This is a genomic window from Streptomyces gelaticus (assembly GCF_014649535.1).
Taxonomy (GTDB): Bacteria; Actinomycetota; Actinomycetes; order Streptomycetales; family Streptomycetaceae; genus Streptomyces; species Streptomyces gelaticus.
On sequence record NZ_BMTF01000016.1, the window covers coordinates 1 to 55,847 of the forward strand.

Below are 55,847 nucleotides of genomic sequence, written 5' to 3' on the forward strand. Positions count from 1 at the left end.
AGCCCGTCGCAGCCACTACCGACGACGATCCGCCGATGAACCCACGGGATAGATCACGAAACCGTACTGGAGTACTAGTCGTCGAGCTCGGCGAAGTGGTCGAACTCGCCTGCCACGACGCCCTTGGTGAAGGCCACCCATTTCGTCCGGGTGGTCGTGACGATGTTGGTGGGGTCGCCGGTCTCGCGGAGGTAGACGAGTTCGTCCGGGCCGAAGGCGATCTCGATCCAGGGGCCGGGCCCGTCCTCGCCTTCGGGGGCGGCGCGGACCCAGACGAGGTCGGTGGGGATTTCGGGGTTGTCAGTCACGGGTGCGGTCTTCCTTGAGGGTGCGTACGAGGGCGGCCCAGGCGGTGGGGGTGGTGCGGAGTATCGCTCCGGTGGGGTCGTCGGATTCGGTGAGGCCGACCGTGCCGGTTCGAGCTGTAGTCACGTGTATGCATGCCTCGCCCTGTGCGCAGTAGGACGACTTCTGCCATGCGGGATAGGACATACCGGATTCCTTCACGCGAGGTTGGTCGGGATCTCGGGGTTGTCAGTCACGGGTGCGTTCCTCCTTGAGGGTGCGTACGAGGGCGGCCCAGGCGGCGGGGGTGGTGCGGAGTATCGCTCCGGTGGGGTCGCCGGATTCGGTGAGGCGAACGGTGCGCGCGGGCGAGGCGGATATGTGTATGCACGCATCTCCTTCCCCGCAGTACGACGACTTCTGCCAGGGGGATGTGGGCACGGCGGCGTCCTTTCACAGTTCCTGTGCGATACGGCGGATGAAGTCCTGCGACTTCTTCGGGGTGAGCGCGACGGCTTCCATCCGGTCGAGGAGCGTGCGGTACTTCAGTAGCTGATGCTCGGCGTCCAGCAACACAGGCCCGTGGGACTGGTCGAGATGCACCGTGTCCAGCTGAGGAGCCGGACCGAACCCGTACGCGACCGATTGTCCGGATCCTGGGTAGGCGCCGGCGTCGAACGGGATCACGGCGACGGTGATGTGCGACTGGCTGCTCATCGACAAGATGTGCTCCAGCTGCTTGCGCGCTGTGTCGCGTCCGCCGAACTTCATTCGGAGAGCCGCCTCGTGCATGACGGCCGAGTATGTGACGGGCGATGCTCGGTAGATGACGTCCTGGCGCTTGATGCGGTGGGACACGCGGTGCTCGATCTCTGGCGGCGTCAGTTGCGGTACGACCTGGCCGAACACGGCGCGTGCGTGAGCCGGGGTCTGGAGCAGCCCTGGAATGTGGCAGGTGTAGGCGGTTCGCAGGGCGACCGCATGGTGTTCGAACTCTGCCAGGTCCAGCAGCCCTGTCGGGAGGATGTCTCGGTACTGCTCCCACCAGCCGGATGACCGTTCGATCGCCATGGCTGCCAGTGCATTGACGTACGTGTCGTCGGAGCAGGCGTAGACGCGCGCCATGGCGCGCACCCGTTCGGGGCTCACGCCAAAACGGGCGGACTCCACGTTGCTCAACTGTCCTGAGCTGGTTCCCACCCGCTTCGCGGCCTCGGTCGCGGTCATCCCCGCCTGCTCTCTGAGCTTGCGGAGCTCAGCTCCGAGACGACTGCGACGGGCCGTGAGTGCTGGCCTCGCTTTCATCGAACTCCTCCTGATGTGGCGCTGGTTGGGCTGTCACTCACACGAGGGAATCGGCATGCGTTTTCTCGCGATTCGGCAAAATCTCTTTGCCGTAAGTCTAGTCTCGGTCTCAGGCCACCCGCCCGGAAGTACCCCGCTCGACGGAGCGGCCTCGTCACCGGGCAACCGGAAATCCGCGATCCAACATCCTCCCGTGAACGGAGACTTCCATGGTCAGTGCCACGGTATCGCCGCCCTGGACGTACACCCTCCAACTCCCGCAGGATCCCCGCGCCCCCGGCGTCGCCCGTGCCACCCTCCGCAGCGTGCTCCGCGTGCACGGCATGCGTGAACTCACCGAGAACGCAGAGCTGTTGGCGAGCGAGCTGGTCACCAATGCCTATCTGTACTCCTCGGGGCCGTACTCCCTGCGTCTGCGTGACGCCGGGGCAGCCGGGTCCGGCTGAGTGTGTGGGACACCGATCCGCACATCCCCGCGCCGTTCCGGTGGGGTGCCGAGACGCCGGAGGTGCTGGCCGAGCGGGGGCGGGGGCTGTATCTCGTCACGCTGTACGCGGAGTGCTGGGGCGCGTATCCGATGCGGGGCGGGCTGCCGGGGCAGGGCGGGAAGCTGCTCTGGGTGGAGTGCGCTGCCAAGACGTAGGGGAGGCGCGGAGGGTACGGTGTCGCCATCGCGGTCCCCGACGAGAACACCTGGTACCAGGCCAGGCGTACGAGCTGCCGTCCCCGGCCACGTACGTCAACAAGGACGGGGTGACCCGCAAGGCTGAGCAGCGTACGGCGGTCTGCGCCACCGTTCCGTCCCAGGCGGCCAGGTACTGCGCCTCGCACTTCAGCAAGTGATAAGTGATCCGGTCCTGAAGGAACCTCGGCGGCCTCGCTCCGGGAGCGAGGCCGCCGAGGTTCCCGGGAACCGGGGGCGTCAGGGCCGGATGCCGTCGTACTGGAGGACGCGGTAGGGCGTCTTGCCCTGGTTGATCGACTGCCACTGCGAGGCGATCAGGGTCAGGGACGTCGCGCTCGCGCTGCCGGGGTGGATGTATCCGCCGTAGAGGAACGGCAGTTGGGGCTTTCCCCAGTGGTGCGGCGGCAGGCCGTCGCCGACGATCTGGGGCTTGGGGGCGGTCCACACGGCGTCCGGGCGGGGCGCGGTGCGGGTGCAGATCGCGTAGTCGTCCACGTCGAAGTAGCTCATGCAGTACGTGTTGCCGATCCGCTTGACCGAGAACTCCCCGATCCTGTTCCCGGACAGCATGACCGACGGGCCCACCGCCCTCGTCCACTGCCAACGGCCGTCCAGGAAAGCCCAGTTCTCCTGCGCCCCGAAGTTGGCCGCGCGGAACTCGTCCGGCCGGATGCGGAACAGCTGGATCGCGCCGCCGTCGGCGGTGTTCGAGTGTGTGCCGTTCCAGCGCTTGGAGAAGATGTACAGCCAGCCGTCGGGGTCGATGCCGGCGAACGACCACATCCCGTACATGGACTGGTTCGTCCCCTGGGTGTCGCCGGCCCAGTGGTACGGGTAGTCCTGCCAGGTCACGCCGTAGTCGTCCGAGTACGCGACGCCCGACATCAGCGAACCGTCGTACCCGGCCGGGATGTTCTCCCACAGGGCCACGGACGTGTACTGGATGTAGGTGCGTCCGCCGAACTCGATGCAGTCGTTGGGGATGCGGGTGATCTCGAAGCCGTGCCCGTTGTCGGCCCGGTGCGCGTAGTCGAAGCACTGGTCGGCGGCGCCGCCGGTGGGCATCGCCCAGGAGAACGAGATCGGGGTCCGGCCGGAGGCGTCGAAGTTCGCCTGGTTCAGGATCACCGGGGAGCCCAGATACGGATCGGCCTGGGCGATTCCGCCGAACGCGTCACCGAAGACGTAACCCCAGGTGTTGTCGTGCTCCCGGTAGTACGGGATCGCCAGGTCGCCGGAGCCGAGACCCTGCGCGCTCGCCGAGTCGCCGGGCTGCTCGCACAGCGGGGTACCGGTCTGGAGCAGTCGTGCGGTCGGGCGGCCGGGGCCCGTCCGGGCGGACCGGCTGTCGGCGGCAGCCGCACCGGGGGCGGCGCCCAGCAGGCCGGCACCCAGGGCGAAGCCCATGCCTGCTTTGAGCGCGGACCGGCGGGTGGCGTCCCGAAGGCCGGTCTGCGAGGGCTGTGGGGGTTGCGGGGGCTGTGAAGGGGTGGGCATGTTCGGTCTCCGTGTGTCCGGATGTGGGGCGGGGTGTGCGGCAGTGGTCCGTGTCAGGCCTTGCGGAGGCGTCCGATGATGCCGTCGAGGTCGCGGAGGAACAGCGGTACGCGGAACTCATGGCTGCCGGGCTCCTCGTGTGCCTCGTACGGGATGCCGGCCCGGTCGAGGAGGCCGCGGAACTCCCGCTGGCCCTGGAGCACGTTGTCCTCGCTGACCTGGTTGAACCAGGGCACGGGCCGGCCACCGGTGCCGGCGACCAGGAAGATCCGCTTGTTGCGGTAGCTCTCGATGCGCTCGACCGGGTTGTCGGCGCTGACCCGGGCCTCGTCCCACAGCGGAGCTCCGTAGACGGTGCCGCCCGCCAGATCCGCGGCGGCGGAGGACACATTGGCCCAGTGCACGATCGCACCGAGGTTGCGGCGCAGGCTGGCCGGGCCGGAATGGGCGCTGACCGAGGCGAAGTGGCCGTAGTACTTCGCGGCGTACTTCAGCGCGCCGAAGCCGCCCATCGAGAACCCGGCGACGGCGCGGCCGTCGTACTCGGCGTACGTACGGAAGTTCGCGTCGATCCACGGGAGCAACTGGGCGATGTGGAAGGTCTCCCAGTTCCGGGCGCCGGTGTTGGAGCTGACCGGGTTGGAGTACCAGCCGGCGTGGCCGCCGTCGGGCATCACGACGATGATCGGCTTCCCGGCGGTCCAGTCGCGGACGCCCGCGCGGTCGAACTCGATGAAGTCCGAGGTGAGACCGCCGCCGTGGAAGAGGTAGAGCACGGGGTAGGTGCGGCCACTCGTGGCGTAGTCGTCGGGGAGCAGGACGTTGACGCCGGGGTTCCAGCCGATCGCGTCGGTCTGGAACCGGTAGTACTTCAGACGGCGGTCGCTCTCGTTGCGGTCCACGATGCGCAGCCCGAAGCCGTCACCGGCTGCGCTGGCCGCCGTGGCCGTCGCGAAGACGCCACCGGCGCCGAGCGCCAGTGCGGCGGAGAGGCCGCCCGCGGCCTTCAGGACGTTCCTGCGGGTGGGACGGTGCTCGCTCAACACGACCTCCTGGTGGGAAATGGCGGTGGGGAAGGGGAATCGCTAGTTGTCGGTGATCCAGGTGCCGCGGTCGGCGTTCCAGTGGATGGTGGCTTTCTGGAACTTCTGTGCTTTGCCGCCGCCTGCTTCGTCGGTTTCGTCGGTGAGGGGGTAGCCGAGGGTGCTTTCGTGTCCGGCGGCGTGGAAGGCGTCGTAGATGGCGCCGTGGACGGTGTGTGCTCCGGTCCGGGGGGACCAGAGGAAGAGGCCGTGTTCGAAGAACTGGTAGCGGCCGCGGGTTCCGTCGGGTGCTTGTGCGGCGTCGGCTTCGTCCGTGGTGGGGAAGCCCCAGCGGCGTTCGGCGTCGGTGTCCCAGAACTTCGTGAGGATGTCCCCGTGGATCGCGTGGGCCACGTCCGGGTGCCAGAGGATGATCCCGTTCTGGAAGAGCTGGAACCGCCCGCCGAGCGAGGAGTTCTCCTCGGCGCGGAGCGGCGGGCCGAGCGGGCCGCCGGGGCCGCCCATGCCGGCGTACTTCGCCCCGATCGTGCCGTACGGCTGGAAGGCCTCGGCCATCAGCTCCCGCGCGTAGCCCTCCGCCTGGCCGTAGCGCTCCGGGTAGGCGGAGCGCTGGACGGCCTGGGCCAGTTCGCCCGCGGTGTCCCAGTCGGGCTCCATCTGCTGGGCCACCTCGAAGAACTTGTTCGCCGCGTAGTCGACGTCGAGGCACTGTGCGGGTTCGCACCAGCCCATCGAGGGCCGTTGCTGGAAGACGCCGAGCGAATCCCGGTCCCCGCACGCCAGGTTGTTCATGCGGGACTCGACCCAGCCCGTCTCGAAGCCGGCCAGCATCACCTTGTCGGACACGCCGCGGCGCTGCCCGACCTCGTACACCTTGCGGGTCACGGCGATGTCCCGGTCCGGGGGGATGTCGCAGAACAGCGTGGCCGGGGCGGTGTGCCCGAGGGGGCCCGGCACATCGCCCGCACTCTGCGCGAAGGCAGGGTTGCCGAGGCCGGTCACGGCCACCACGGCCAGCAGGACCGATGATCTCCACATCGCACGTCGTCGTTCGGTCGAGCCACGCACCTGACTGCTCCTTCGCGTCGGAATAGCCTTGCGGGAGGGGAGTTGCGAGGGGTCGGGTCAGAACCAGCTCTGGTACGGGGTGTCGTTGCAGGGCCAGGTGCGAAAGCCCAGGGAGCTGTCGTCGATGCACCGCAGGGTGGCCTGATTCTGGAAGCGGACGGTGCCGTCGCCCCAGACCTTGACCCACCAGCTCTGCGCCGGGCTGGAGCTGCATGTGCCGACGGTGCGGAACCCGTTGTCACTGTCCTCGACACAGCGGTTGGTGTTGACGTTGCGCAGCTGGCGCGTGCCGTCGTCCCAGACCTTCACGTCCCACAGCTGGGGGTTGCTGCCGTTGCAGCTCCAGGTGCGGAAGCCGTTGTCGGTGTCGTCCATGCAACGGCCCGTGGCCTGGTTGCGGAAGCTCTGGGTGGCATCGGCGACCCGTGCGGGGGACGCGGGGCCGGAGCCGTTCTCGGCGGCCAGGGCGCCGGGCGGCGCGGCCAGGGAGGCGAGGACGAAGACCCCGCCGAGCAGAAGCGAGCGCGTGCCGCGCATGGGCTGTTCCCTCTTCCTTGCGGTGGCTGTGGGTCCGCAAGCTAGCCGTCGTGCCGCCGGGCAGGACATCCGGAACGATCCGGAGTGACAGTTCGCGACACGAACACCGACACTCAACGAACGGGCTCGGGGCGCGGGCAGTCGGGAACCCGGGGATGGTCCGCCGTACGCACGGCGGGCAGCCAGGCCGAGGAGCGGGAGGAGCCGGCCGGCAGCCGGACGCGGTACCACTCGGTGGAGCTGGCGTCCGACTCGTCGATGATGGGCACCCCTTGGGCGAGACGGCAGTCGACCGCGAGGACGTCGCCGTGCCACACCCGCATCGGTACGACGTTGTCGATGGTGTACGGCAGAAGGGGGTCGATCGCCAGGCCGAGACTGCACTGCGGACTGCGGTCCGTACGGCTCTGGCAGTTGTCGTCGGCGTTGAACACCGTGAGCCGGCCCGCCGGTTCGTCCCTGCTGCCGGACGGGTCGCCGACGGCGTGCGACCAGACCGTCGCGGCCACCGCGCACACCGCGACGGTCACCAGGGCGGCGCGGGTTCCCCGAAGGCGGCGTACCGGGCGGGGCGGCGTCGGCCGTGCGGTGATGCGTGCCAGGAGGCTCTCGGCGCTGTGCGCGGCGCGGTCGGCGTGGGTGGGGGCCAGGCAGTCGATGGCCAGGGCGCGCCAGAACGGCGGCACCGCACCGTCGATCCGCAGCGGTGCGCGCCCGTCGGCGTACTCCTGCACCGCCGCGCCGCGCGCCACCGGCGTCGCACCGGGGAACGGCGAGGCGCCGGAGGCGAACACCTCGTGGACCATGATGCCCAGGGCCCAGATGTCGGCACTGGGCCGGATCTCCACGCCGTGCTCGCCGAGCGGGGCCTGCCAGCGCTCGGGTGGGAGGTAGTCCAGGGTGCCCATCGGCGGGGCGTACCCGTGGGTGCCGTCGGTGCCGGTCAGTTCGGTGGCGAGGCCGAAGTCCGAGAGCTTGAGCGCACCGTCGGCCATCAGCAGGATGTTCTCCGGCTTGAGGTCGCCGTGCACCCAGCCGCTGCCGTGCAGATGGGCCAGGCCCTCGCAGATCTCGGCGAACAGCCGGGCGACGTCCGCCTCCGCGACCCCCGCATCGAACAGGTCCCGCAGACTGCGCTCGGCCCGCTCCATCACCAGCACGATCGCACCGTCCAGGGACGCCCGGTCCGGATCGCTGATCACGACGGAGTCCAGCAGGCGGATCAGCCTCGGATGGCCGGCCCGGCGGTCCAGTTCGACCTCCCGCCGGGCGGTCTCCGCGACCTTGCGGGCCTGGCGCGGTGCGAGTCCCGAGGTCGGCAGGATCTTCAGCGCGACCTCCGCCGACTCCTCCGCCGGGTCCTTCGCCGACTCCTTCGCCGACTCCTCCGCCGGTTCGGCCGGGCGGCCCGCGTACACCGTTGCCCAGCCCCCGGACGCGATCGGCTCGGTGACCTCCCAGCCGCCGATCCGGTAGCCGCGCGGGAGCGGCTCCGTAAGGTCACTTCCCGATGTGTCGCCCCGCCCGTGCACCGTCTCCCCCTCCGGTCCCCCGTCCGCGTCCGCCCCGGTGCGGACCGCCGCACTCCGTGAGTCCGCCGCACTGCACGGGCCCGGCGCGCTCCGTGTGTCCGCCGGGCCCTGAGAGCCTGGTGCACGCCGTGAGTCCGCCGTGCCCCGCGGGCCTGGTGCACTGCATGCGGCCGCGTGTGGTCAACGGCCCGTCTCCCGGGCCCGGATGCCTGCCGCGGCCCGGGGCGGCAGCAGCGCCAGATGCTCCTCCCGTACGAGTCCGAACCGCAGCGCGGTCCCGACCAGGGCCTCCCGCTTTCCGTTGCGGCGCGCACCTCCGGATCCGTGCTCGGGCGGAGCACTGATCCGCATCTTTTCCTCGGCGAGGTAGTCGATGTGCGAGCTGACCGCCCGTGCCCTCAACCGGCCGCACGCGGCATGCCCCCTGAGCCGTTCGACGATCTGCGGGGTGGTCGGCACCGCGACCGGCGACTCGTCACGCAGCCGCGGCTCGCAGAGCGCGACCAGGACCAGGAAGTAGAGGGCGGTCTCGTCCAGGGAGTACGCCATGACGGTGCGGTTGCCCCACTGGCCCGCCATGCCGTCGGGGTCCAGATACACGTGGTCGGGTGCGAACACCTGGAAGGCGACGGTGGTGCCGCGGCGGGTGGGCAGCACGACCCGGGAGAACTCGAAGGGGATGGGGGCGCCGGCCCGACGCGGTGGGACCCGCAGATACTCGCCCGCTCCCTCCGGGTTCTCCACCAGGTAGCTCTGGGTCGCGCTGTGGTTGCTGAGCTGCCAGTGGTCGTCGGTCACCCGGATCTCGCCGGCCAGCCGGGAGATGGCCTCGTCGTCGAGGCGCAGTTCGACCGGGATCGTCGCCGAGCCCCGCCCGAAACGCGCCACTTCCCCAGGGCCGAGCCGCAAGGTCACCGAGGCACCGCCCGGCGCCCCCGTGCCGTCACCGCCCGCCTGCGGCAGATGGACAACAATCCCGCTCACTGCCCTCACCTCGCCCCCGTGGCAACGACTCCCGCACCCGTCGAACGTTACCCATCCCGGGTAGTGGTCCCCGTCCGGATTCTGGACGTTTTCGGATCGTCGCCAGACCGTCCGTCGTGGTGCGCAGTCGCACCCGGAACGGCCGTCACCGGGGGCTCGCGCCGGGCGCCCAGCTTCAGGTTCTTGTGCGTCGAGGAGAGCGTGTGGCGGCGCGGTGTGCGGAGAACCCGGCGTCCGGAAAGGAGTATTCGGCCTGGAGCAGGGCTCTGCCCGCTTCGATGAACTGGCTCGATTTAGCGCCTGCGCTTGTGCGTAGGTGACCGGTGTGTTTCTTGCCGCGCGGCGCAGGACACCCCGTCCGCGACCGACGCAAGAGGGCCCGGATCACGTCGGATCCGGGCCCTCGGTGCCGGTCGGGTCAGGACTTGCCCGCGGACTGCATGGAACTCACCGCTTCGGCGACCGTGCTCCGGTACAGACCCAGCTTCGGGTCGCCCACCTTGACGTCGGGGCCGAGCGGGAAGTTCTGCGTGTCCGCGTTGGCCATGTGGTCGCCGTCGGGGAGCACGTTCATCTCGTCGACCCAGGTCACGCCGTTCTTGCCACCCGGGTTGAGGTCGATCACCGCGATGGCGGCCGTCTTGGGCTTGACCGGGTAAGCGGGCGCGCCGCCCAGGCCGCCGGGGACCGCCGGCGTGATGTCGCCGCTGTGGTCCGAGGCCTTCGAGGCGCCCAGGCTGACCCGCGGGAAGTAGCTCAGGCCGCAGGAGTTCGCGCCCGTGTTGTTGACCTCGATCACGTGCTGGGTGGCCGAACCCTCGCGGGGGTACACGCGCACCGAGAGGTCGCTGCTCTTGCACGGGTGCTTGTAGGCGTAGCTGTCGCTGGTGTTGCCGCCCGCGTTCGCGGTGCCGCCGGTCGCGCCCGTCTTCGAGGCGCCCGCCTTGGTGGCTCCGGCGTTCTGCGCGGTGCCGCCGCTCTTCGAGTCGCCCGTGGTCTTCGAGGCGTCGTCGGACCGGGAGCCGTCCGTCGAGGTGGCGGCCGATGCGGCGTCGCCCGCCGGGCCGGCGGACTTCGTACCGGTGTCGTCCCCGCCGCAGGCGGTGAGGGCCAGAGCGAGCACCGCCGTGAGGGCGCCGAGGGCAGCGGTGTGCTTGCGGGTGCGGATCGTACGCATGAAGTTCTCCCAGGACGAGGGTGAGACAAGGCCCGGATCCTGCGGCGAACCGCTCTCTCTGACCTCTTGACAACCAAAGCATCCTGTGGATCGCTCACGTTCCGCTGATGCCTCACTGACGTCCTGCTGACGTCCTCGGAAGACCCCTCCAACGGACTCGTGTCCGGGCCGTGCGCGGTCTGCCACATGGCGGGCGGCGGGGCGGCAGACGGGTCGGCAGGCCGCCGGGGCGACGGGCGGGAGGCGGTCAGCCGGGGCGGCAGGCGGGGAAAAGAGCTGGCGGACGGTCAGTGGCTCCTGCCAGAATCCGCGCATGACTCATGGAATCGAGACCCACCCCGCCCGTTGAGCGCCGCGGCCGAGCGCGGCGCGCTCACTCCCGGACTCCCGCTGTACGTCTACGCCCTGCGCCTTCACCGCGCGGAGCCCGACGGCAGGCTCCCCAAAGGGGGATACGCGCTACCGGACCCGCCGGAGCGCCGCCGCCGGACCAGAACCGCGACCAATACACCGTGGAAGGTGGCCTGCGCGGCGCTGGCGGAGGTGCTGGGCCCCCTGATGAGCGCCCCGGACACGGACCGGGCCGCCGAAGAGATTCATCTGCGCCTCGCCGAGCCGAACGTTCGGGCCGGGCATGTCCAGTACGCCGTCGCCGGGCTGCCGTTGCAGGACGAGGCGTCGGCCCGTGCGCTCGGCCGGTGCCTGGCGCGTACGGGAACGAGCACCCTGGCGGTCTCCGTCGGCATCGCTCTCCTGGCCCGGCTCGGTGAGCCGGAGGACATCCCGTACCTCAAGGTCCTCGGGCAGTTGCAGGGCCTCTTCTCCCTTGCCGTGCAGGCGCTCGACGCCATTGACAGCCCGACCGCGGCGTTGGTGTGGCTGGGCCATCGCGCCGGCACCCCGGCGCTCCGCGGCCTGGTCGACGCGCTCGCCGCCGGTGCGGATGCCTCCGTACGCGAGCGGCTGGAGGCCGTTCTCCGGGAGACGGGCAGCATGCGGCCCCAAACGGCTCGACGGGTCGCCGAGGCCGTCCGGCTCGCCGAAGTCCTGCGGGAGGCCGACCCGCACGAGTCCTGGCCGGTGGCCGGGGCAGGACGGCTGTTGTGCCGGATGTCGAGTGCGAACGACGACCGGGCCGAGATCCTCGCCTGCCCGGCGGCCGTCAGCATGTACGAGGCGTTCGTCGCGCGCGCCGCCGAACTGCCGCCCGCCTTCGGCCACTACGCGGTCCTGCTGTCCGTCGCGCTCGAACTGCACAGCGGCCCGAGCCACCTGCTGGAGTGGGGGACAGGCCGACGCGAGGCGCTGCTGGACGGCCTGGAGGCCGTGCTGAGCCGGCCTGCCTGGCGGGCTCTCCCGGTGAACGGCGAGGGACGTCGGGCGGAGTGGGCCCGGCGCACGGCACGGCAGCCGTTCCGTCGTGATTCCGAATCGGCGGGATCCGCGGGAGCTGCGGGATCTCCGGGTTCGGGAGGGTCCGCAGGACCGGTCGGCCGGTTGAGGGTCGAGGCCACCGTGCTCGATCCGGTGGATCCGGGCATCGTGGAGACGCGCATTCTGATCGACGGGCGCCCCCTGGTGCCGGAGGCCTTCGGGCGGGGCCTCGCGCACTCCCCGGAATACCTGCTGGACGCCGGACGCCTGCGGGCCACGGACGAACCCCGAAAGGTGCAGCTCGCCGAGGCGTACTGCACCGAGGGGTGCTGCGGGGCGCTCCACGTCACCATCCGCAGGGACGGGGACCACGTCGTCTGGTCCGACTGGAGCCGCCCGGCTCCGCCGTCCTCCTCGCCGTTGCCGCGCGAGCTCCCCGAGTACCGCTTCGAGGCCGCCGCGTACGACGCCGAGATCACGCGTGCCGAGAACGACCACTCGTGGACGTGGCCGGCCCGCAGGACCGCACGGCTCATCGCGGCGGGACTGCGCGACCGGCCGGATCTGCTGACCCGCTGGGGGGCGAAGCCGAACTGGGTCGGCACCGACTTCCGCGACCGGGACCTGACCGCCGTCTCCCTCCTGTACCGCCCCGATCCGGGCGTGGTGCGGAGCGGGGAGTACACCCCCTGGAAGCACTGCATGTGGTACATCCCGGAGGACGGAACCCCTCCCGAGGACCGGGCAGCCGCCGCGCTGCACCGCCTCGCCACGGCGGACCCGAGGACGTACGACGGGGGCGCCGGAGGCGGGTAGGGCCCGCGCCCGTCCACCGTTCGGGTGATCCGCGCTCGGGAACCCCGCGTTGGGACCCCCGGGAACGGGGCCCGCCCTGCCCGTCGGCGTCCCGACGCGTGGGCGTGTTGCGGGCCCCGGATTTGGCACAGTGCCGCTCCGCGATCAAGGAACGGGGTGGGCGCAGTGGCAGTGGTGGGACAGCCCGGTGGCCGGCAGCGGCTGAGCGATCTGGCGCGGTGGCGGGGACGTGCTGAAGCACAGCGACGGTGTGTGGCTGCTGGCCGCCGGTGGGGCGGAGGGGATGTGTACGCACCTCGGCCCGGTGAAGTCGGAACCGGAGACCGCGCACGAGGGCCGCCTTGCCGGAACGGGTGGGCTGACCGCACTGGCGGAGCTGGGCGCCGTACGGGAGTCGTGGACGCGGAGGTTCGAGGCGGCGCGCGGGGAGTGCCGGGCGCCGGCCGGGAACCTGCGGGCCGTCGCGCGGGCCCAGGGCGAGACGAACGAGACCGTGAAGTCCGCCTTCGGGCAGGTGGCTTCGGCAGGCCGGGACGGGGCGCGATGACCCTGACCTGGGCGCAGTTGCGGGACCTGAAGTGCGGCGAACTGGAGGGCGCGGCCGAATGGTGGGGGAAGGCGAGCAACCGCGCCGACGCGGGCCGGGACCGGATCGAGACGCAGTTGCTGACCGGTTTGCGGGACACACAGCACGGTGAGGCGGCGAAGGCGGCGGTCGGACGGCTGCGGCAGATGAGCCGGAACCTGAGCTACGTCTGCACGGAGTGCGGCCTGCTCCGCACGGCGCTGAACAGCATGGCCCACGAACTACGCGCCCAGCAACGCGCGTTACGGGAAGCGCTGGACGACGCGGCGGCCTTGAGGTCTACCGTGCACGGGGACGGTTCGGTGACGTACCCGGCGGCGGGCGAGGGCCTGATCGACGACAAACCGCTGCCGGGCGGAACGGCCACGGTGGGGGCCGCGGCGCCCGGGCTGCACGCGCCCTCGGGCCTGGTCGCCCCCAACCCGAACGTGGCGAAGGCGCAGGACATCGCGGACCGGGTGGCGAAGGCGGTCCGTGACGGCGGCCGAGATCGACTGGCGTTACGCCCGCATCCTGCGGCAGCTGAAGGCCGAGGAGGGCTTGAAGGTCCCGAACTCGACGTGGCAGGACGCGGCGGGCGACGCGGCAGCGGTACGGGACGCGGCCCGCGGCTACCTGAAAGACGCGATCCCCCGCGACACGTCCCCGGCCGAGCGGAAGGCCTGGTGGTCCCCCCTGACGGACGAACAGCGCGAGGAGTACCTGGCGGTGTACCCGGACCGGATCGGCAACTTGGACGGCATTCCGGCCTTGGTGCGGGATGCGGCGAACCGGGACAACATCCAGGTGCTGATGGGCAAGTTGGAGGGACTGGACGACACCAAGTCGCAGACGCGGTCGGCGGCGCTGCGGGAGATCGACCGGCAGTTGCGGGGCGCCCCGGAGCCCGGGGCGCCGCCCATGTACCTGCTGGGGATCAGCGATGAGGGCCTCGGGCGGGCAATTGTCTCGTTCGGGAGCCCGGACTCCTCACGCAATGTGTCGGCATACGTCCCAGGGCTCGGCACGTCGCTGGACAAGAGCTTCGTGCACAACGACATCGAGCGAGCCCGGAGTACAGCAATTGGGGCGAGGGGTATGGCTCCTTCAAGCGCTTCGATCGTATGGCTTGGCTACGATCCGCCTCAACTTCCCGCAGAGAAGGTCCAAGAGAATTTGGCTGTTACTGGCGTGGACCGCGACAGGGCCATGCCTGCGATCTATGCGCGAACCTCTGAGGGGTTTCAAATGAGCCTGTCCGTTGGCTGCAAGGCGATTTCACGTCAGCGTGACCACCCCTTGTTTCATCATGGCGAAGGTCGGCCCCCCGCGGACCCGGGCCAACGGCCGGCCGTTCACAGGTGATGTCGTGCCCGCTCCCGACATCCACTCCGACTTCTGGTCGGCCGGGGCCTCCTGACGGCCCGTCGCTGCCCCAATAACCCGTAACGGGGCGGTCGATGGCGATAAGTGAAGTGGCGGGCGAGGCCCGGACATTGAGTCCGGCATTGGGTCCTGGGGCCCATGCCGGGCCCTGCCTTGTTGTGGTCGCATACGGATACCGGGGGGAACTATCGCTGCACCCACTCACAAAGCTGGGGAGACTCGCCGTGTCGGGCATACGAGAACTAGCGGTACCGGGCGGTGCCGACTTGAGCGCCGCCGAGGTCCCTCCGGGTAGACAACCACTGTCACGCCCCTTGCAGGCGGTACTGATTCTCGTCCGATTGCTCTTCGTCCTCACGGTCGTCGGTGCGTTCGACGTGCTGGTCGTGGCCTCGTCCGTCGACGCGGTGGACGGCCGGTTGCTGGGCATGGTGCTGTACGCGTCGCTTCCCGGGATCACCGGGTTCGTGCTGTCGCTGTACCTGCGGACCGGTGGTGTCTGGATCTGGCGCGGGCTCCTGGCCGTGCATGCCTGGCTCACGCTCGGAGCGCTGGCGACGCTGAACGACGCGGACAACGGCCGCGGCGTGACGCAGCTGGTGCTGCCCGTCGCCGTCATCGTCCTGCTGTCCCGGTCCAGTTCGCGCGCCTGGTTCCGGCTCACCGCCGAACAGCGCGTCGAGCACCAGCCGTTCGGCGTCCTCAAGCGGGTGATCAAGTGGCGCCGGGACAACGGTCAGACCGCGATGGAATACCTGGGCATGATCCTCGTGGTCGTGGCCCTCATCGGTGGGCTCGTGGCCACGGGGATCGGTGGGCAGGTTTCCGGCCAACTTCGCAACGCCATCTGTCAGCTGACCGGAAGCGCCTGCCCGCCGCCCGGAGCCATCGCCGGTGGTGACAACGGCAACGGGAACGGGACCGGCGGCGGGAAGGGGGGCGTCGACTCCGGTGGCGCCGGGTCCGAAGGCGCGACCGTGACCGGTGGGACGGGCTCCGGCGGGGCGGACGCGACCGGTGGCAGCGGCTCCGGTGGCAGTGGTTCCGGCGGTAGCGGTTCCGGGGGCAGCGGCTCCGGAGGCAGTGGTTCCGGCGGTAGTGGCTCCGGAGGAGCCGACGCCTCGGGTGGTGCCGGTGGTGCCGGTGGTGCCGGCGGTGCTGGTGGTTCGGATGGAACCGGTGGTTCTTCTACAGGGGTCAACGCGGGTAGACAAACTCCGATCACGGACTCCACCCCCCGTCCGGAAGGCAACTTCCTCTCCGGCGTCGTCGGCGACGACGGTCTTCTGGGCGACGTCACCGGGGCCATCGACACCATCGCGCACCCCGTCGACACCGCCAGGAACGTCGTCGACCAGTACGCACAGGCCGCCAACAAGGCCGGCGACAAGTGGGACAAGGGCAAGTACGTGGCCGCCGCCTGGGACATGACCAAGGGGTCCGGCGGAGGCGGCAGCGCCCTTACCGGGCTGCCGGGCTCCGGCACCCGCGTCGAGTCGGCGGTACGCGACGGGGAGCGGCAGTACCTCAACGACCGCATCCCGCGCGGCTCCAGCGCGGCCGGCCGCAAGGCCTGGTGGGACGGGCTGACCCAGGAGCAGCGTGACCGGTACCTGGAGCTCTCCCCGGACCAGATCGGCAGCCTGGACGGGATTCCGGTGGCGGACCGGGACACGGCCAACCGCCGCAACCTGCCGAATCTGATCTCGAAGCTGGAGGGCCAGACCGACAAGAAGTCGCAGGAGCAGCTGGCCGGACTGCGGGAGATCGACCGGCAGCTGAAGGAGGGCAGCCAGCCCCCGATGTACCTCATCGGCATCAGCGACGAGGGCAACGGCCGGGCGATCGTCTCCTACGGGAACCCCGACACCTCGAAGAACGTGTCGGCCTACGTGCCGGGGCTGAACACCGCCCTCGACGAGGAGTTCGCGAAGAGCGGCCTCAAGCGGGCCCGTGACACGGCGATCGGCGCCCAGGGGTACGACCCGTCCAGCGCGGCGATCGTCTGGCTCGGGTACGACGCCCCGCAGACGCCGGACGGGCTGCACAGCCTGGCCGTCGCCGGTACCGCGCGGGCGGAGAAGGGCGGCGCGGCGTACAACGACTTCATGAGCGGTATCGTCGCGACCAACCAGAACAAGGACCCGCACATCACGGCCATCGGGCACTCCTACGGCTCGCGCGCCGTCGGTGCCGCGACCCAGCGCCCCGGCGGGATTCCGGGGGTGGACGACATCATCCTGGTCGGCAGCCCCGGCGTGGGCGTGGACCGTGCCGTGGACCTCGGCGTCGGTGCCGGGCACGTCTTCGTCGGCGCCGCCGAGAACGACCCGGTGACCAAGCTCCCGTCCAAGACGCAGGTGGTCGTGGGCGCGATCGGGATGGTCCTGGGCGGACCGGCCGGCTCCTACATCGCCGGCGACCTGGCCGACCCGGGCGACGACGACCTCTGGTTCGGCAAGGACCCGGCGAGCAAGGCGTTCGGGGCCACGCGGTTCCCGGTTGATCCGGGCAAGCCCATGAGCTTCGATTCGCACTCCAACTACTTCACCCCGTCACGGGACGCCGTGTCCGCCGACAGCATTGCTCTTATCGTGTCGGGGCACTCCGACCGGCTCAAGATGGAGGAATACCGATGAGCCGAAGGTTCCAGATCGTCGCGGTGGCCCTGGCCGTCGGCTTCACGCTGTCCGCCTGCGGCAGCGAGAAGGCGCACCCGGGGGCCGACGCGAACACCACGGCCACCAGAAGCGCGCGCTCCGAAGGCACCAAGGGGAACAACATGGACATGCAGGAGGCCGCCGAGCGGGCCGACGGCATGCTCGACGACGTACTGAAGAAGATCGACCCCGAGGTGCAGTGGGCGCACGGCCCGACGACCAAGGGCAGTTGCGACGTGACACGCAGGCGCACCGTCATGACCATCGTGTCCGCGGAGCGCAGGCAGGCCTTCCTGGACCAGGTCGAGGAGTTCTGGCGGACGAGCGACTACCGCATCAGGGCGAAGAACAAGGACGCGGAGTTCCCGGCGGTCTACGCGGTGACGAAGGACGGCTTCGGCATCAGCGTGAGCGTGCGCGCCAAGGGGCAGGTCTTCTTCGAGGCGGACACCCCCTGCGTGAAGGAGTCGAAGGTCGCCGAGTCCGTGTCCAAGCCGAACGGGCCGGCGTACAAGGGCGTCTATCCGCTGCCGAGCCCCAACGTCCGCTCCGACCACTGGTCCGCCGGGGCTTCCTGACGGTCACTCGTGGGCCGGGTGCGCCGGTTGATCCGGCCGGTGCACCCGGTGCGCCGGGCAGACGGTTCCGTGCGCCGGATTGACCGGTCGATGAGCCCCGATGACCCGGAAGACTCGTACACACCCTCGAAAACGCCCATGAACACGTCCCCGATAGGGGATGGTTGAGGGGTGCGGAAATTCTGGGTGGTCGGTGGCATCGGTGTAGGCGTGGCCATGTGCTTCGTGGCGCTGCTCGTCGTCGGTACGTATTCCGCCGCCGCCGGACTTGCGGGGTCCGGCGGCGGCGCCGTCGCGCTGGCCAAGGGGGCCGTGCCCGCGAAGTACCAGTCGCTGGTGCAGAAGTGGGGCAATCTCTGCCCCGCCATCAACCCTGCCCTGCTGGCCGCCCAGCTCTACCAGGAGAGCGGGTGGAACCCCCGGGCCGAGAGCCCCGCCGCCGCGCAGGGCATCGCCCAGTTCATCCCGGGCACCTGGGCCGGACACGGCATCGACGGGGACCAGGACGGCGACCGGGACGTATGGGATCCGGCCGACGCGATCCCGTCCGCCGCCTCGTACGACTGCGAACTGGCCGGGTATGTGAAGAAGGTGCCGGGGGATCAGACGGACAACATGCTGGCCGCCTACAACGCCGGCGCGTACCGGGTGATCCGGGCCGGTGGGGTTCCGGACATCTCGGAGACGCAGAACTACGTCACCATCATCCGCTCCCTGGAGAAGAGCTTCGCCAGGCCCGTAGGCCGCGTACAGCCCTCGGAGCAGGCGGCCGGGGCGATCTACTTCGCGCAGAAGAAGCTCGGTACGCCGTACCTCTGGGGCGGGAACGGCACGCCCGAGCAGAACGGGCGGTTCGACTGCTCGGGGCTGACCCAGGCCGCGTACCGGACCGTGGACATCGAACTGCCCCGGGTGGCGAACGATCAGTACAACGCCGGCCCGCACCCCTCGCGGGACGAGCTGCTCCCGGGCGACCTCGTGTTCTTCTCGAACGACCTGACCAACTCGCGGGCCATCCATCACGTGGGGCTCTATGTCGGCGGCGGGTACATGATCAACGCTCCGTACACCGGGGCCGTGATCCGGTTCGACAAGATCGACACGCCTGACTACTTCGGCGCGACGCGCGTGACCAAGGACGGCGCCGCGGCCCTTCCGACAAACCGTCCGGCGGCCTGACACATGGTGGCGGTGGCCGGAACTCTCCGTGAAGCCTGGGCCCTGAGCTGCGACGACGAGTCTCTCTTCGATAACGTCATGGTGATCATTCGGTGGAGAGTGGAACGCACACACAGGAGACGTCGTTCCCTGGGTGGACCGGGACGACGGCGCATCGACCATGCGACGCGGCACCGACTTACGCAGCAGTGATCCACGCAGTGATCGGACCGACACGGGGGTTCGTCATAGCGGTGCACACCGGTGTGCCCGCGGCAGCAGACAAGGCAAGGGGCCGCAGCAGATGGCTGGACTCGCACTGGATGGGTCGAACCCCGACGTCAGCCTGCTCTACGACATCAATGGACTCGCGAAGTCCGCTCCCACCTGGTTCGACCGGGTCATGGAGTTCGTCGGTGAGTACGGAATCATGCTCGGCATGGTCCTGGTGGTCCTGTGGTGCTGGTGGAGCGTGCGCCGGCGCGGCACGGCCGACGACTCGGTGACGGCGGTCGCCGGGATCGTCTGGGCGCCGCTCGCCGCCGGGATCGCGCTCCTGATCAACATTCCGATCCGCGGATTCGTGGAGCGCCCCCGCCCGTTCAAGGACCACCAGGGGCTGGACGTCCTGGTGGCGGGGAAGACCGACTTCTCCTTCGTGAGCGACCACGCCACGATGGCGATGGCCCTGGCCGTCGGACTTTTCGTGGCCAACCGGAAGTTCGGCCTCGCCGCGATCGGGCTCGCCCTCCTGGAGGGCTTCTGCCGGGTCTACATGGGCGTCCACTACCCGACCGACGTCGTCGGAGGATTCGCGCTCGGCACGGCCATCGCCCTGCTGCTCGCCCCGCTGGCGATGATGCTGCTGACCCCGCTGGTGGCGGCCGTCTCGCGGTCGGACCGGTTCGGCCGGCTCGTACGGTCGCGCCGGCCGGTGCCGGTGGCGGCGGCCGGGAGCCGGGCCGGGGCGTTCGGGATCCCCGAGCCGCGTCCGGGCACCGGCGGCGACGGCGAGAAGGATCTGGCCGCGTAGGACCCGGCCCCGCGGGGCCGGGTTGCCGCAGGGCGCGGCCGTACGTCAGAGCGCCTGCGGGAAGGCGAAGAGGCGCTCCGGGTCGTACTGCTTCTTCAGCTTGGCGAGGCGGTCGGCCGCCGAGCCGTAGTAGGCCCGGCGCCAGTCGGTCAGCGCCGGGTCGGTGTAGTTCTGGTACGCCGCTCCGGACGCGTACCGGCGCATCGCCGCATGAGTGTCTTTCAGCCAGTCCTGCTGGGCGCTGCCCGCCGTGCCGGGTTTCCAGGAACCGATGTACTGCGCGAGCATCCGCGAGCCGCGGTGGACGAAGGCCGTCGACTGCGGGGAGACCCGGTTGATCGCCCCGCCTAGCGCGGTGAGCGAGATGGAGCCGCCACCGCCGCCCCGCGTCACCGGAATCCGGGTGAACGCCTCGGTCCGGGCGAGCAGGGCCTGCACCCCCGCCGGGGACAGGGAGCGGTCGAAGAAGTCGGAGGCGGCGGCGTACGTCTCGCGCCGGAGCGTGCCCTGAGGGGTGCGGCCGGGCGTCGTCCCCGGCAGATGGCACTGCGCGTCGGTGATGCCCGAGCAGCCCGCGTACACCAGCATCGCCTCCTGGTAGCTGCGGCGGCGCAGCGAGACGGAGGAAGCGGGGGCACCGATCCGGTCGGCGAGGCGGTCGACGGCGTTCTGCAGGTCGCCGTACGTACCGAGGCTGAACGCGGCGACCGAGACGTTCGGTCTGCTGCCTCCGGGGCCGGCGGCGAGGTGCAGGGAGGACCAGATCTCGTCGGGCTGGGACGGGCCCCACTTCTGCCAGGCCGTCACCACGGACCGGGCGCGGGACCACGGCCACGACATGTACGCGGTGACGCTCCGCGGGGCCGGGCGGGTGCGGAACGTCAGCTCGGTGACCACGCCGAAGTTGCCGTTGCCCGCGCCGCGCAGCGCCCAGAAGAGGTCCGGGTGGTGCTTGGCGTCCACGGTGAGGGTCTTGCCGTCGGCCGTGACGACGGTCGCCGCGGTCAGGCTGTCGCAGGTCAGCCCGTACGCGCGGGAGGCGACGCCGTGTCCGCCGCCGAGGGTGAGGCCGGAGATACCGACGGTGGGGCAGGAGCCGCCGGGGATCGTCAGGCCGCTGCGGACGAGGCCCTGGTAGACATCGATGAGCTTGGCGCCCGCGCCGATCGTGCCGTTCGACCGGACGCGGGACAGTGACGAGACGTCAAGGACGAGGTGCCCGTTGCCGCTCGACCAGCCCGCGTACGAGTGGCCGCCGCTGCGGATGGACACGGGGGTGCCCGTGCGGCGGGCGAAGGACAGGCACTCGCGGATGTCCGCCGCGTGCCGCACATAGGCGACGGCTGCGGGTTTCAGGCGGTCGAAGCGGGTGTTGTAGAGCTGACGGGCGGTCGGATAGGAGGCGTCCTGGGGCCGTATGACGCTGCCGTCGAGGCTCCTGGCCACGGCGGACCAGTCCGCCGGCCCGGCCGGGGCGTGCTTCGGCGGGGCCGATGCGGACGAAGGGGCGGGAGAGCTCCCGGTACTCCCGGTGCCTCCCGTGCCGGCGGTGCTCCCGGCACCGTCCGACGCGGCGGAAGTCTTGCTGCAGGCGGCGATGGTGACGCCGGTGAGTGCTGCCGCGGCGCCCGCGGTGAGCAGACTGCGCCGGGCGGGCTGGGTCGGCGGGTTCATCGGATCTCCGAGTCTTGGCGCTGAGGGCCGGACGGTGGGGGTGGCGGAGGCCGGGGTGCGAAGGGGCCGGTGCGGGTGATCGGCCGGTAGTGGTCAGGGTGCCGCGCGGTGCTCCGCGGCGTCCGTACGCGCCCGGTCCCTGGAGCGGCGGGCCGGGCCGTACCAGCCGCAGGAACAGCGTGCGGTGCAGAAGGAGCCGCGCTCCACGGTGGTGGGTTCGTGCCCGGCGGTGGCGGGCTCGGACGCGATGGCGGCGGTCGGCGGGACCCCGTCGGTGTGTCGGTCATGCACCCGTCCACGTTACTGGGCAGGGCCACTCGGCGGTGTGGCGGACGGGGGTGGCGTGACGGTGGACACGGGGCGTCGTTATGCGGAACGGATGGGCCTCTCGGGCAGGCGTTACGGCGTTGGGGGTTGGCAGGCGATGGTGGTGCGGCAGCACAGGGCCAAAGGCGGGGCTCGCGCTGTCTGCGCCCTTGCCGTGGTGGGCGTGATGGCGGCGACCGCCGGATGTTCGGGCAGTGGTGGCGGCGGTGACCGTGCCGTGGCCGGTGATCGGGGCGGGGCCGACGCCCTCGACGCGGTGCACCGCGCGGCCGCGGTGCTCGCGGGGACGGTGAGCGGGACCGGAACGGCGGTGGCCGGGATCGCCCCCGCCTCCGGGGCCGTCGCCGGGACCGCCGAGGTGCGTACGTCGCTGGAGACCGCGGCAGGCGGGACGCGGGTGACCGTCAGGGGCCGGGGCTCGTACGACTTCCGCCACTGCAGGGGCCGCCTCACGGTCGTGGTGCCCAAGGACGCCGCCGGTGAGGACGAGCACCGCCCCATCACCGAACTGCTGGCCCCCGGCGCGCTCTACATGATGAACCGCGGCGCCGGAGTGCCCGCGGACAAATGGGTCAGGGTCGACACGACGGCCCTGGAGGACGGCAACCTCGTCAGCGGCGGGGTGACCGATCCGATGACCGCCGCCGAACTGCTGCGCGGGGCCCGGCAGGTGACGTACGTGGAGGAGACCGTGCTCGCCGGGGTCCCCGTGCGGCACTACCGGGGGACGGCGGACATCGGGCTGGCCGCGCGTGAGGCCGCGCCCGGATCGCGCGGGGCACTGGACGCGGCAGCGAAAGGGTTCCGCACGGACACGGTGCCGTTCGACGCGTACCTCGACGAGCGGGGGCGGCTGCGCAAGGTGCGCCACCGGTTCAGCTTCGCCAACGAGGGGCGGGCGGTGGAAGTGGTGTCGACCACATTGCTGTACGGGTTCGGGGTGCCGGTCTCCGTGCGGCTGCCGGACGACCGCGACATCTACACGGGGCGGATCCGACAGCGATGACCGAGGGGCAGAGGGGTGCGGGCGGAGGCATAGGCATGCCGGCGGCGGCGAAATGGTCCGTCCGTGCCATGCGCGGCGTGTGCTCCGCTCCTTACGCTAGGAAGCCGGCGACGGCAGGAGAGGTGAGTGACGTGGTGACGCTCAGCGCGCGGACCGTATCCGACCATGTGGCCCTCGCCGAGATCGAGCTCTGCGGTGAGCTGATGATCGCCGCGTCGGCCGCGATCGGGGAACGGCTCAGCGCGGACCGTATCGACGAGGTGCTCGATGTCCGGGTGATCACCGAGCGGACCACCGTCCCCCGGCAGGGCGACCACCGGGGGTGAGCGCGGCGCCTCGGCCCGAGCCCCGCCATCAGGTGCGGAGCAGCCGGGCGATCGCCTTCGTGGCTTCCTCGACCTTGGCATCGATCTCCTCGCCGCCCTTGACCGCCGCATCCGCGACGCAGTGCCGCAGATGCTCCTCCAGCAGCTGGAGGGCGAACGACTGGAGCGCCTTCGTGGACGCCGAGACCTGGGTCAGTATGTCGATGCAGTAGACGTCCTCGTCGACCATGCGCTGGAGGCCGCGGATCTGGCCCTCGATCCGGCGCAGCCGCTTGAGGTGCTCGGCCTTCTGATGGTGATAACCGTGTATGCCCCGGTCGTGATCGGTGACGGTGGATTCCGTCTCCGTGGTGGTCCCGGCGGTCTCGGTGGTGGTCATTACTGCCTCCCGTTTTCCCTTTACCCTTGGCTCTATATACCCCTGGTGGGTATATCCTAACGAATTCAGCTGAAACGTGACCGGGGGTCCGTGCTGATCACTGTGCCCGATGCGCGACACTGAAGAACGCCGGTTAGCCGTGGCCGGATGATGCGCCTAGCATCAGCCTGTCCAATCCAAAGCACCCCGAGGACCCCCCGTGCGCTTTCGTCTGACCCCCAGGGAGACGAGCTTCTACGACATGTTCTCCGCGTCCGCGGACAACATCGTCACGGGCTCGAAACTCCTGATGGAACTGCTCGGGGCGGACTCTGCCTCCCGAGTCGAGATCGCGGAGCGCATGCGGGCAGCGGAGCACGCGGGGGACGATGCCACCCACGCGATCTTCCACCAGCTGAACTCCTCTTTCATTACGCCGTTCGACCGTGAGGACATTTACAACCTCGCGTCGTCGCTCGACGACATCATGGACTTCATGGAGGAGGCCGTCGACCTGGTCGTGCTGTATCAGGTCGAGGAACTTCCCCAGGGCATTGCCCAGCAGATCGAGGTCCTGGCCCGCGCGGCCGAGCTGACCGCCGAGGCGATGCCGGGGCTGCGGACGATGGACAACCTCACCGAGTACTGGATCGAGGTCAACCGCCTGGAGAACCAGGCCGACCAGATCCACCGCAAGCTGCTCGCCCATCTCTTCAACGGCAAGTACGACGCCATCGAGGTGCTGAAGCTCAAGCAGATCGTGGACGTGCTGGAAGAGGCGGCCGACGCGTTCGAGCACGTCGCCAACACGGTGGAGACCATCGCGGTCAAGGAGTCCTGAACCACGTGGACACCTTTGCGCTGATCGTGACCATCGGTGTCGCGCTCGGCTTCACGTATACGAACGGCTTCCACGACTCGGCGAACGCCATCGCCACCTCCGTCTCCACCCGGGCGCTCACCCCCCGAGCGGCGCTGGCGATGGCCGCGGTGATGAACCTCGCGGGTGCGTTCCTGGGCAGTGGGGTCGCCAAGACCGTCAGTGAGGGGCTGATCGCGACGCCCGAGGGCGCCAAGGGGATGGGAATCCTCTTCGCCGCGCTCGTCGGCGCGATCATCTGGAATCTCGTCACCTGGTACTTCGGCCTGCCGTCCTCGTCCTCGCACGCCCTGTTCGGCGGCATGGTCGGCGCGGCGCTGGCCGGCGGGACGCTGGTGCACTGGGACGGGGTGCTCGACAAGGTCGTCATCCCGATGTTCGTCTCGCCGGTCATAGGACTGGTCGTCGGCTATCTGGTGATGGTCGTGATCATGTGGATGTTCCGGAAGGCCAACCCGCACAAGGCCAAGCGCGGCTTCCGGATAGCGCAGACGGTCTCGGCGGCGGGCATGGCGCTCGGCCACGGCCTCCAGGACGCGCAGAAGACCATGGGCATCGTGGTGATGGCGCTGGTCATCGCCGATGTCGAGAGCCCGAGCGACCCGATCCCGGTCTGGGTGAAGCTGGTCTGCGCGCTGATGCTCTCGCTGGGTACGTACGCGGGCGGCTGGCGCATCATGCGGACGCTCGGCCGGAAGATCATCGAGCTGGACCCGCCACAGGGGTTCGCGGCGGAGACGACCGGTGCGTCGATCATGTTCGGCTCGGCGTTCCTGTTCCACGCGCCGATCTCCACGACGCATGTGATCACCTCCGCCATCATGGGTGCGGGCGCCACGAAGCGGGTGAACGCCGTGCGCTGGGGCGTCGCCAAGAACATCATCCTGGGCTGGTTCATCACGATGCCGGCCGCGGCGCTGGTCGCCGCCGCGAGCTACGGGGTCGTGGTCCTGCTCTTCGGCTGACGGCCCGCCGCGATCGCGGCGGTACGGAAACGGGGCCGCCCCCACTCCCTTCGCGGGGAGCGGGGGCGGCCCCTTCGCCTTGCGGTGGCACCGCCATGCAGCACCTCAAGGCAGTCCTGGGGACGGGGCCGGTTCGCCGGAGGGGTGAGACGGTTCGCCGGTGGAGACACACCACCGGGCGCAACCACCCACGCCCCCGGCCCACGTCGGCTCCGTTGCCGGGGGACCGGTCTATCCGAAGCGTCCCGAGATGTAGTCCTCGGTGGCCTGGACGGACGGGTTGGAGAAGATGCGCTCGGTCTCGTCGATCTCGATGAGCTTGCCGGGCTTGCCGACCGCCGCGAGGTTGAAGAACGCCGTGCGGTCCGAGACCCGGGCCGCCTGCTGCATGTTGTGCGTCACGATGACGATCGTGAAGCGCTCCTTCAGCTCGCCGATCAGGTCCTCGATGGCGAGGGTGGAGATCGGGTCCAGGGCCGAGCACGGCTCGTCCATCAGCAGGACCTCCGGCTCGACCGCGATCGCGCGGGCGATGCACAGGCGCTGCTGCTGACCGCCGGAGAGACCGGAGCCGGGCTTGTTCAGCCGGTCCTTGACCTCGTTCCAGAGGTTGGCGCCGCGCAGCGACTTCTCGACGATGTCGGGCAGCTCGTTCTTCTTGTACGAGCCGTTCAGCTTGAGGCCGGCCGCGACGTTGTCGAAGATCGACATGGTCGGGAACGGGTTCGGACGCTGGAAGACCATGCCGACCGTGCGGCGCACGGTGACCGGGTCGACGTTCGCCCCGTACAGGTTCTCGTCGTCCAGCAGCACCTTGCCCTCGACGCGGCCACCGGGAGTGACCTCGTGCATGCGGTTCAGGGTGCGCAGGAAGGTGGACTTGCCGCAGCCGGACGGGCCGATGAAGGCGGTCACGGAGCGGGGCTCCACGGTCATCGAGATGTCCTCGATGGCGAGGTGGGAGCCGTAGTAGGCGGACAGGCCGCTGACGTCGATGCGCTTGGCCATCTGAATCACTGCTTCTTTCGTGCCGCGTCAGCGGCCGGTCTTCGGGGCCTTCCAGCGGGCGATGCCGCGGGCCACCAGGTTGAGGATCATGACGAAGGCGATCAGCACCAGCGCGGCGGCCCAGGCACGGTCGTACGACTGGTCGGTACCGACCTTGTACTGCTCCCAGATGTAGAAGGGGAGCGAGGACTGCGCACCTTGGAACGGGTTGGTGTTGATCAACTGGCTGCCGAAGACCAGCAGCATGATCGGCGCGGTCTCACCGGCGATGCGGGCGATCGCGAGCATCACACCGGTGGTGATGCCGCCTATCGCGGTCGGGAGGACCACCTTCAGGATGGTGCGCCATTTCGGGACGCCGAGGGCGAGCGATGCCTCGCGGAGCTCGTTCGGGACGAGCTTGAGCATCTCCTCGGTGGAGCGGACCACGACCGGCATCATCAGGATCGTGAGCGCGAGCGCACCCATCAGACCGGACGGCTGGGTCTTCGTCATCAGCATGATCGACAGGATGAAGAGACCGGCGACGATGGACGGGATGCCCGTCATGACGTCGACGAAGAAGGTCACGGCCTTGGCCAGGGCGCCCTTGCCGTACTCCACCAGGTAGACGGCGGTCAGCATGCCGATCGGGGCGGCGATCAGGGTGGCGATGCCGACCTGCTCCAGCGTTCCGATCAGTGCGTGGTAGACACCGCCGGTCGCCTCGGAGCCGAGCACGCCGGCCATCGAGTGGGTCAGGAAGTAGCCGTCCAGGCGCTCCATGCCGCGGCTGATCGTCGTCCACAGCAGCGAGGCGAGCGGCACGACGGCCAGCAGGAAACAGACCCAGACGATGCTGGTGGCGAGCCGGTCCTTGGCCTGGCGGCGGTTCTCGACGACCGAGGTCGTGACGTACGAGATGACGACGAAGAGGAGGGCGGAGACCAGCCCCCACTGGGTGCGGCTCTGCCAGCCCGCCGCGATACCGGTGCCCACGCCCAGCGCGATCGCGACGGCCGCGAAGGCGAAGGGGGCCCAGCGGGGCAGCGCCTTGGTGCTCAGGCTCGTCGTGCGTGCGGGTGACATCGGGGCAGGGCGTTCCTGTATGCCGGTGTTGGCTGCCTGGCTCATGCGTTGGCCCCCGAGTATTCCTTGCGGCGGGCGATGATCAGCCGGGCCGCGCCGTTGACCAGCAGGGTGAGGATGAAGAGCACCAGGCCCGAGGCGATCAGGGCGTCGCGCCCGTACTCGTTGGCCTCGTCGAACTTCGCGGCGATGTTCTGGGCGAAGGTGCCGCCGCCCGGGTTGAGCAGGTGCCCGGAGATGATGAAGCTCGGCGACAGGACCGTGGCGACGGCCATCGTCTCGCCGAGCGCGCGGCCCAGGCCGAGCATCGAGGCGGAGATCACGCCGGAGCGGCCGAAGGGGAGCACCGAGAGGCGGATGACTTCCCAGCGGGTGGCGCCCAGGGCGAGGGCGGCTTCCTCGTTCATCCTCGGGACCTGGAGGAAGACCTCGCGGCTGACGCTGGTCACGATCGGCAGGATCATGATCGCGAGCAGGATGCCGACGGTGAAGAGCGAGCGGGCGACGCCGACCTCGGTCTTGTCGAAGAGGTACGTCCAGCCGAAGAACTGGTCGAGCCAGAGGTTCGGGCCCTCCAGGTACGGGACCAGGACGAGGGCGCCCCAGATGCCGTACACGATGCTCGGCACTGCGGCGAGCAGATCGACGACGTACGCGAGGGGCGCGGCCAGCTTGCGCGGCGCGTAGTGCGAGATGAACAGGGCGATGCCGACGGCGACCGGGACGGCGATGGCCATCGCGACGACCGAGCTGACGATCGTGCCGAAGAGGAGGACCGCGATGCCGAAGACCGGCGGGTCGCCGGCCGGGTTCCAGTCGAAGGTGGTGAGGAAGTTGCCTTCGTTCTTGGAGATGGCGATCGAGGCGCGGTAGGTCAGGAACACGGCGATCGAGGCCATGATCACGAGCAGCAGAATGCCCGAGCCCCTGGAGAGGCCCAGGAAGACCTTGTCGCCCACGCGGCCGGACTTGGTCCCGGCGCGCTTGAGCGCCACCGGCGGCGCCGGCGGCTTGTCTATCGGTGTGGTGGAAGCCATGGTCTTTCCGGTCTGTGTGGGGGAGCGGTCTGGCTCCCCTGGCGGCGGTGCACCGGATGGGTGGTGGCGGACCGGTCCGGAGGGGTGCACCGGACCGGTCCGCCGGATGTTGCTGGAGTTGCTGGTGGTGCTTGCGCGTCCCGGGTTACGAGAGGGAGGCGATGGTCTCGCGGACCTTGCTGTTGATCTCGGCCGGGATCGGCGCGTAGCCGGCGTCGGAGAGGAGCTTCTGGCCCTCGTCACTGGCGGTGTAGTTCAGGAAGGACTTGACCGTGGGCAGGGTCTCGGCCTTGTTGCCCTTGTCGCAGACGATCTCGTACGTCACCAGGACGATCGGGTAGGCACCCTCGGCCTTGGTGGTGTAGTCGAGGTCCAGCGCCAGGTCCTTGCCGGTGCCCTTGATCTTGGCGGCGGCGATGGCCTTGGAGGCGTTCTCCGAGGTGGCCTTGACCGGGGCGGCGCCACCGGTGTCGATGTCCACGGTGGAGATGGACTGCGAGGTGGCGTAGCTGAGCTCGAAGTATCCGATCGAGCCGTCGACCTGCTTCACCTGGGCGGCGACACCGGCGGAGCCGGACGCGGCCTGGCCACCGGGGGCCGGCCACTTCTTCTCGGCCTCGTACTTCCAGTCGCTCGGGGCGGCCGCGCCGAGGTACTTGCCGAGGTTCTGGGTGGTGCCGGAGTCCTCGGAGCGGTGGAAGGCCTGGATGTCCTTGTCCGGGAGCTTGGCGCCGCTGTTGAGCTTGGCGATCGCCGGGTCGTTCCACTTCTTGATCTTGCCGTCGAAGATCTTGGCGAGCGTGGGGGCGTCCAGCGTGAGGCTGTCGACACCCTCCAGGTGGTAGCCGATGGCGATCGGGCCGCCGACCATCGGGAGGTTGATGCCCTGGCCGCCCTTGCAGATCTTCTTCGACTCGGCGACCTCTTCGGGCTTCAGCGCGGAGTCGGAACCGGCGAAGCCGACCGTGCCCTGGTTGAAGGCGACGATGCCCTCACCGGAGGAGGACGACTTGTAGTTGATCTCGACGCCGGAGCAGCCGGACATGTAGTTCTTGGCCCAGAGGTCCATGGCGTTCTTCTGCGCGCTGGAGCCGGAGGCGGCCAGCTGGCCCTTGGCGTCGTCGCACTTGATGTTCGACGCGGCGCTGGTCTTTCCGCCGTTGCCGCCGGTCGAGCCGCTGTTGTCGTCCGAACCGCACGCCGTGAGGACCAGGGCGCCGGAGACGGCGAGGGCACCGAGCGCGGTGGCACGAAGCCGGTTCTTGCGCTGAAGCTTCACTTTTCGGGTGTTCCTTCCAGGAGCCGCCGAGGTCTTTTTTCGTTCTACGACGGCGTGCGATGTGGTGGGTGCTCCGGCGTTGCGCCGCGCACCGTGTAATGCCGAAGTTAGGCAGAACAGGTGAAGCGGCCTACGGGGGAGAGTGAACGGAAGGTGAACCGTGTCGGACGGCGCGGTTCTGGCCGTCGGTCAGGCGTTCGGCAGTATCGCGAGCAGGGCGTCCAGCAGCTCCCGGTCGCGGTCCTGGGTGAGGCGGGTACGGGCCGCTGCCGGGGAGAGCCAGCTCACCCGGTCGACCTCGGTGCCGGGCACGAAGGAGCCGCCGGTCGCCTCGGCCGCCCAGTAGGCGACCTCCTTGGGCCGGCCGTTCGCGAGATAGCGGGCCGTGGGGAGCGGCGCGCCGGGTGTGCAGTGGTGGCCGGTCTCTTCAAGGACCTCGCGCCGGGCGGCGTCCAGCGCCGGCTCGCCGCGCTTCAGCTTGCCCTTGGGGTGCGACCAGTCGTCGTAACGGGGCCGGTGGACCAGACAGATCTCCAGCTCGCCGGAGCGCTCCGAGCGGCGCCACAGCACGCACCCCGCGGCGAGCACCGGCCCGTTCACGGCGCGCTTGCCGCCGCGGGCGCCCACCGGCCCGCTCATGGCCCGGTCACGGCCGCGGCGGTGTACGGCCAGCTTGCCCGGAACACGCCGCGGGCCGTCTTCACCTCATGGCGCTGGTCGGCGTGGAGCACCCCCAGGGCGTACGCGGTCGCGGGCGCGATGCGTGGAGTGCGGGCCGCCGATGCCGCCGCCGCGGCCGCCTCCGAGGCGTCCCGGTGCAGATCGAGCGCCCGGCCCGGCGCGGCCAGGACCGGATCGGGGGCGCCCCGCACCACCTCGTGGGCGTACCGGTGCAGCCGCAGCAGCAGCCGGGTCCGGTGCCAGGGCGCGTCCTGCGCCTCGTTGTACGGCTCGGCCTGGTCGCAGGAGAGCGCCGCCACCGCGGTCAGCAGGTGCTGTTCGGCCCGGTCGGCGGGCCCGTGCAGCATCTCCTCGGCCGGGGCCGCGGCCGCGGGGGCGAGCGGGACCTCCGAGGCGAGCAGTGCGACGGCGTCGGCCACCGCGTGGAAGCGGGAGGAGCCGAGCGCCTGGAGGGCGGCGGAGTGGGCGCGGGTCCGGGCGAGGGTCAGCTGCCGTTCGAGGAGTGCTCCGGCGCGGGCCGCGCCGACGCCGAGGGCGGCACGCTCCTTGTCGGCCGCGCGGTCGGCGCCGACCCCGTTGCGGGCCGTGGGCAGCGAGGTGCCGGACAGGGAGTGCAGCGCTTCGAGGAGCCGGCCGAGCCGGGTGGCGTAGGCGTGCTCCCTGGCCAGGGTGCCCGAGAGCCAGGCCAGTTCGGTACGGAGCTGCTCGGCCCAGGCGGCGTCCAGCGCCACCCGGAAGGTGTGCAGCGTGCCGCCGATCCGGCGCGAGGAGCGGCGCAATGCGCCGGCGGCCTCCTCGGCTCCGTGGGTTCCGGCGTCCGTGGGGGCGCTGTTCTCACGGTGCAGGCGCAGGCTGCGGAGGAATTCGGCGGCCTGTTCCTGAAGGTAGGGCGCGAGCACCGCGCCTGCCGTGAGGTCCGCCTGCGTCGTCTGGTGGTCATGGCGTCGCACGCCGGCGCCTCCGGGCGTCAATGAGCATTTCCTGTACGTGCCGCAGCGGCTGGCCGTCCGCGTCCGTGGCGTGCCGGGTCCAGTTGCCGTCGGGACCGAGGTGCCAGGAGGAGGTGGTGTCGGCCATGCCGGTCTCCAGGAGACGGCTGAGCGCGGCGCGGTGGGCGGGGTCGGTGACCCGGACCAGTGCTTCGATCCGGCGGTCGAGGTTGCGGTGCATCATGTCGGCGCTGCCGAACCACACTTCGGGTTCGCCGCCGTTGCCGAAGGCGAAGACCCGGGAGTGTTCGAGGAAGCGGCCCAGTACCGAGCGGACCCGGATGTTCTCGGAGAGGCCGACGACACCGGGGCGGATCGCGCAGATGCCGCGTACCCAGATGTCCACCGGTACGCCGGCCATCGCGGCCCGATAGCAGGCGTCGATGACCGCCTCGTCGACCATCGAGTTGACCTTGATGCGGACGTAGGCGGTCCGCCCGGCCCGCTGGTGGATGATCTCCTTGTTGATCCGGGCGATCAGCCCGTCCCGCAGGGATTTCGGGGCGACCAGGAGACGGCGGTAGGTCTCGCGGCGGGAGTAGCCGGAGAGCCGGTTGAAGAGGTCGGAGAGGTCCGCGCCGACCTGCGGGTCCGCGGTCAGCAGGCCGAGGTCCTCGTAGAGCCGGGCCGTCTTGGGGTGGTAGTTGCCGGTGCCGACGTGGGAGTAGCGGCGCAGGGCGTCGCCCTCCTGCCGGACGACGAGCGAGAGCTTGCAGTGGGTCTTGAGCCCGACGAGGCCGTAGACGACGTGGCAGCCCGACTCCTCCAGCTTCCGCGCCCACTTGATGTTGGCCTGCTCGTCGAAGCGGGCCTTGATCTCGACGAGTACGAGGACCTGCTTGCCGGACTCGGCGGCGTCGATCAGGGCTTCCACGATCGGGGATTCGCCCGAAGTCCGGTACAGGGTCTGCTTGATGGCCAGGACGTCGGGGTCGGCGGCGGCCTGCTCCAGGAACGCCTGGACGGAGGTGGAGAACGAGTCGTACGGGTGGTGCAGGAGCACGTCGCGTTCGCGCAGCGCGGCGAAGATGTCGGGCGCGGAGGCGGACTCGACCTCGGCGAGATCGCGGTGGGTGCCGGCGATGAACTTGGGGAACTTCAGCTCGGGCCGGTCCAGCGAGGCTATGCCGAAGAGCCCGGTCAGATCGAGCGGTCCGGGCAGCGGGTAGACCTCGGCGTCGGACACCTTCAGCTCGCGTACCAGCAGGTCCAGCACGTACGGGTCGATGGACTCCTCGACCTCCAGGCGGACCGGCGGGCCGAAGCGGCGCCGCATGAGCTCCTTCTCCAGGGCCTGGAGAAGATTCTCGGCGTCGTCCTCCTCGACCTCCAGGTCCTCGTTCCTGGTGACCCGGAACATGTGGTGGGCGAGGACCTCCATGCCCGGGAAGAGCTCTTCGAGGTGGGCGGCGATGACGTCCTCTATGGGCACGTACCGCTGCGGCGACGCCTCCAGGAAGCGGGTCAGCAGCGGCGGCACCTTGACCCGGGCGAAGTGGCGGTGGCCGCTGACCGGGTTGCGTACGACCACGGCGAGGTTGAGCGAGAGCCCCGAGATGTACGGGAAGGGGTGCGCCGGGTCGACGGCGAGGGGGGTCAGCACGGGGAAGACGCGCTGCCGGAAGAAGGTGAACAGCCGGGCCTGCTCCTTCTCGGTCAGTTCGGGCCAGCGGATCAGCTGTATGCCCTCGTCCGAGAGTGCCGGAGCCACGTCCTGCTGGTAACAGGCGGCGTGCCGGGCCATGAGCTCGCGCGAGCGGGTCCAGATCAGGTCCAGGACCTCGCGGGGCTGGAGACCGGAGGCGGAACGGGTGGCGACGCCGGTGGCGATGCGGCGCTTCAGACCGGCCACCCGGACCATGAAGAACTCGTCCAGGTTCGACGCGAAGATGGCGAGGAAATTAGCCCGTTCGAGTAGGGGGGTCGCCGGGTCCTCGGCCAGTTCGAGCACGCGCTCGTTGAAAGCGAGCCAGCTGCGCTCGCGGTCCAGGAAGCGGCCCTGGGGCAGTTCGTCGCCGTCGGCGTCGGGTTCGTACGCGTCGACGTCGGCGTCGAGATCGGGGTCCAGGTCGGCCGCGGTCGACAGCGCGGCGCCGTTGGACGAGGCGCCCGCGACGGCGTGCGGCCGGTGTGCGGCGAGTGAGCCGACCGACGGCTGAACGGTGGACTTGACCGGTACCTCGGAGCTGGGCTGCTGGCTCATGGCCCTATTCTTCCGCGCGGATGGCTCGGATAGCGCGTCGGAGGGTGCGGAGATCGCGGGGAACGCGCGGTTGACGTCGTTCGTGCGGTCTCCGCCGGGTTTTCTCCCGATGCGGGGGGTCGGCACAGCTGGCTGCATTTTGAGAGCGTCGCAAGCGCTTCTGAATGGCTGGTAACGGCGACATGACGTGCAGGAAGCGGTGTGCGGTGCGCGGATTGGTCATACAAGCCGATTCCGGGCCCCTCGGGAGGGGCCCGGACGGCCGGAGCGTCAGCCGTGGCTGCGGCGCAGCACCCGGAAGGCGAGAGCGACGGCGAGCGCGGCCAGAGCGAGCAGGATGCCGGTCTCGACGAGCTGGAGGGGCCAGAAGTGCGAGGCGGGGTGGTAGTCGATGTAGCGGAGGTCGATGTTCTTCTCGGTCAGGCACTGCTTGAAGCCGGGGTTCCACTCCAGGCACGCGCTGTGGGGCAGCCGTCGGCCGGAGTCGGTCAGCCAGCCCGTTTCGATGTAGATCGCCCCGTCGGGGAACAGGTGGTCGCTCCCCTGCGCGAACGTGTCCGTCAGGGACGGCCACAGGTTGTCGCGCACGGAGTTGAAGGCCGCCACCAGGGCGCCGTACCCGATCGCCGTCACGACCATCGAGGTGAGGGTCCGCCGCAGCACCAGGCCGACGAGTGCGCCGAGGGCCAGCATGCACAGGGCGTAGCCGACGGGGACGGTGCCCATCGAGCCGTACACGGTGCGCTCGTGCCATACCTGTCCTTGGTGCGCGCTGTCGGCCCGGCCCTGGGCCCAGGCGCAGACGGCCGACAGCACGGAGACGGAGGCCAGCGTCACGACGGTGGGCACGGCGAGTTTGGCGGCGAGCCAGCGGGCGGGCGTCACGGACTGTGCCCACGCCAGCTTGTACGTGCCGCTCTCCAGCTCACGGGCGATGACCGGCCCCGCGATGAAAACCCCGACGAACGCGGGGAGGGCCGTCATCAGCAGACCGGACCAGTGGAGGACCTCCCGCATCCACAGCCGGCGGTCGAGGTATGCGTTGACCGTGTCACCGCAGTCCGGCGTCGTGTGCACGACCGAGCAGCCCGTGGCCGCGAAGGCGTCCCCGACATGCTCGGTCCACAGCCAGGCGCCGACGAGAGAGACGACGGCCAGGACGGGAAGCACTCCCATGACCCACAGGGCCCATCGGTGCTGAGTCACGACGACCCGCTCCGGGCCGCGCAGACGGCCGCGCGGCGCGGCGGTCGCGCGAGGGGCGGGCGACGAGGAAGGGGCACTGATCGCGCTCATGCGGCGGCCACCTCCTCGACGGCCGACGCGCTCGGCGTCAGCAGCGCCGGGGCCTCCGGCGACCGCAGATGCGCCAGCAGCAGTTCCTCCAGCGAAGGCTCGGTGGCCTCCCAGACGGCGGTGTCCACGGGGCCCTGCCTCCGTACGAGTGCGGTCTGCAGCCGTCCCGCGGCGCGGGACTCGACGACGGTGTGCGGCGCGGTGTCCCGTACCGGACCGGTGAGCAGGGTGTGCGCGGCGAGGATGTCCTCCGTCTCGCCGCCGAGGCGGACCCGGCCGCCGTCGACGAGCAGGAGGTAGTCGCAGACGCCCTCGAGCTCGGTCAGGAGGTGCGAGGACATCACGATGGTGGTGGCGTGCTCGGCGGCCTCCGCCATCAGGGCGCCCATCAGCTGGTGGCGGGCGAGCGGGTCGAGGTCGGCCATCGGCTCGTCCAGCAGCAGCAGTTCGGGCCGCTTGCCCAGGGCCAGGGCCAGGGCGAGCCGGGTGCGCTGGCCGCCGGAGAGGTCACGGACCGCGGCGTCGCGCGGGAGCTCCCCGGCGATGCGTTCGGCGGTGTCCTGGTCCCAGGTCGCGGGGTTCAGCTCGGCGCCCGCCCAGAGCGTCGTGGCGACCGTCAACTGCGGGTACAGCGGCTTGTCCTGGGCCACGAAGGCCACCCGGGCACGGGCCTGGCCGGGGGTCGTGCCCAGTACCCGCACCGCCCCCTCCGACGGCCGCAGGAAACCGGCCGTGAGGGCGAGCAGAGTGGACTTGCCCGCGCCGTTGGGCCCGACGAGGGCGCACACCCGCCCGGCGGGCAGCCGGAAGGAGCAGTCGCGCAGCGCCCAGCCCCTGCTTCTGCCCCGGTACTTCATGCCGAGGCCGGTGGCCTCGATCGCAGCGCCTGTCATCAGGCCCGATCCCCCTCGAAAGTCCTGTCCAGTACGGCGGTGAAGAGTGCGCTCACGTCGTCCTTCTCCAGCCCGGCCGCGCGGGCCCGGCGGGTCCAGTCGGCCAGTTCGGCGCGCAGCGGTGCGTCGTCGGCGGCCGCCGCGCCGCCGAGGCTCCGGGTGACGAAGGTGCCGAGCCCGCGCCGGGCCTCGACGAGGCCCTCGCGCTCCAGCTCCCGGTAGGCCTTCAGCACGGTGTTCGGATTGATGGCGGTGGCTTCGACGACCTCGCGCGCGGTGGGCAGCCGGTCGCCGGGCTCCAGCAGGCCGAGGCGGAGAGCCTGCTTGGTCTGCTGGACGATCTGGAGGTACGTGGCGACGCCGCTGCGCCGGTCGATGCGGTACTCGACCGCTGCGGACTCTGCCATGTTCACCCCTTTCACTAATTGAGTAGTGAAAGGGTGGCGCAAGACAGGGGCGACGTCAAGTGACGCCGCCCCCCGGGGGAGTTGGCTCTCTTCCGGTCCCTGGCTCAGGACTCCGTGCGGTACATCAGGTCCACCTCGTGCGTCGCGAAGCCCATCCGCTCGTAGACGGCCAGGGCCGCCTTGTTGTCCGCGTCCACGTAGAGCATCGCGGTCGGCAGGCCCTCGGCGGCCAGATGCCGCAGCCCGATCGCGGTCAGCGCCTTGCCGAGCCCGCCGCCCTGTGCGTCGGGCCGGATGCCGACGACGTACACCTCGCCGAGCTGCTCCTCCGCGTGCACCTTCGTCCAGTGGAAGCCGACCAGCTCGCCGTCGCGCTCGGCCAGGAAGAACCCCTTCGGGTCGAACCACGGCTCCGCCTTGCGGTCGTCCAGGTCCCGCTGGCCCAGCGAGCCCTGCTCCGGGTGGTGGGCGAAGGCGGCACTGTTCACCGCGAGCCAGGCGGCGTCGTCCTCACCGGGCACGAAGGTGCGGACGGTGACGCCGGGCGGCAGCACCGGCTCCGCGATGTCCAGCGGCACCAACGGACGCCGCAGCTGCCGCAGTTCGCGGAAGAGCGAGAGACCGAGGACCTGCGCGAGATGCCGCGCCGCGGACTTCCCGCCGTGCGCCCACACCCTCAGCCGCTTCCCGGTCGCGGCGAGCAGCGCCGCGCCCAGTGCCCGCCCGTGGCCCTGCCCGCGGTACGCCGGGTGCACGACCAGCTCGGCGGCCGGGGCCTCGACGGGGTCGGTGTCCTCCAGTTGCGCGTACCCGACCAGGGTCGGCCCGCTGCTCAGCAGCAGATGCCGCACGCCCTCGCGCCGTCCGCCCCGCAGCTGCAACCGCCCCTGCTCGGACACGGCCTGCCGCCCGTCGGAGCGGGCCGCCTCGGCGAGCAGATCGGCTACGGCTTCCGCCTGCTCGGGGGAGAGCACGTCGAGCGTCCGGAGCTCGCGTCCGGGTGCGGGGAGGGGTACGTCAGTCGTCATGTCTACGAGCCTACGGGGGCGGGGCAGCGGTAGGGGGTGCGCGCGGGCGTTTCGGGGCTCAGGCCGTGGTATGCGGCGTGTTCAGTACGCCGTCGGCGATGCGGCAGAGGTCCTCGGCGCTGGGCAGCAGCTCGCGGACACGGTCGGTGAAGTCGAGCCGGTACGGGTCCTTGATGATCTCCTTCGCGGCCTCGGACCGCTCGGGGATGACAGCGTCGAAGTTGTTGATCGCTGCGGCGTGGGAGAGGTGGAGGGCGTGGTGGATCGCCGAGGTCAGATCGTCCCGGGACCAGCCGTTGCGGACAGCGTGCTGAATGTAGAAGTCCAGCACGGGTCGGGTCTTGCACTTGTCCATGAGGACCTGGAGGTGGGCCCAGGGCAATTGTCCAGCAGCCTGCTGGACAATTGGCTCCGGCCGGAGTCGGGCCATCTTCACCATGTAATGCAGGCTGCTGCGGGAAAATCCCCGCTGGCCCGGGAACTCGGTGCGCAGCTCTGTCGCGATGCGTCCCACGACTTTGGCGCCCCACTTCTCCTCCCGCTGCCGCGCAAGGATCGTCCGCCCGATCTCCCAGTACATCTGGAGCATCTCGGTGTTGACCTTCAGCCGGGCCCGCACATGCGCGCCCGGCCCGATCGACTTCAGGTCGTCGATCATCTCGTGGAAGCCCGGCGGCAGTTCGGACGCCCGACGGCCTTGGTCTTCGGTTCGTTGTCCATGGCGTACAGGCTTGCGCCGTACATGCGTGCCGGGACGTTTCTGCCCGTATATGTGAGCCAATCGAGTGGCATGCGGCTGTTTGGGGCCATACCGACCGCATGGCAACCAGTTCGTAACCCCGGACACCTGTCGCGCTACGCGCGTTGACCCTAGGCTGCGCACGAAGTCTCCAGACTCGTCACCACTTTCGAACCTCCCGCTGAACTCACAAGGGGACCGATGTCAGCGACACCGCAGAAGAACCGCGCGTCCCGGCGGGTGCTCGCCGCCGCGGCCGGGCTCGCCACCGTCGGCGCGCTCGTCGCCGCGATGCCGGCCGGCGCCCAGGACCGTCATGGCCATGGGCACGGGCACCACAAGCCGGGCCGCACCGTCGACGTACAGCTGCTGTCCTTCAACGACCTGCACGGGAACCTGGAGCCGCCGGCCGGCACGGCGGGCAAGGTCTTCGAGACGCAGCCCGACGGCTCGGCCAAGGAGATTCCGGCTGGCGGCGTCGAGTACCTCGCGACCTCGCTGCGTACCGCGCGCAAGGGCCACCCGTACTCGATCACCGCGGCCGGTGGTGACATGGTGGGCGCGAGCCCGCTGCTGTCCGGTCTCTTCCACGACGAGCCGACCATCGAAGCGCTCAACAAGCTCGATCTCGACGTGACCAGCGTCGGCAACCACGAGTTCGACGAGGGCGCCACCGAGCTGTCCCGCCTCCAGAACGGCGGCTGCCACCCGGTCGAGGGGTGCTACGAGAAGGACAAGGAGTTCAAGGGCGCCGACTTCCCCTACCTCGCCGCCAATGTGACGAACGAGAAGACCGGCAGGCCGATCCTCAAGCCGTACACGGTGTGGAAGAAGAACGGCGTCAGGATCGGCTTCATCGGGGTGACCCTGGAAGGCACGCCGAACGTGGTCACGGCCAACGGCGTCAAGGGCCTGAAGTTCCACGACGAGATCGAGACGATCAACAAGTACGCCAAGGAGCTGGACCGGCAGGGCGTCAAGTCCATCGTCGCGCTGATCCACGAGGGCGGGGCCCCGGCCTCCAGCTCGTACAACTACGACTGCGACAGCTCCGGCGCCGGTGACGGCATCTCCGGGCCGATCACCGACATCGCCAAGGGCATCACGCCCAAGGTCGACGCCCTGGTCACGGGCCACACCCACCAGGCGTACGTGTGCACGATCCCGGACCCGGCGGGCAACCCGCGCCTGGTCACCTCGGCGTCGTCGTTCGGCAAGGTCTACACGGACACGACCCTCACCTACGACCGCCGCACCAAGGACATCGTCCGTACGTCGGTGAAGTCGGCCGGTGCCTCGAACCCGAAGTCGGCGAACCACGTCGTCAGCCGGGACCAGCGCAGGGCCTCCGACATGGAGACCCTGATCGCCCGCTGGAACGCCCTCGCGGCGCCCATCGCGAACAAGCCGCAGGGCTACATCTCCGCCGACATCGACGGCCGCGGTTCCAAGGCCCTTGAGAAGCCGCTCGGTGACGTGATCGCCGACGCCCAGCTGGAGGGCCTGGCCCCGGCGGACAAGGGCGGGGCGGTGGTCGCCCTCATGAACCCGGGCGGTATCCGCGCGGACCTGGTGTACGCGTCGGCCGACGGCAAGTCCGACGGGGTGGTGACGTACGGCGAGGCCTTCACCGTGCAGCCCTTCACCAACATGATGAACGTCGTCGACCTGACCGGCGCGCAGCTGGTCGAGGCACTCCAGCAGCAGGTCAGCGGCTCCAACGAGGCCAGCCCGAAGATCCTCCAGATCTCCAAGGGCCTCACGTACACCCTGGACATGACGAAGACGGGCGCGGCCCGCGTGGTCACCGACACCATCAAGCTGAACGGTGAGGCGATCGACCCGGCGAAGACGTACCGCGTCGCGATGAACGAGTTCCTGGCGGGCGGCGGCGACGGCTTCGCGGCCCTCGGACAGGGCACGAACAAGCTGGTCGGCGCCTCCGACCTGGACCTGTTCAACGCCTACCTGGCGGCCCACTCCACGGCCGAGGCCCCGCTGGCCCCGCCGGCGGCGGACCGGATCACGGTCATCCAGTAGTAACTCCCGTACGCGGGTGAGCGGGGCGGTGGGCCGGCGGGCCCGCCGCCCTTCCGCGTTCCCGGGCGGTTCAGGGCGCCGCCCCGGCTCGGGCGAGTGTGAACCAGACGGCCTTCCGGTACGGGGCGCAGCCGCCCAGCACGGTCATCCCCCAGGCGAGCGCCAGCCGCTCCACGAGCAACAGCCCACGGCCGCCCTCGCGTTCACCGAGCTCGGGGAAGGCCGACGGTTCGGGCAGGGCCCAGTGGTCGTCGTCCGCGACGGAGACGGTGACCTGCTTGCGCTGCACGGTCACGCGGACCCGGATCAGGGGCGTACGCGTGTGACGGTGGGCGTTGGTGACGACCTCCGTGACACACAGGCGCGCGTCGTCGATCAGACCGCAGTGTCTGCTCACGGTCAGCAGGGACGAGACGAAGTCACGTGACAGCTTCGCGGCGCTGGACGTGTTCGGCAGTGCGAGCCGATAGATCTCGCTGCCCTGCGGGCCCGGCGGTGCGGAGTGGGCGGTGGCGTGGCCGTGGGTCATGTCGTTCTCCCAACGCGGTGCGGTGTGAACGGGGTGCGTCACTCGTCGTCCGTGGCGATGGCCGTGCGTGGGCGTGCTTCAACACACCTGCGTACGGCTGCACTTCGGGCTTACCGGCGTGCGACGCGAGGTGAAGCAACGGTAGCGTGTGCGTATCAAGTGTTGTTTGAGAACCCATAACTCTTGCTGGAAGTGGACCCCTTTGAGGGATGCGGCCACACTGGGTTTCGACAAGAGGAGAGGTTGATGCCACCGAGGAAACCCCCTACCGCGCGGCAGTGCCGACTGGGTGCGGAGTTGCGCAAGATGCGCGAGCACGCCGGTCTGACGCCGACCGAGGCCGCCGCTCTGCTGGGCACGGACCGCACCACGATCAGCAACACGGAATCGGGACGGTTCGGAGTGAGCGGTGCGCGGGTACGCACATGGGCCGGGCACTACGCGTGCTCCGACGCGGCCTATGTCGATGCCCTCGCCGACATGGCCGAGGAGCGGATAAAGGGGTGGTGGGAGGACTACCGGGGCGAGCTCTCCGGGAGCGCGCTCGACCTGGCGGAACTGGAGCATCACGCGACGGGTTTCCGGTCGGTCCAGATCATGCATATGCCCGGTCTGCTTCAGACCGAGGACTATGTGCGTGCCGTCTACGCGGAGGCGCTGCCCGCGCCGACCCCGGCGAGCCTCCGTCGCAGGATCTCGCACCGGTTGAGGCGCAGGGATGTTCTCGACCGGTCGAACCCGCCCACCTGTACGTTCCTGGTCCACGAAGCGGCGCTGCGGATGCAGTTCGGCGGGCGCAAGGTGGCGCGTGGGCAGCTCGACCATCTGCTGAAGGAGTCGGAGCGCGACAATGTCACCGTGCGAGTGATCCCGTTCGCGGTGGGTGGCTTTCCGAACGCCGGAAGTTCGACCCACTATGTCTACGGTCCGGTTCCGCAGCTCGACACCGTGCAGACGGATGCCCTGTTGGGTTCCGGGTTCGTCGACGCCGAGGCGCGGCTCCGGGTCTTTCGGGCGGTGCTCGACCGGACGGAAGGGCGATCGCTCGATCCGCAGAGTTCGAGAGACTTCATCAAGGAAGTCGCAGAGCAAGTGTGAAGGCGTGAGAACCATGGAAATTCAGTGGCGCAAGTCGTCCAAGTCGGCCGACGCCGACGGCGACAACTGCCTGGAGCTCGCCGAGTGCGGTGGCGAGATCCTCATGCGTGAGAGTGATAATCCGGACGTGATCATCCGTACGAGCCGTGCCAAGCTTCGCGCCTTCCTCGGCGGCGCGAAGGAGGGCGAGTTCGACGATCTGGCCTGAGCCGTCGCGCTCCCGCTCCGGGCGGCCCCCACCGGCGCAGGTGGGGGCCGCTCACTGCTGTGTACCTCATCTGTTTAGCGAATCCATCTCACTCGTTAGAAGTCCAACGCTTGATACGGGCTCGCGCGGAACGCTAACTTCGGAGTGTGCCCCCTGGTCGGACCGGTCCTCGGTGTCCGGTGTCCGGTGTCCGGGGCGCGCAACTCCGGGCAACGCTGCGCCAGTTGAGCGGGGTTAGGAAAGGCTGCCCCGCGCCTGCCGCTCGTCACGCCGGCTGCGGGCGCGGGGTGGTCCCGATGGGGCGTCAGGAGGCATTCCGTGCCCGATCAGCAACCCGTACCGTCCGTGACACGCGTGTTCTGGTGCGAGCGGGTCATCTACCGCACGGTGGAGACGGACGAGATCGCAAAGGTGTCCCGTCATCTGGCGCTCGACCCCTCCGAGGCCATCCGCTTCATCCGGTTGAACGTGCGGGCGCTGGTCACCGGACTGCCGCCGCGCGAACGTCACCGGGCGCTGAGCTGGGTCGACGGCGGCGGATGCATCGGCGCCATCGGCGCGCTCCATCGCGGTGAGCCCTGCGGCTTCTCACTGAGTTGGGGCGACGCCTGGATCGAGTGGACTGTGCGCCCCCAACTCGCCGTCCATGTCGACGATGCGGGCGACGACGCGGTACTGCCCACGCCTTGCGAGGGATGCTGACCGGTCGGATGCTTCTCTGCAGCCTCGACGGGCCTCCTGGGTAGGCGGGCGCCCTTCTGCGCGAACTGCAACCATATGTTGGAGGGGCTGCCCAGCAGTCACGGTACATTTACCGGCTTTCCGTCGAGTGGCGAGAACTGGATTCCCTGATGAATTCTGTAGTGAGAATCGATGTCGATGGAGCGGATGTCGACATGGACGATGCTCAGCGAGTGATCTATCGGGGAGAGCCCTTCACTGGAGAAGTAGCCGAATACCAGAGCGGACACCTGATCAGCCTGGACGAGCACACCAATGGGGTGCCGAACGGGCTGTCTCGCGAGTGGTACCAGGATGGGACCCTTCGTTCCGAGGGGGTCGTCCGAGACGGCCGCCCTCTGGGCGAATTCAAGGAGTGGCACCCCAACGGGGTCATGAAGTCTCGCAAGTTCTCCGACAGAACCCTCGTCTCCCTCTGTGAAGAGGAGACGTGGGACGAGCGCGGTGTCCTGCTGACCTCGTGGCGCCGCGACGACGGCTGAATAGAGCGCAGCGGGGGTGCTCCGCCGTGGCGCGAATCCGAGTATTTCCCCAAAGAACTAATGGAGTTCGGTTGGGCGGGCGAGGTCGAGACCTGAACGCCTGCGCGTAGGTGATGGAGGTTGTCTTCGTCGGTCGCGGAAGGGGAGCTCGGTCGGCTATGGGCGCTGGAGTCCACGCGAAGCGAAGACGGCTGGTGAAGCTGTCTGCAGCCCTGAGTTGGTGGTTCCGGTCGAGGCGAGTGCTCCGGTACCGGGACGGCTGTCGCCCCTGTTCCAGTAGTGACGTGCACCCGTCATACTCCCTGGGTTGACCCCCACGGCAGACGGAGGCACTTCCCGCATGAGCCCGCACCCCGCCACTCGCCGGAACTTCCTGGCCGGCGCCCTCGCCGCCACCGCCACCGTCCTGATCGGCGCGGGCCCCGCGGGTGCCGCCAACCGCCAAGTCCTCACCACCCAGGGCTGGATGGGCGCAGTCCCCGACGCCACCGCGCTGCAACGCCTCACGATCCCCGGGTCGCACGACTCCGGAGCCCGCTACGGCGGGCCCTGGGCCGAGTGCCAGAACACCGCGATCGCCGAGCAGTTGAACAGCGGCATCCGCTTTCTCGACGTGCGGTGCCGGATCACCGGCGGCTCCTTCGCGATCCACCACGGGGCCTCGTACCAGAACCTGATGTTCGGCGACGTGCTGGGCGCCTGCTGGGACTTCCTGGCGGCGCATCCGACCGAGACCGTGCTGATGCGGGTCAAGCAGGAGTACTCGGAGGAGAGCGACGCGGCGTTCCGGGCGGTCTTCGACGACTACCTCGACAACCGAGGCTGGCGCCCGCTGTTCCGCATCGACTTCTCGCTGCCGACGCTGGGTGAGGCCCGCGGCAAGGTCGTGCTGCTGGCCGACAACGGCGGACTGCCCGGTATTCGGTACGCCGATTCTGAACTCTTTGATATCCAGGACGACTACATGGCGGAGCCGTTCGCCAAATACCCGAAGATCGAGGCCCAGTTCCGCAAGGCGGCCCAGCAGCCCGGGAAGCTGTACATGAACTACGTCAGCACGGCCGCCCTGATGCCGCCGCGCTGGAACGCGGACCGGCTCAACCCGCAGGTCCAGTCGTTCCTGGACGGCTCGGAGGCGTCCGGCTGGACCGGTCTCGGCATTGTCCCGCTGGACTTCCCCACCACCCGGTCCGGCCTCGTGGAGTCACTGCTCCGGCACAACCCGGGGCTGCGGGTCTGAGGGCCCTGGACCCTCGCGATCGACCCGGCCGGGCTCGCCCAGCAGTAACGGCACCGCATGGCCACTGCGGTCTGTCGGCCATGCCCGGTTACGCACCCCACGGCTTCATGCACATCCAGTTTTCTCGTCCTCTCACCCGACGACAGCCACCTCTCCAGCAAGGTAGTTTTCATGGAAATGCAGGGTTGATGAGGGTGGGGCGGACCGTGAAGAAGTTACTGGCAGGCACACTCGCAGCAATGACCGTACTGGCAGTAGCAGGCTGCGGTTCACCGGACGACGACGCGGAAAGGTCCGGGACGCCCGGCGCGGTGCCGAAGGGTTCCTCACCGCAGAAGCCTGTAGTGCCTCGGGCGGGGCAGCAGCAGGTCCCGCCCGCGTTCGACGGTGCCAAGGGGTGGGCCGTCATGCAGTCGGAGCGGCTGGACCGGCCGACCGTCGCGCCGCACTCGAAACTGGTGCTGTTCCTCAAGACACATGCGGACGGCAAGGCGCTCGGTGTGGAAGCACGCGACGCAGCCACCGGTGCCGTTCGCTGGTCGAGCGCACCCTGGAAACCGAGCCCCCGGCCCGCCGAATTCCGGGCCGAGGACGCGGAGCTGGTGGTCACCAGCAAGGACGGGAAGGACTACGTCGTGTTGGCCGCGACGGTCCAGGAGGGCAAGGACGCGATCAACCGCGGGAAGCCGACTGCTCATCTTGCTGTCTATTCCGCGGACTCCTCCGGTACTGGCGTAGCCCCGTTGCACCAGGTCACCGTTCCCGGGACGGACAGTGGCGCCATTCCCCACGACACTGACGGCACCGTGGCTGTGGAGACCCGCGACGGAATGACAGTCGTGGACGCTGCCGGCGGCACGACCAGGTCCTCCCGCGGCAAGAGCACTCCCGAATTCATGCTCCGTGTAAGGAGTGTCACCTATCCCACGCTCGACGTTGCCGATGTCTGGACCGGGCGGCAGCAGGTACCTACGGGCGCGGTTTCGCAGGACGGCATGGACAAAGGAGTGGCCTATGGAGTCCGCGGGGGCTACCTCGTGGCCCGATGGCCGTCCAAGAATCAGGACTACACCGTCTCCGGGCTGGCGATGAACTACGTGTGGGCGGTGCACGACGAGCGCACCGGAAAGCCTGCGTTCAGCGTCAAGTGCGACGGCCTGACCGACGCTCTTCCCGCCGGCGGTGAAGCCGACACGCTCCTCAGCGACAACGGCCGCTACCTGGTCAACGGAGATGTGGCCTTCGATCTCCAGGCCAAGAAGGGCTACTGCTTCGGCGAGACGGAGTCCCGTGCCGGGGTGAAATTCAAGGGTGTCGACAACTCCGGCACGGCGTACGGCGCTGTGACGACGTCCGGATCAGCGGGTCCCGTCGCTCTTGACCTCGCCACCGGGAAGCCCACCGAGCTCGACGGGAACGTGCCGCTCCCGACCCGTGTGACCGGCGACGTAGCGCTTTACGAAGCGACGCCCGTCAACGAGAAGGACCCGGGGGCCAAACCAGCCACCCACGCCATCCTCAGCGTCTACCCCAGACGATGACCAACCGATGGCTCAGCCGTCTCCTGAGAGCACCGCGTACTGGTCCCTGATCCGGCACAACCCGGAAGCCTCATCCGTGTGGCCGGTTTCCCCCTCACAGCCCCGGCGGCGGCGTCGGGGCCCCCGGCAGGCGGATCGAGGCGACTGTGCCCGGGCCGTTCGTCGCCGGGCGCAGGGTGATCTCGCCGCCCGACTGCTGGATCGTGCGGGCGACGATCGACAGGCCCAGGCCCGAGCCGGGGAGCTGGCGGGCGGACGGGGAGCGCCAGAAGCGTTCGAAGACGTGGGGGAGTTCGTCGGCGGGGATGCCGGGGCCCTGGTCCCGTACGGTCAGCTCGCCGTCGCGCAGGGCGACCTCGATCGTGCCGCGGGACGGGCTGAACTTGACCGCGTTGTCCAGGACGTTGACCACCGCCCGCTCCAGCGCGGCGGGCTCGGCCCGTACGTACCAGGGGGTCAGGTCCGCCCTGATGGTCAGCTCGGGGCCGCGCAGCCGGGCGCGCTCCAGGGCCGTGTCCGCGATGTCGTGCAGCGCGACGACCTGGAGCGGGTCGGGGCCGGGGGCGTCGGGGCGGGACAGTTCCTGGAGGTCGCCGATGAGCGAGGCCAGCTCGGTCATCTGGGCCTTGACCGACTTCATCAGGGCCCTGCGGTCGTCGGGCGGGATGGCGCGGCCGGTGTCGTCGCTGCGGGCGAGGAGCTCGATGTTGGTGCGCAGGGACGTCAGCGGGGTCCGCAGCTCGTGGCCCGCGTCGGCGATCAGCTGGGCCTGGCGGTCGCGGGAGCTGGCCAGGGACGCGGTCATCGAGTTGAAGGAGCGGGACAGCCGGGCGATCTCGTCCTCGCCGGCGGCCGGGATCCGGACGGTGAGGTCCTCGGTACGGGCGACGTGCTCGACGGCCTCGGTGAGCTCGTCGACGGGGCGCAGCCCGGTGCGGGCGACCCAGAGGCCGGCCGCGCCGGCGCCGACGACGCCGATGCCGGAGACGACCAGGAGCACCCAGGCGAGGGTGGAGAGCGGGTCGTCGATCTCGCTCATCGGACGGGCCACGGAGACCGCGAAGGTGCCCGGGACCAGGCCGGGCAGCTGGGCGCGGGTCTCGTACGTGTACGTGTACACGCGCATCTTCTTGCCGTTCTTCGTGGCGGCCGTGTGCAGGGCGTCGTCCCGCACACCGGCGGCCACGGCGATGTCGGCGGCCGTCACATCGATCGACGAGGCCCCGGCCGAGGTGCAGGTGCTCCCGGACACGGTGACGAGCTGCACGGTGTACGTCCCTCCGACCGGTGGGGGGACCGCCCGGTCGGGGTGGGTGCAGGCGATGAACAGCTGCTGCACGTAGTCGTTGCTGACCGAGACATTGCGCAGCGAGGTGTCCAGCTGGTTCTCCAGCTGCACCTTCGTCACGAACCAGCAGGCCGCCGCTACCGCGGCGACGGCTGCCGCCACCGCCGTCGCCACCAGCAGCGCGAGCCGGGAGCGCAGCGGCAGGGCGCGGAGCCGGCGAAGGGGGCTGGTCATCCGTCACCGCCGCCGGAGCGGAGTGCGTAGCCGACCCCCCGCACCGTGTGTACGAGGCGCGGTTCGCCGCCCGCCTCCGTCTTGCGGCGCAGGTACATCACGTACACGTCCAGGGAGTTGGAGCTCGGCTCGAAGTCGAAGCCCCACACCGCCTTCAGGATCTGCTCGCGGGTCAGCACCTGCCGCGGGTGGGCCAGGAACATCTCCAGCAGGGTGAACTCGGTACGGGTCAGCTCGACCCGGCGGGTGCCCCGGGTGACCTCGCGGGTGGCGAGGTTCATCCGCAGGTCGGCGAAGGCCAGCACATTGTCGTCGGGGACGCCGCCCGCCGCGGCCGCGTACGAGCTGCGGCGCAGCAGGGCCCGGATGCGGGCGAAGAGCTCGTCCAGCTCGAAGGGCTTGACCAGGTAGTCGTCGGCGCCCGCGTCGAGACCGGTGACCCGGTCGCCGACGGTGTCGCGGGCGGTGAGCATCAGGATGGGAGTGGTGGTGCCCGAGGAGCGGAGCCGGCGGGCGGCGGTCAGGCCGTCCATCCGGGGCATCTGGATGTCGAGGACGATGAGGTCGGGGGCGTACGACGCGGCCCTGGCGAGGGCGTCGAGTCCGTCGACGGCCACCTCGGTGTCGTAGCCCTCGAACGCCAGACTGCGCTGCAGGGCCTCGCGCACGGCGGGCTCGTCGTCGACGATCAGGATGCGCTGCGGACCGTCTTCGGCGGGGCTCATCGCTCGTTTTCCTCTTCTCGTTCCCGTATGGCTGTGCCTTCCGGCTCTCAGCCTCGCACGGCCGCGGCGCGCCGTCGTCGTGCGGCCCGGCGCCCGCGGCGGGTGGCGGCAGGGAGCTCTGGGGCCCGGAGCGGCCCGAGCGCGGTCTGTTCCGCCACGAGGGCGAGGGGGAGGGCCAGGTCGGCCGGGCCGGTGGGGGTGTGGGCGGGGTGGTGCATGGGTGTCTCCTCAGGAGCCGCTGCCGGTTTGTTTCTCAGGAGCCGTTGCAGGCTCGTGTCTCAGGGGCCGTTGTCGGCTCGCTTCTCAGGAGCCGCTGCCGGTTTGCTTCTCAGGAGCCGTTGCCGGCTCGCAGGGTGTCGAGGTCGGCCTTGAGCGTGTTGACCGGGATGGCGAAGCCGAGGCCCACGCTGCCCGCGCTCGAACCGTTCGACCCGTTCGATGAACTCGCCGAGTACATCGCGGAGTTGATGCCGATGATCTCGCCGTTCATATTGATGAGCGCACCGCCGGAGTTGCCGGGGTTGAGCGAGGCGTCGGTCTGGATGGCCTTGTACGTGGTGGTGGAGTTGCCGGTGTCGCCGTTGAACTGCCGGCCGCCGAACTCGAACGGCCACTGTTCGCCGCCACGCTGCCCCTGGCCGCTGCCGTCCTCCTTGGCGACGGTGACGTCGCGGTCGAGGGCGGAGACGATGCCGCTGGTCACGGTCCCGGTGAGGCCCTCGGGCGAGCCGATCGCGACGACCTGGTCGCCGACCTCGATCGACGAGGAGTCGCCCAGCGTGGCCGTCTTCAGGCCGCTCGCCCCCCGGAGCTTGATGAGCGCGAGGTCCTTGTCGGGGTCGGTGCCGACCACGTCGGCGGTGTACGTCCGGCCGGTGCTGAGCGTCACCTTGACCGACGAGGCGCCGGAGATGACGTGGTTGTTGGTGACGACCTCGCCGTCGGACGTGATGATCACGCCGGAGCCGGTGGACTCGCCCGCGGCCGAGGTCGCGTTGATCTCGACGATCATCGGCGAGACGGCCTTGGCGACACCGGAGACGGTGCCCTTGTCGCTCTGCGAGACGGTGGTGCCGGGGATGACGTCGGCGGCCGAGCTGCTGGAGCTGTCGCCGGTGAGCTGTTCGACGACGGTGGCGGCGCCGCCACCGACGACCGCCGCCACGATCGCCACGGCCGCCAGCAGGGCGACCGGCCGCCTGGCCCGGCGCCGGGACGTGTCCGGCTCCTGGGGCGCGGGCGGCGGGAAGGCGTTGCCGCCGCCCGCGCCACCGTTGCCGCCGTGCCCGTCGGCGCCGTTGCCGCTGTTCCCGCCGGGCCACACGGTGGTGCCGGGGCCCGTCGCGATCGGCTGCTCGGGCCGGTACGACGGCGGCGGCGGGTAGGCCGCGTCGCCGTTGCCGTACGAGGGGTACATCGGGTACTCGCCGCTCGGGCGCTGGCTCTTTGTCATGCCTATGAGCGTGTACGGCCAAGATGAGAGAAGCCTGAGTCCGTCCTGAGAAGCCCGGCAGAACCTCGTATGCCCGATATAAGGAGCGGCCGGCCCCGGCGAGTCGCCCCACGGGACAGCCCTCAACCGGCCGCCGGCTCCCCGCAGCCGCAGGAGCGCCGCACCACCAGCGCCGACGGGAACTGCTTCAGCCGCTCCCGCCGCGACCCCGAGACCCGCAGCGAGTCGTCGAGCACCAGGTCCACCGCGGCCCGAGCCATCGCCGGGCGGTCCGAGAAGACCGTCGTCAGCGGCGGATCGGTCAGACCGGCTTCCTTCACGTCGTCGAAGCCCGCCACCGCGAGCTCCCCGGGCACATCGATGCGCAGCTCGCGCGCGGCCCGCAGTACCCCGATGGCCTGGTCGTCCGTCGAGCAGAAGATCGCCGGCGGCCGGTCCGGCCCGTCGAGCAGCTTCAGCGCCACCTGATAGGCGTCGTAACGGTTGTACGGGGCCTGGAAGAGCCGGCCCTCCGTCGAGCGCCCCGACTCGTGCATCGCCCGGCGCCAGCCCTCGACGTGGTCGGCGACCGGGTCACCGACCACCGGGGTGGACTCCACGCCGCCGAAGCACGCCACGTACTCGTTGCCGTGTTCCAGCAGGTGCCGGGTGGCGAGCTGGGCGCCGCCGACGTCGTCGGTGACGACCGCGACGTCCTCGATCGCCTCCGGCCGCTCGTGCAGCAGCACGACCCGTGCGTCCCACGCCTCGATCTCGGCCGCCGCCCGCTCGCTGGGGCCCTGACTGACCAGGATCAGGCCGGATACCCGCATGCCGAGAAAGGCCCGCAGATAGTGGACCTCGCGCTCGTCGCGGTAGTCGGAATTGCCGACGAGCACCATTTTTCCGCGCTCGGCGGCGGCCTGTTCGACCGCATGCGCCATTTCCGCGAAGAACGGCTGCCGGGCGTCCGGCACGATCATCCCTATGAGATCGGTCCGCCGAGAGGCCATCGCCTGGGCAACCCGGTCCGGCCGGTAGCCCAGCTCCTTGATCGCGGCGAGCACCCGCTCGCGCGTGGCCGGGGCGACCGGCCTCGGTCCGTTGTTGATGACATAGCTGACGACCGCGGTCGACGTCCCCGCCAGTCTCGCCACATCGTCCCGCGTCACCTTGGCCACGCGCGGCAGTCTACGCGGATATACCTACCTTCCGGCAGGCCGGACCGGCGCTTCTTCCCTCGGTCCGGCCGCCCGCGACTGCTCCGAACGGGTTACGGGTTTCGCGGACGCCTCCGCCGCGGCCCGGTCCTTGGCCTCCTCGGCCGCGCGCTCCACCTTCTCGGGCACGACGAAGCGGTAGCCGACATTGCGGACCGTGCCGATCAGCGACTCGTGCTCGGGGCCGAGCTTGGCGCGCAGCCGCCGCACATGGACGTCGACGGTGCGCGTGCCGCCGAAGTAGTCGTAGCCCCAGACCTCCTGGAGCAGCTGGGCGCGGGTGAAGACCCGGCCCGGGTGCTGCGCGAGGTACTTGAGCAGTTCGAATTCCTTGAAGGTCAGGTCCAGGACCCGGCCCTTCAGCTTCGCGCTGTACGTGGCCTCGTCGACCGAGAGGTCGCCGTTGCGGATCTCCATCGGGGAGTCGTCGGCGCTGATCTGCTGCCGGCCGGTGGCCAGCCGCAGCCGGGCCTCGACCTCGGCCGGTCCCGCCGTGTCCAGCAGTACGTCGTCGATGCCCCAGTCGGCGGTGACGGCCGCGAGACCGCCCTCCGTCACGACGAGGATCAGCGGACAGCCCGGTCCGGTGGACCGCAGCAGCTGGCAGAGCGACCGCACCTGGGGGAGATCGCGGCGGCCGTCGATCAGGATGAGGTCGGCACCGGGGGTGTCGACGAGAGCGGGGCCTTCGGCCGGTGCCACCCGTACGTTGTGGAGCAGGAGACCGAGGGCGGGCAGCACCTCCGTCGACGGTTGAAGGGCATTCGTCAGGAGCAGCAGTGAACTCATCGCCGCCCACCTGCCTGGGTCGTCGGTCGATGCTCGTGCACGGTTCGCTCGCCCATTACGTCGGTCCTCCTCGTTCCCTGCGAGAGGGGCACTCCCGGGCCGGGCCGGGGGAGTATGCGGCACTTCTTCGTACGTTTTCGTGCTGGTCCCACGGATGCAATCTGGCGCCCCGGGATCGCTGAGCTTGTGGAAACGTCGCCGTAACAACGCCTGGAAAGCACAAAAGGACCCGGGGGCTGCTTTGCCCGGATCCTCTTCCCAGCACAATAGCCCACATGAGTTCTGTGTCCGAGGGGCGATTTCGGAGTATCGCTGTTCCCTCGATCACGCCCGACCCCCTGCGCACCACATTGCGTACCGATGACGGGGTGCGCATCGAGGCGGTGTACGAACCGTGTACGGCGGGTGCCGGGGCCGTTGCGGAGTCATCCTTCGACGGTACTGCGATCGTGCTCGCGCACGGTTTCACCGGTTCGGTGGACCGGCCCGCGGTGCGCCGTGCCGCCGGGGTGTTCGCCGGGCGTGCGGCCGTGGTCACCTTCTCGTTCCGGGGGCACGGCGGGTCCGGCGGGCGGTCGACGGTGGGGGACCGCGAGGTGCTGGACCTGGCGGCGGCGGTGGCGTGGGCACGGGAGATCGGGCACCGCCGGATCGTGACCGTCGGGTTCTCGATGGGCGGGTCCGTGGTGCTGCGGCACGGGGCGCTGTACGCGGGGCGGCCGGCGGGCGAGGCGGAAACCGGTGGCACCGTGGATCGCGAGGGGCGCACCGGGGCGCGTTCCAAGGCGCACGCGGACGCGGTGGTGGCCGTGAGCGCCCCCGCCCGTTGGTTCTACCGGGGCACCGCCCCGATGCGCCGTCTGCACTGGGTGGTCACCCGGCCCATGGGCCGGATGGTCGGCCGCTACGGCCTGCACACCCGGATCGACCGCAACGCATGGGATCCGGTGCCGCTCTCGCCGGTCGAGGCCGCCGGGCTGATCGCCCCGGCGCCGCTGCTGATCGTGCACGGCGACCGGGACCCGTACTTCCCGCTGGACCACCCGCGCTCGCTCGCCGCTGCGGCGGGCGACGGCGCCGAGCTGTGGCTGGAGCGCGGCATGGGGCACGCGGAGAACGCGGCGGACGAGACCTTGCTCACCCGCATCGGGGACTGGGCGGTGACGGCGTGACCCATGATGGACAGCTGACGCGAGACGAGAGGAGTGGCGCCATGCCTGCGGTAACCATCCGCTACTGGGCCGCCGCCAAGGCCGCGGCCGGGACCGCGGAGGAGCCGTACACTGCTGCGACCCTCGCCGAGGCGCTCGACGCGGTGCGTGAGCGGCACCCCGGAGAGCTCACCCGAGTGCTGCAAAGGTGCTCGTTCCTCATCGACGGTGACCCCGTGGGGGCCCGCGGCCATGAGACCGTACGCCTTGCCGAGGGCGGCACGGTCGAGGTGCTCCCGCCGTTCGCAGGAGGGTGAACCGCAGAACATGAGCAGCAGCAACGATCAGCAGTATCCGTACGGACAGGACCCGCGCTACGGGTACGGTCCCGGCCACGACCCGTCGAACGGCGGGCAGCCGCAGCCGTACGGCGACCAGTCCTACGGTGCGCAGTCCTACGGCGACCAGTCCTACGGCGGCGAGGCCCATGGCGCGCAGCCGTACGGGCAACAGACGTACGGGCAGCAGCCCTCGTACCCCTCGTACGGAACCCCGCACCAGGCACCGCAGGGCCCGTACGACCGGAATCAGCCGCCCCAGGCGCATCAATCGAACCAGGCACCACAGACGAGCCCCGGGCAGGGCTGGCCGGCCGGTCATGCGCAGGACCCCGCCGCGACCGCGGCCCATGGCCAGGACCCCGCGGTCGCGCAGACGTGGGAGGGCCAGACCTGGGACACCCAGTACCAGCCGGTCCTCCAGTCCTCCCAGCCCGCGCAGCCCGGTTCCTCCCAGCCCGCGCAGCCCGGTCCGGCCGCCGACGAGACCGCCCACCTGCCGTCCCCGGTGCCGCCGCGGAGCGCCTCGGGCTCGTACCCGCTGCCGCCGGAGGTACCGGCAGCGTCCCCCGTGGCCGAGCCGGCCGGGACGCCCGCCCCTGCCTCCGCGCACGACGCGGCCGGCTACAGCGCCCCCACCACCCTGGGCAACAGCCGGATCACCGACGCCCAGCGAGCCCGCGCCGAGGGCCGCTCGCCGATCATCCCGCCGGGCATGCAGCCCGCCGGGATCACCGCCGGACTCGGGCTGCTCCTCGCCCTGGGCGCCGCGATCGGGCCGTACGCCCTGGTCGTCCCCCTCGTGCTGCTCCAGGCCGTGACCGCGGCCGGCTGGTTCCGGCTCAACGGCATGTGGCCGGCCCGGCAGGGGATCGCGCTCGCGTTCGCGGGCGGCCTCGTCGCCGACATCGCGCTGCTCGCCGCGGGCCGGGAGAACGGGCCGGCCGCGATTCTCGGCACCCTCGGCGTCTGGGTGCTGCTCACCGTGGTCCTCCAGCTGCGCAGCCACGCGAGTGCCGACGAGCGGATGCAGGGGCTGATGGCCACCGTCGCGTCGGCCGCCCTCTCGGTCCTGGCCGCGGGACACCTCGCGGCGGTCCCGGACGCGGTGACGGTCGGCGCGGTCGCCGTCGCGGTCGCCGTGCTCGTCCGCGCGCTGCCGCTGCCCGGACCGGCCTCGGTCGTGGTGGCGCTGCTCGCCGCCGCGGGCGGTGGCGCCGTGGCCGGGGCGCTCACCGACCTGGGGATGAAGGGCACGCTGCTCGGCCTCGCGGCGGGTGTCTGTGCGCTGATCGGGCTGCGGGTGGCGAGCTACGACTACCCGTCGCGCTTCGTCCACATGACCGCCGGTGTGGCACTGCCGCTCACCGCCGCGGCGCCCGCCGTGTACCTGATCGGCCGCGCCCTCTCGTAGCCCCGGGCCGGACCGCCCGGGGAACCGAAGAGGGGTGCCTGCTCGTCGATCATCCGGGGCGCCGCGCACGTTCGCCGGACGGGCGGGGCGCCGGGGGGTCCGGCCGGATTGCAGGGTGGGGGGAAGAGCGGGCATGCGTGCACTGCGGATACTGCTGGTCATCGTGGTGGTTCTGGGCGGGATCTTCGTCGCCGTCGACCGGGCGGCGGTGTACTTCGCCGAGTCGGAGGCCGCGGGGCGGATCCGGGTCACGGATGCCACGATCGGTTCGGCGGACGTCTCCATCAAGGGATTCCCGTTCCTGACGCAGGTCGCCGGTGGCCGGTTCGACGAGGTCGATGTCGAGATCATCGGCATCGAGACCGCGGCCAACGGCCGCAGGCTCCGGATCAGCAGGATGAACGCCGCGCTGCACGACGTGGAGCTGACCGACGGCTACTCCGGCGCCACCGCCGCCCGTGCCACCGGCACCGCCGTCATCTCGTACGAGGACCTCACCAGGGCCGCCAGCGACGGCGTCGCCGTCGAGTACGGCGGCAACAACAAGGTGAAGGTGACCGGCACGGTCGACATCCTCGGCCGCCCCCTCTCGCGCAGTGTGCTCTCCACCGTCACCCTGGTCGACGGCCATACGGTCCGGGTGCGCGCGGACAAGGTGCCGGGTGGGGGCATCCCCGGGCTGGAGGGGCTGGTGCGCCAGAAGACCGACTTCGACCGGGAGGTCGGCGGCCTGCCGGGCGGTCTGAAGCTCCAGAGGATCCAGCCGACCGCCGACGGCCTGGAGATCTCGGTGACGGGCACGGACGTGAAGCTCGCCGCATAGGCGCACCGCCCGGCTCCGGCGGGCCGCCCCCCGCTCGCCGTACGCCTCGGCCCCGGCGCGCCACATACTGAGACGGCCCCGTCCGATCCGTAGATGACCGACGACCGCCCACGGCACGGGAGCGGCGCCGGAGGCGCCTCGATCTCATTCTTGTCTCTTATGGCGGGCGATCGCGTCTCAGGATTCGACACGGCGGTGACATGCCCGCCCGTACCTCCCTACGATCGGTCCCATGCAGTGCTCTATTGGCGGTCTCCCGCAGCGGGGACGGGCGGATCTCACGAAGCGGCGGGCAGTGGACCTGTGCCGCGTCGCCGCCATGCTCTGTCGCACTGTCTGAGCGGGAGCCCTCGGCGCCCCGCATTCCCCCGGCCCTTCGACCGACGTCAGGGCCCGTCCCGATCGCCGTTGTACGTGCGCCGCACGGTGCGCCGCCGTACACCCGCATCACGCACCGTCTCGCATCATCTCGCCGCAGACTGCCCCGGAGGAGAACAGAATGAGCCGCAGTGACGTCCTGGTAGACGCCGACTGGGTCGAGGCACACCTCGACGACCCGCAGGTCGCTCTCGTCGAGGTCGACGAGGACACCTCGGCGTACGAGAAGAACCACATCAAGAACGCGATCCGGATCGACTGGACCAAGGACCTCCAGGACCCGGTCCGCCGCGACTTCATCGACCGGGCCGGGTTCGAGAAGCTGCTGT

General features: G+C 70.2%; 56 protein-coding genes and 2 pseudogenes (1 of these 58 running past the window's edge). 25 read left to right on the forward strand and 33 right to left on the reverse strand.

Annotated elements, in window-relative coordinates; translation table 11 throughout:
* Nucleotides 1-74 precede the first annotated feature (74 nt).
* From IE107_RS22025 to IE107_RS22040, 4 genes are read right to left on the reverse strand one after another with little or no spacing between them, the layout of a single operon-like run.
* Nucleotides 75-308 carry a DUF397 domain-containing protein gene (locus tag IE107_RS22025; protein WP_189545572.1) on the reverse strand — a complete coding sequence of 78 codons (234 nt, stop codon included), beginning with the start codon at nt 306-308 and terminating at the stop codon, nt 75-77.
* A complete protein-coding gene (locus IE107_RS22030) occupies nt 301-492 on the reverse strand; it encodes a DUF397 domain-containing protein (protein ID WP_189545573.1) in 192 nt (63 codons plus the stop codon). The genes IE107_RS22025 and IE107_RS22030 overlap by 8 nt, the downstream gene beginning before the upstream one ends.
* Before the next feature lie 42 nt (nt 493-534).
* A complete protein-coding gene (locus tag IE107_RS22035; RefSeq protein ID WP_189545574.1) occupies nt 535-726 on the reverse strand; it encodes a DUF397 domain-containing protein in 192 nt (63 codons plus the stop codon).
* Between the two features lie 12 nt (nt 727-738).
* Nucleotides 739-1,590, reverse strand: a complete 852-nt coding sequence (locus tag IE107_RS22040) for a helix-turn-helix domain-containing protein (protein ID WP_189545575.1) — start codon at nt 1,588-1,590, stop codon at nt 739-741.
* A gap of 209 nt (nt 1,591-1,799) precedes the next feature.
* Here IE107_RS22040 and IE107_RS22045 point away from each other — a divergent pair.
* Nucleotides 1,800-2,233, forward strand: a pseudogene (locus IE107_RS22045) (ATP-binding protein).
* A gap of 279 nt (nt 2,234-2,512) precedes the next feature.
* Here the strand turns inward: IE107_RS22045 and IE107_RS22050 are convergent.
* The 7 genes from IE107_RS22050 to IE107_RS22080 form a co-directional block, all read right to left on the reverse strand.
* Complete coding sequence (locus IE107_RS22050; protein ID WP_189545576.1) at nt 2,513-3,772, reverse strand: glycoside hydrolase family 183 protein; 1,260 nt, start codon at nt 3,770-3,772, stop codon at nt 2,513-2,515.
* Nucleotides 3,773-3,825: 53 nt separating this feature from the next.
* The gene (locus IE107_RS22055; RefSeq protein ID WP_189545577.1) at nt 3,826-4,815 is read right to left on the reverse strand and encodes an alpha/beta hydrolase; all 990 of its coding nucleotides are present in this window, start codon (nt 4,813-4,815) and stop codon (nt 3,826-3,828) included.
* 42 nt (nt 4,816-4,857) lie between these two features.
* Nucleotides 4,858-5,853 carry an LGFP repeat-containing protein gene (locus IE107_RS22060; RefSeq protein WP_189545800.1) on the reverse strand — a complete coding sequence of 332 codons (996 nt, stop codon included), beginning with the start codon at nt 5,851-5,853 and terminating at the stop codon, nt 4,858-4,860.
* A gap of 87 nt (nt 5,854-5,940) precedes the next feature.
* Nucleotides 5,941-6,420 carry an RICIN domain-containing protein gene (locus tag IE107_RS22065; RefSeq protein WP_189545578.1) on the reverse strand — a complete coding sequence of 160 codons (480 nt, stop codon included), beginning with the start codon at nt 6,418-6,420 and terminating at the stop codon, nt 5,941-5,943.
* 113 nt (nt 6,421-6,533) lie between these two features.
* Nucleotides 6,534-7,952 (reverse strand): serine/threonine-protein kinase, encoded by a 1,419-nt coding sequence (locus IE107_RS22070; RefSeq protein WP_229867156.1) that lies wholly within the window; start codon nt 7,950-7,952, stop codon nt 6,534-6,536.
* Between the two features lie 180 nt (nt 7,953-8,132).
* A complete protein-coding gene (locus IE107_RS22075) occupies nt 8,133-8,936 on the reverse strand; it encodes a serine/threonine protein kinase (RefSeq protein WP_189545579.1) in 804 nt (267 codons plus the stop codon).
* Nucleotides 8,937-9,354: 418 nt separating this feature from the next.
* Nucleotides 9,355-10,113 carry a DUF4232 domain-containing protein gene (locus IE107_RS22080; RefSeq protein ID WP_189545580.1) on the reverse strand — a complete coding sequence of 253 codons (759 nt, stop codon included), beginning with the start codon at nt 10,111-10,113 and terminating at the stop codon, nt 9,355-9,357.
* Nucleotides 10,114-10,458: 345 nt separating this feature from the next.
* On the opposite strand from IE107_RS22080, the gene IE107_RS22085 reads away from it, so the two are divergent.
* From IE107_RS22085 to IE107_RS22115, 7 genes and pseudogenes are all read left to right on the forward strand, one after another.
* Nucleotides 10,459-12,303: a hypothetical protein gene (locus IE107_RS22085; protein WP_229867157.1), complete on the forward strand. Its 1,845-nt coding sequence runs from the start codon at nt 10,459-10,461 to the stop codon at nt 12,301-12,303.
* A gap of 229 nt (nt 12,304-12,532) precedes the next feature.
* Nucleotides 12,533-12,850 carry a hypothetical protein gene (locus IE107_RS22090; protein WP_189545581.1) on the forward strand — a complete coding sequence of 106 codons (318 nt, stop codon included), beginning with the start codon at nt 12,533-12,535 and terminating at the stop codon, nt 12,848-12,850.
* A pseudogene (locus tag IE107_RS22095) lies at nt 12,847-14,023 on the forward strand (alpha/beta hydrolase); the annotation flags it as partial. The gene IE107_RS22090 and the pseudogene IE107_RS22095, both read left to right, overlap by 4 nt.
* Nucleotides 14,024-14,568: 545 nt before the next feature.
* On the forward strand, nt 14,569-16,893 hold the full coding sequence (locus IE107_RS22100; RefSeq protein ID WP_229867158.1) for an alpha/beta hydrolase: 2,325 nt from the start codon (nt 14,569-14,571) through the stop codon (nt 16,891-16,893).
* Nucleotides 16,890-17,492 (forward strand): hypothetical protein, encoded by a 603-nt coding sequence (locus tag IE107_RS22105; protein WP_189545583.1) that lies wholly within the window; start codon nt 16,890-16,892, stop codon nt 17,490-17,492. Before IE107_RS22100 ends, IE107_RS22105 begins: the two co-directional genes overlap by 4 nt.
* Nucleotides 17,493-17,678: 186 nt before the next feature.
* Nucleotides 17,679-18,671: a C40 family peptidase gene (locus IE107_RS22110; protein WP_189545806.1), complete on the forward strand. Its 993-nt coding sequence runs from the start codon at nt 17,679-17,681 to the stop codon at nt 18,669-18,671.
* Nucleotides 18,672-18,954: 283 nt separating this feature from the next.
* Nucleotides 18,955-19,683 (forward strand): phosphatase PAP2 family protein, encoded by a 729-nt coding sequence (locus tag IE107_RS22115; RefSeq protein ID WP_189545584.1) that lies wholly within the window; start codon nt 18,955-18,957, stop codon nt 19,681-19,683.
* A 45-nt stretch (nt 19,684-19,728) separates the two neighbouring features.
* On the opposite strand, the gene IE107_RS22120 is transcribed toward IE107_RS22115, so the two are convergent.
* On the reverse strand, nt 19,729-21,357 hold the full coding sequence (locus IE107_RS22120) for an FAD-binding oxidoreductase (RefSeq protein ID WP_189545585.1): 1,629 nt from the start codon (nt 21,355-21,357) through the stop codon (nt 19,729-19,731).
* 93 nt (nt 21,358-21,450) lie between these two features.
* Nucleotides 21,451-21,648, reverse strand: coding sequence for a hypothetical protein (locus IE107_RS22125; RefSeq protein WP_189545816.1), 198 nt, complete (start codon nt 21,646-21,648; stop codon nt 21,451-21,453).
* Between the two features lie 133 nt (nt 21,649-21,781).
* On the opposite strand from IE107_RS22125, the gene IE107_RS22130 reads away from it, so the two are divergent.
* Both IE107_RS22130 and IE107_RS22135 read left to right on the forward strand, forming a co-directional pair.
* The gene (locus tag IE107_RS22130) at nt 21,782-22,690 is read left to right on the forward strand and encodes an SCO4651 family lipoprotein (RefSeq protein WP_189545586.1); all 909 of its coding nucleotides are present in this window, start codon (nt 21,782-21,784) and stop codon (nt 22,688-22,690) included.
* A 131-nt stretch (nt 22,691-22,821) separates the two neighbouring features.
* A complete protein-coding gene (locus IE107_RS22135) occupies nt 22,822-23,016 on the forward strand; it encodes a hypothetical protein (protein ID WP_229867159.1) in 195 nt (64 codons plus the stop codon).
* A 28-nt stretch (nt 23,017-23,044) separates the two neighbouring features.
* Here IE107_RS22135 and IE107_RS22140 read toward each other — a convergent pair whose 3' ends face one another.
* Nucleotides 23,045-23,395 (reverse strand): metal-sensitive transcriptional regulator, encoded by a 351-nt coding sequence (locus tag IE107_RS22140; RefSeq protein WP_093540204.1) that lies wholly within the window; start codon nt 23,393-23,395, stop codon nt 23,045-23,047.
* Between the two features lie 199 nt (nt 23,396-23,594).
* Here IE107_RS22140 and IE107_RS22145 point away from each other — a divergent pair, with 199 nt between their 5' ends.
* Nucleotides 23,595-24,215, forward strand: coding sequence for a DUF47 domain-containing protein (locus IE107_RS22145; protein WP_189545588.1), 621 nt, complete (start codon nt 23,595-23,597; stop codon nt 24,213-24,215).
* Between the two features lie 5 nt (nt 24,216-24,220).
* Nucleotides 24,221-25,219 carry an inorganic phosphate transporter gene (locus tag IE107_RS22150; protein WP_189545589.1) on the forward strand — a complete coding sequence of 333 codons (999 nt, stop codon included), beginning with the start codon at nt 24,221-24,223 and terminating at the stop codon, nt 25,217-25,219.
* Between the two features lie 231 nt (nt 25,220-25,450).
* Here the strand turns inward: IE107_RS22150 and pstB are convergent, their stop codons facing one another.
* From pstB to IE107_RS22210, 12 genes are all read right to left on the reverse strand, one after another.
* The gene (gene pstB / locus IE107_RS22155; protein WP_189545590.1) at nt 25,451-26,227 is read right to left on the reverse strand and encodes a phosphate ABC transporter ATP-binding protein PstB; all 777 of its coding nucleotides are present in this window, start codon (nt 26,225-26,227) and stop codon (nt 25,451-25,453) included.
* Between the two features lie 27 nt (nt 26,228-26,254).
* The gene (gene pstA / locus IE107_RS22160; RefSeq protein ID WP_189545591.1) at nt 26,255-27,340 is read right to left on the reverse strand and encodes a phosphate ABC transporter permease PstA; all 1,086 of its coding nucleotides are present in this window, start codon (nt 27,338-27,340) and stop codon (nt 26,255-26,257) included.
* Nucleotides 27,337-28,332 (reverse strand): phosphate ABC transporter permease subunit PstC, encoded by a 996-nt coding sequence (gene pstC, locus IE107_RS22165; protein ID WP_189545592.1) that lies wholly within the window; start codon nt 28,330-28,332, stop codon nt 27,337-27,339. Before pstC ends, pstA begins: the two co-directional genes overlap by 4 nt.
* A gap of 145 nt (nt 28,333-28,477) precedes the next feature.
* Nucleotides 28,478-29,611 carry a phosphate ABC transporter substrate-binding protein PstS gene (gene pstS, locus IE107_RS22170; RefSeq protein ID WP_189545593.1) on the reverse strand — a complete coding sequence of 378 codons (1,134 nt, stop codon included), beginning with the start codon at nt 29,609-29,611 and terminating at the stop codon, nt 28,478-28,480.
* A gap of 189 nt (nt 29,612-29,800) precedes the next feature.
* Nucleotides 29,801-30,211 carry an NUDIX hydrolase gene (locus IE107_RS22175; RefSeq protein ID WP_189545808.1) on the reverse strand — a complete coding sequence of 137 codons (411 nt, stop codon included), beginning with the start codon at nt 30,209-30,211 and terminating at the stop codon, nt 29,801-29,803.
* Between the two features lie 35 nt (nt 30,212-30,246).
* Nucleotides 30,247-31,242, reverse strand: a complete 996-nt coding sequence (locus IE107_RS22180; protein ID WP_229867160.1) for a CHAD domain-containing protein — start codon at nt 31,240-31,242, stop codon at nt 30,247-30,249.
* On the reverse strand, nt 31,229-33,484 hold the full coding sequence (locus tag IE107_RS22185) for an RNA degradosome polyphosphate kinase (protein ID WP_189545595.1): 2,256 nt from the start codon (nt 33,482-33,484) through the stop codon (nt 31,229-31,231). The genes IE107_RS22180 and IE107_RS22185 overlap by 14 nt, the downstream gene beginning before the upstream one ends.
* A 270-nt stretch (nt 33,485-33,754) precedes the next feature.
* Entirely contained in the window at nt 33,755-34,780 is a 1,026-nt protein-coding gene (locus IE107_RS22190; RefSeq protein ID WP_229867161.1) for an ABC-2 membrane transporter-related protein, read from the reverse strand.
* The gene (locus IE107_RS22195) at nt 34,777-35,673 is read right to left on the reverse strand and encodes an ABC transporter ATP-binding protein (protein WP_189545596.1); all 897 of its coding nucleotides are present in this window, start codon (nt 35,671-35,673) and stop codon (nt 34,777-34,779) included. The genes IE107_RS22190 and IE107_RS22195 overlap by 4 nt, the downstream gene beginning before the upstream one ends.
* Complete coding sequence (locus tag IE107_RS22200) at nt 35,673-36,080, reverse strand: GntR family transcriptional regulator (RefSeq protein ID WP_189545597.1); 408 nt, start codon at nt 36,078-36,080, stop codon at nt 35,673-35,675. Before IE107_RS22200 ends, IE107_RS22195 begins: the two co-directional genes overlap by 1 nt.
* A 104-nt stretch (nt 36,081-36,184) precedes the next feature.
* Nucleotides 36,185-37,108: a mycothiol synthase gene (gene mshD / locus IE107_RS22205; protein WP_189545598.1), complete on the reverse strand. Its 924-nt coding sequence runs from the start codon at nt 37,106-37,108 to the stop codon at nt 36,185-36,187.
* Between the two features lie 58 nt (nt 37,109-37,166).
* Entirely contained in the window at nt 37,167-37,766 is a 600-nt protein-coding gene (locus tag IE107_RS22210; protein WP_189545599.1) for a DUF1016 N-terminal domain-containing protein, read from the reverse strand.
* Between the two features lie 282 nt (nt 37,767-38,048).
* Here IE107_RS22210 and IE107_RS22215 point away from each other — a divergent pair, with 282 nt between their 5' ends.
* Nucleotides 38,049-39,887: a bifunctional metallophosphatase/5'-nucleotidase gene (locus tag IE107_RS22215; protein WP_189545600.1), complete on the forward strand. Its 1,839-nt coding sequence runs from the start codon at nt 38,049-38,051 to the stop codon at nt 39,885-39,887.
* A 70-nt stretch (nt 39,888-39,957) separates the two neighbouring features.
* Here the strand turns inward: IE107_RS22215 and IE107_RS22220 are convergent, their stop codons facing one another.
* Complete coding sequence (locus IE107_RS22220; RefSeq protein WP_189545601.1) at nt 39,958-40,416, reverse strand: ATP-binding protein; 459 nt, start codon at nt 40,414-40,416, stop codon at nt 39,958-39,960.
* Between the two features lie 246 nt (nt 40,417-40,662).
* On the opposite strand from IE107_RS22220, the gene IE107_RS22225 reads away from it, so the two are divergent.
* The 6 genes from IE107_RS22225 (at nt 40,663) to IE107_RS22250 (ending at nt 45,726) form a co-directional block, all read left to right on the forward strand.
* Entirely contained in the window at nt 40,663-41,514 is an 852-nt protein-coding gene (locus tag IE107_RS22225; RefSeq protein ID WP_189545602.1) for a helix-turn-helix domain-containing protein, read from the forward strand.
* A 13-nt stretch (nt 41,515-41,527) separates the two neighbouring features.
* Entirely contained in the window at nt 41,528-41,722 is a 195-nt protein-coding gene (locus tag IE107_RS22230; RefSeq protein ID WP_189545603.1) for a DUF397 domain-containing protein, read from the forward strand.
* A 318-nt stretch (nt 41,723-42,040) separates the two neighbouring features.
* Complete coding sequence (locus tag IE107_RS22235) at nt 42,041-42,424, forward strand: hypothetical protein (RefSeq protein ID WP_189545604.1); 384 nt, start codon at nt 42,041-42,043, stop codon at nt 42,422-42,424.
* A 194-nt stretch (nt 42,425-42,618) separates the two neighbouring features.
* Entirely contained in the window at nt 42,619-42,945 is a 327-nt protein-coding gene (locus IE107_RS22240) for a toxin-antitoxin system YwqK family antitoxin (protein ID WP_229867162.1), read from the forward strand.
* Nucleotides 42,946-43,285: 340 nt separating this feature from the next.
* Entirely contained in the window at nt 43,286-44,185 is a 900-nt protein-coding gene (locus tag IE107_RS22245) for a phosphatidylinositol-specific phospholipase C (RefSeq protein WP_189545606.1), read from the forward strand.
* Between the two features lie 188 nt (nt 44,186-44,373).
* Nucleotides 44,374-45,726, forward strand: a complete 1,353-nt coding sequence (locus IE107_RS22250) for a hypothetical protein (RefSeq protein WP_189545607.1) — start codon at nt 44,374-44,376, stop codon at nt 45,724-45,726.
* A 94-nt stretch (nt 45,727-45,820) separates the two neighbouring features.
* Here the strand turns inward: IE107_RS22250 and IE107_RS22255 are convergent, their stop codons facing one another.
* The 6 genes from IE107_RS22255 to IE107_RS22280 all read right to left on the reverse strand — a co-directional run bounded on the left by IE107_RS22255 (nt 45,821) and on the right by IE107_RS22280 (nt 51,414).
* Nucleotides 45,821-47,248, reverse strand: a complete 1,428-nt coding sequence (locus tag IE107_RS22255; RefSeq protein WP_189545608.1) for a sensor histidine kinase — start codon at nt 47,246-47,248, stop codon at nt 45,821-45,823.
* Entirely contained in the window at nt 47,245-47,973 is a 729-nt protein-coding gene (locus IE107_RS22260; RefSeq protein WP_189545609.1) for a response regulator transcription factor, read from the reverse strand. The genes IE107_RS22255 and IE107_RS22260 overlap by 4 nt, the downstream gene beginning before the upstream one ends.
* Before the next feature lie 47 nt (nt 47,974-48,020).
* Nucleotides 48,021-48,191, reverse strand: coding sequence for a hypothetical protein (locus IE107_RS22265; protein ID WP_189545610.1), 171 nt, complete (start codon nt 48,189-48,191; stop codon nt 48,021-48,023).
* 110 nt (nt 48,192-48,301) lie between these two features.
* Nucleotides 48,302-49,426, reverse strand: a complete 1,125-nt coding sequence (locus IE107_RS22270) for a S1C family serine protease (RefSeq protein ID WP_189545611.1) — start codon at nt 49,424-49,426, stop codon at nt 48,302-48,304.
* A 122-nt stretch (nt 49,427-49,548) separates the two neighbouring features.
* Nucleotides 49,549-50,586: a LacI family DNA-binding transcriptional regulator gene (locus tag IE107_RS22275; protein ID WP_189545612.1), complete on the reverse strand. Its 1,038-nt coding sequence runs from the start codon at nt 50,584-50,586 to the stop codon at nt 49,549-49,551.
* A gap of 24 nt (nt 50,587-50,610) precedes the next feature.
* Complete coding sequence (locus tag IE107_RS22280; RefSeq protein WP_189545613.1) at nt 50,611-51,414, reverse strand: response regulator transcription factor; 804 nt, start codon at nt 51,412-51,414, stop codon at nt 50,611-50,613.
* Between the two features lie 275 nt (nt 51,415-51,689).
* On the opposite strand from IE107_RS22280, the gene IE107_RS22285 reads away from it, so the two are divergent.
* The 6 genes from IE107_RS22285 to IE107_RS22305 all read left to right on the forward strand — a co-directional run.
* Complete coding sequence (locus tag IE107_RS22285) at nt 51,690-52,586, forward strand: alpha/beta hydrolase family protein (protein WP_189545614.1); 897 nt, start codon at nt 51,690-51,692, stop codon at nt 52,584-52,586.
* A gap of 41 nt (nt 52,587-52,627) precedes the next feature.
* Nucleotides 52,628-52,882, forward strand: coding sequence for a MoaD/ThiS family protein (locus tag IE107_RS22290; RefSeq protein ID WP_189545615.1), 255 nt, complete (start codon nt 52,628-52,630; stop codon nt 52,880-52,882).
* Nucleotides 52,883-52,892: 10 nt separating this feature from the next.
* A complete protein-coding gene (locus IE107_RS22295) occupies nt 52,893-54,317 on the forward strand; it encodes a hypothetical protein (RefSeq protein WP_229867163.1) in 1,425 nt (474 codons plus the stop codon).
* Between the two features lie 133 nt (nt 54,318-54,450).
* Nucleotides 54,451-55,140, forward strand: coding sequence for an LmeA family phospholipid-binding protein (locus tag IE107_RS22300; protein WP_189545617.1), 690 nt, complete (start codon nt 54,451-54,453; stop codon nt 55,138-55,140).
* A gap of 232 nt (nt 55,141-55,372) precedes the next feature.
* The gene (locus IE107_RS36175) at nt 55,373-55,480 is read left to right on the forward strand and encodes a putative leader peptide (RefSeq protein ID WP_350983699.1); all 108 of its coding nucleotides are present in this window, start codon (nt 55,373-55,375) and stop codon (nt 55,478-55,480) included.
* 159 nt (nt 55,481-55,639) lie between these two features.
* Nucleotides 55,640-55,847 carry the start of a sulfurtransferase gene (locus IE107_RS22305; protein ID WP_189545618.1) on the forward strand. It continues 638 nt past the right edge of the window, so only the first 208 of its 846 coding nucleotides appear in the window; it begins with the start codon at nt 55,640-55,642; its stop codon lies beyond the right edge, outside the window.

What these genes read in the sequence shown, in the direction of transcription:
- IE107_RS22030 (WP_189545573.1), bottom strand. Translation starts at nt 492, where the DNA reads ATGTCCTATCCCGCATGGCAGAAGTCGTCCTACTGCGCACAGGGCGAG.
- IE107_RS22040 (WP_189545575.1), bottom strand. Translation starts at nt 1,590, where the DNA reads ATGAAAGCGAGGCCAGCACTCACGGCCCGTCGCAGTCGTCTCGGAGCT.
- IE107_RS22050 (WP_189545576.1), bottom strand. Translation starts at nt 3,772, where the DNA reads ATGCCCACCCCTTCACAGCCCCCGCAACCCCCACAGCCCTCGCAGACC.
- IE107_RS22060 (WP_189545800.1), bottom strand. Translation starts at nt 5,853, where the DNA reads ATGTGGAGATCATCGGTCCTGCTGGCCGTGGTGGCCGTGACCGGCCTC.
- IE107_RS22065 (WP_189545578.1), bottom strand. Translation starts at nt 6,420, where the DNA reads ATGCGCGGCACGCGCTCGCTTCTGCTCGGCGGGGTCTTCGTCCTCGCC.
- IE107_RS22080 (WP_189545580.1), bottom strand. Translation starts at nt 10,113, where the DNA reads ATGCGTACGATCCGCACCCGCAAGCACACCGCTGCCCTCGGCGCCCTC.
- IE107_RS22105 (WP_189545583.1), top strand. Translation starts at nt 16,890, where the DNA reads ATGAGCCGAAGGTTCCAGATCGTCGCGGTGGCCCTGGCCGTCGGCTTC.
- IE107_RS22115 (WP_189545584.1), top strand. Translation starts at nt 18,955, where the DNA reads ATGGCTGGACTCGCACTGGATGGGTCGAACCCCGACGTCAGCCTGCTC.
- IE107_RS22120 (WP_189545585.1), bottom strand. Translation starts at nt 21,357, where the DNA reads ATGAACCCGCCGACCCAGCCCGCCCGGCGCAGTCTGCTCACCGCGGGC.
- IE107_RS22130 (WP_189545586.1), top strand. Translation starts at nt 21,782, where the DNA reads ATGGTGGTGCGGCAGCACAGGGCCAAAGGCGGGGCTCGCGCTGTCTGC.
- IE107_RS22140 (WP_093540204.1), bottom strand. Translation starts at nt 23,395, where the DNA reads ATGACCACCACCGAGACCGCCGGGACCACCACGGAGACGGAATCCACC.
- pstB (WP_189545590.1), bottom strand. Translation starts at nt 26,227, where the DNA reads ATGGCCAAGCGCATCGACGTCAGCGGCCTGTCCGCCTACTACGGCTCC.
- pstA (WP_189545591.1), bottom strand. Translation starts at nt 27,340, where the DNA reads ATGAGCCAGGCAGCCAACACCGGCATACAGGAACGCCCTGCCCCGATG.
- pstC (WP_189545592.1), bottom strand. Translation starts at nt 28,332, where the DNA reads ATGGCTTCCACCACACCGATAGACAAGCCGCCGGCGCCGCCGGTGGCG.
- IE107_RS22185 (WP_189545595.1), bottom strand. Translation starts at nt 33,484, where the DNA reads ATGAGCCAGCAGCCCAGCTCCGAGGTACCGGTCAAGTCCACCGTTCAG.
- IE107_RS22190 (WP_229867161.1), bottom strand. Translation starts at nt 34,780, where the DNA reads ATGAGCGCGATCAGTGCCCCTTCCTCGTCGCCCGCCCCTCGCGCGACC.
- IE107_RS22195 (WP_189545596.1), bottom strand. Translation starts at nt 35,673, where the DNA reads ATGACAGGCGCTGCGATCGAGGCCACCGGCCTCGGCATGAAGTACCGG.
- IE107_RS22200 (WP_189545597.1), bottom strand. Translation starts at nt 36,080, where the DNA reads ATGGCAGAGTCCGCAGCGGTCGAGTACCGCATCGACCGGCGCAGCGGC.
- mshD (WP_189545598.1), bottom strand. Translation starts at nt 37,108, where the DNA reads ATGACGACTGACGTACCCCTCCCCGCACCCGGACGCGAGCTCCGGACG.
- IE107_RS22210 (WP_189545599.1), bottom strand. Translation starts at nt 37,766, where the DNA reads ATGATCGACGACCTGAAGTCGATCGGGCCGGGCGCGCATGTGCGGGCC.
- IE107_RS22215 (WP_189545600.1), top strand. Translation starts at nt 38,049, where the DNA reads ATGTCAGCGACACCGCAGAAGAACCGCGCGTCCCGGCGGGTGCTCGCC.
- IE107_RS22220 (WP_189545601.1), bottom strand. Translation starts at nt 40,416, where the DNA reads ATGACCCACGGCCACGCCACCGCCCACTCCGCACCGCCGGGCCCGCAG.
- IE107_RS22225 (WP_189545602.1), top strand. Translation starts at nt 40,663, where the DNA reads ATGCCACCGAGGAAACCCCCTACCGCGCGGCAGTGCCGACTGGGTGCG.
- IE107_RS22230 (WP_189545603.1), top strand. Translation starts at nt 41,528, where the DNA reads ATGGAAATTCAGTGGCGCAAGTCGTCCAAGTCGGCCGACGCCGACGGC.
- IE107_RS22240 (WP_229867162.1), top strand. Translation starts at nt 42,619, where the DNA reads ATGGACGATGCTCAGCGAGTGATCTATCGGGGAGAGCCCTTCACTGGA.
- IE107_RS22245 (WP_189545606.1), top strand. Translation starts at nt 43,286, where the DNA reads ATGAGCCCGCACCCCGCCACTCGCCGGAACTTCCTGGCCGGCGCCCTC.
- IE107_RS22250 (WP_189545607.1), top strand. Translation starts at nt 44,374, where the DNA reads ATGAGGGTGGGGCGGACCGTGAAGAAGTTACTGGCAGGCACACTCGCA.
- IE107_RS22255 (WP_189545608.1), bottom strand. Translation starts at nt 47,248, where the DNA reads ATGACCAGCCCCCTTCGCCGGCTCCGCGCCCTGCCGCTGCGCTCCCGG.
- IE107_RS22260 (WP_189545609.1), bottom strand. Translation starts at nt 47,973, where the DNA reads ATGAGCCCCGCCGAAGACGGTCCGCAGCGCATCCTGATCGTCGACGAC.
- IE107_RS22265 (WP_189545610.1), bottom strand. Translation starts at nt 48,191, where the DNA reads ATGCACCACCCCGCCCACACCCCCACCGGCCCGGCCGACCTGGCCCTC.
- IE107_RS22270 (WP_189545611.1), bottom strand. Translation starts at nt 49,426, where the DNA reads ATGACAAAGAGCCAGCGCCCGAGCGGCGAGTACCCGATGTACCCCTCG.
- IE107_RS22280 (WP_189545613.1), bottom strand. Translation starts at nt 51,414, where the DNA reads ATGAGTTCACTGCTGCTCCTGACGAATGCCCTTCAACCGTCGACGGAG.
- IE107_RS22285 (WP_189545614.1), top strand. Translation starts at nt 51,690, where the DNA reads ATGAGTTCTGTGTCCGAGGGGCGATTTCGGAGTATCGCTGTTCCCTCG.
- IE107_RS22290 (WP_189545615.1), top strand. Translation starts at nt 52,628, where the DNA reads ATGCCTGCGGTAACCATCCGCTACTGGGCCGCCGCCAAGGCCGCGGCC.
- IE107_RS22295 (WP_229867163.1), top strand. Translation starts at nt 52,893, where the DNA reads ATGAGCAGCAGCAACGATCAGCAGTATCCGTACGGACAGGACCCGCGC.
- IE107_RS22300 (WP_189545617.1), top strand. Translation starts at nt 54,451, where the DNA reads ATGCGTGCACTGCGGATACTGCTGGTCATCGTGGTGGTTCTGGGCGGG.
- IE107_RS36175 (WP_350983699.1), top strand. Translation starts at nt 55,373, where the DNA reads ATGCAGTGCTCTATTGGCGGTCTCCCGCAGCGGGGACGGGCGGATCTC.